The 53,618-nt window shown below is 71.9% G+C and carries 49 protein-coding genes, 1 tRNA gene and 1 pseudogene; 19 read left to right on the forward strand and 32 right to left on the reverse strand.

Translation table 11 applies throughout. From position 1 onward, the window contains the following. Window positions 1-151: 151 nt before the first annotated feature. Window positions 152-880 (forward strand): response regulator transcription factor, encoded by a 729-nt coding sequence (locus VT50_RS31650; protein WP_046084864.1) that lies wholly within the window; start codon window positions 152-154, stop codon window positions 878-880. Window positions 881-908: 28 nt separating this feature from the next. On the opposite strand, the gene VT50_RS31655 is transcribed toward VT50_RS31650, so the two are convergent. After that, on the reverse strand, window positions 909-1,316 hold the full coding sequence (locus tag VT50_RS31655; RefSeq protein WP_046084863.1) for a hypothetical protein: 408 nt from the start codon (window positions 1,314-1,316) through the stop codon (window positions 909-911). A gap of 27 nt (window positions 1,317-1,343) precedes the next feature. Further along, window positions 1,344-3,014, reverse strand: a complete 1,671-nt coding sequence (locus VT50_RS31660) for a sodium:solute symporter family protein (RefSeq protein ID WP_046084862.1) — start codon at window positions 3,012-3,014, stop codon at window positions 1,344-1,346. Window positions 3,015-3,176: 162 nt separating this feature from the next. Between VT50_RS31660 and galT the strand changes: the two genes are divergently transcribed. The 4 genes from galT to VT50_RS31680 all read left to right on the forward strand — a co-directional run bounded on the left by galT (window position 3,177) and on the right by VT50_RS31680 (window position 7,752). Next, window positions 3,177-4,220, forward strand: coding sequence for a galactose-1-phosphate uridylyltransferase (gene galT / locus VT50_RS31665; protein WP_046084861.1), 1,044 nt, complete (start codon window positions 3,177-3,179; stop codon window positions 4,218-4,220). After that, window positions 4,217-5,245, forward strand: coding sequence for a UDP-glucose 4-epimerase GalE (gene galE / locus VT50_RS31670; RefSeq protein WP_046084860.1), 1,029 nt, complete (start codon window positions 4,217-4,219; stop codon window positions 5,243-5,245). The genes galT and galE overlap by 4 nt, the downstream gene beginning before the upstream one ends. Beyond that, window positions 5,242-6,444, forward strand: a complete 1,203-nt coding sequence (gene galK / locus VT50_RS31675; RefSeq protein ID WP_046084859.1) for a galactokinase — start codon at window positions 5,242-5,244, stop codon at window positions 6,442-6,444. Before galE ends, galK begins: the two co-directional genes overlap by 4 nt. Before the next feature lie 405 nt (window positions 6,445-6,849). Further along, the gene (locus tag VT50_RS31680) at window positions 6,850-7,752 is read left to right on the forward strand and encodes a response regulator transcription factor (RefSeq protein WP_046084858.1); all 903 of its coding nucleotides are present in this window, start codon (window positions 6,850-6,852) and stop codon (window positions 7,750-7,752) included. On the opposite strand, the gene VT50_RS31685 is transcribed toward VT50_RS31680, so the two are convergent. Continuing rightward, window positions 7,711-8,208 carry a MarR family winged helix-turn-helix transcriptional regulator gene (locus tag VT50_RS31685; protein WP_046084857.1) on the reverse strand — a complete coding sequence of 166 codons (498 nt, stop codon included), beginning with the start codon at window positions 8,206-8,208 and terminating at the stop codon, window positions 7,711-7,713. The genes VT50_RS31680 and VT50_RS31685 overlap by 42 nt on opposite strands. A gap of 168 nt (window positions 8,209-8,376) precedes the next feature. Between VT50_RS31685 and VT50_RS31690 the strand changes: the two genes are divergently transcribed. Further along, on the forward strand, window positions 8,377-9,210 hold the full coding sequence (locus VT50_RS31690; RefSeq protein WP_046084856.1) for a trans-aconitate 2-methyltransferase: 834 nt from the start codon (window positions 8,377-8,379) through the stop codon (window positions 9,208-9,210). Window positions 9,211-9,266: 56 nt separating this feature from the next. Next, a complete protein-coding gene (locus VT50_RS31695) occupies window positions 9,267-10,070 on the forward strand; it encodes a hypothetical protein (protein ID WP_053048451.1) in 804 nt (267 codons plus the stop codon). Window positions 10,071-10,074: 4 nt separating this feature from the next. Here the strand turns inward: VT50_RS31695 and VT50_RS31700 are convergent, their stop codons facing one another. The 3 genes from VT50_RS31700 to VT50_RS31710 form a co-directional block, all read right to left on the reverse strand. Then, on the reverse strand, window positions 10,075-10,533 hold the full coding sequence (locus VT50_RS31700; protein WP_240529389.1) for a hypothetical protein: 459 nt from the start codon (window positions 10,531-10,533) through the stop codon (window positions 10,075-10,077). 71 nt (window positions 10,534-10,604) lie between these two features. After that, on the reverse strand, window positions 10,605-11,315 hold the full coding sequence (locus VT50_RS31705) for a TetR/AcrR family transcriptional regulator (protein WP_046084855.1): 711 nt from the start codon (window positions 11,313-11,315) through the stop codon (window positions 10,605-10,607). Continuing rightward, window positions 11,312-12,292, reverse strand: coding sequence for an acyl-CoA desaturase (locus tag VT50_RS31710; protein ID WP_206269516.1), 981 nt, complete (start codon window positions 12,290-12,292; stop codon window positions 11,312-11,314). The genes VT50_RS31705 and VT50_RS31710 overlap by 4 nt, the downstream gene beginning before the upstream one ends. Before the next feature lie 247 nt (window positions 12,293-12,539). Between VT50_RS31710 and ppc the strand changes: the two genes are divergently transcribed. After that, on the forward strand, window positions 12,540-15,266 hold the full coding sequence (gene ppc / locus VT50_RS31715) for a phosphoenolpyruvate carboxylase (protein ID WP_046084853.1): 2,727 nt from the start codon (window positions 12,540-12,542) through the stop codon (window positions 15,264-15,266). A gap of 444 nt (window positions 15,267-15,710) precedes the next feature. Here ppc and VT50_RS31720 read toward each other — a convergent pair whose 3' ends face one another. The 7 genes from VT50_RS31720 to VT50_RS31750 all read right to left on the reverse strand — a co-directional run bounded on the left by VT50_RS31720 (window position 15,711) and on the right by VT50_RS31750 (window position 21,428). Beyond that, window positions 15,711-16,229 (reverse strand): hypothetical protein, encoded by a 519-nt coding sequence (locus tag VT50_RS31720; RefSeq protein WP_079343931.1) that lies wholly within the window; start codon window positions 16,227-16,229, stop codon window positions 15,711-15,713. A 70-nt stretch (window positions 16,230-16,299) separates the two neighbouring features. Further along, entirely contained in the window at window positions 16,300-16,890 is a 591-nt protein-coding gene (gene pth / locus VT50_RS31725) for an aminoacyl-tRNA hydrolase (RefSeq protein WP_046090517.1), read from the reverse strand. A 122-nt stretch (window positions 16,891-17,012) separates the two neighbouring features. Continuing rightward, entirely contained in the window at window positions 17,013-17,612 is a 600-nt protein-coding gene (locus VT50_RS31730; RefSeq protein ID WP_046090516.1) for a 50S ribosomal protein L25/general stress protein Ctc, read from the reverse strand. Between the two features lie 230 nt (window positions 17,613-17,842). Continuing rightward, window positions 17,843-18,820, reverse strand: a complete 978-nt coding sequence (locus tag VT50_RS31735) for a ribose-phosphate diphosphokinase (RefSeq protein ID WP_046090515.1) — start codon at window positions 18,818-18,820, stop codon at window positions 17,843-17,845. 70 nt (window positions 18,821-18,890) lie between these two features. Then, on the reverse strand, window positions 18,891-20,348 hold the full coding sequence (gene glmU / locus VT50_RS31740; protein WP_075200574.1) for a bifunctional UDP-N-acetylglucosamine diphosphorylase/glucosamine-1-phosphate N-acetyltransferase GlmU: 1,458 nt from the start codon (window positions 20,346-20,348) through the stop codon (window positions 18,891-18,893). Between the two features lie 117 nt (window positions 20,349-20,465). Continuing rightward, window positions 20,466-20,537: transfer RNA gene (locus tag VT50_RS31745), tRNA-Gln, on the reverse strand. Between the two features lie 30 nt (window positions 20,538-20,567). After that, window positions 20,568-21,428: a hypothetical protein gene (locus VT50_RS31750; protein WP_046090521.1), complete on the reverse strand. Its 861-nt coding sequence runs from the start codon at window positions 21,426-21,428 to the stop codon at window positions 20,568-20,570. Window positions 21,429-21,617: 189 nt separating this feature from the next. Between VT50_RS31750 and VT50_RS31755 the strand changes: the two genes are divergently transcribed. After that, window positions 21,618-23,180, forward strand: coding sequence for a histidine kinase (locus tag VT50_RS31755; protein ID WP_046090513.1), 1,563 nt, complete (start codon window positions 21,618-21,620; stop codon window positions 23,178-23,180). 115 nt (window positions 23,181-23,295) lie between these two features. On the opposite strand, the gene VT50_RS31760 is transcribed toward VT50_RS31755, so the two are convergent. Together VT50_RS31760 and VT50_RS31765 are read right to left on the reverse strand one after the other, a co-directional pair. Beyond that, complete coding sequence (locus tag VT50_RS31760; protein WP_046090520.1) at window positions 23,296-23,784, reverse strand: SUKH-3 domain-containing protein; 489 nt, start codon at window positions 23,782-23,784, stop codon at window positions 23,296-23,298. 149 nt (window positions 23,785-23,933) lie between these two features. Continuing rightward, window positions 23,934-24,455 carry a YwqJ-related putative deaminase gene (locus VT50_RS31765; protein ID WP_046090512.1) on the reverse strand — a complete coding sequence of 174 codons (522 nt, stop codon included), beginning with the start codon at window positions 24,453-24,455 and terminating at the stop codon, window positions 23,934-23,936. Window positions 24,456-24,651: 196 nt separating this feature from the next. On the opposite strand from VT50_RS31765, the gene VT50_RS31770 reads away from it, so the two are divergent. The 3 genes from VT50_RS31770 (at window position 24,652) to VT50_RS31780 (ending at window position 29,602) form a co-directional block, all read left to right on the forward strand. Then, a complete protein-coding gene (locus VT50_RS31770; protein WP_046090511.1) occupies window positions 24,652-25,629 on the forward strand; it encodes an HNH endonuclease in 978 nt (325 codons plus the stop codon). 5 nt (window positions 25,630-25,634) lie between these two features. Further along, a complete protein-coding gene (locus tag VT50_RS31775; RefSeq protein WP_046090510.1) occupies window positions 25,635-28,382 on the forward strand; it encodes an SUKH-4 family immunity protein in 2,748 nt (915 codons plus the stop codon). A 299-nt stretch (window positions 28,383-28,681) separates the two neighbouring features. Beyond that, entirely contained in the window at window positions 28,682-29,602 is a 921-nt protein-coding gene (locus VT50_RS31780) for a coiled-coil domain-containing protein (protein ID WP_046090509.1), read from the forward strand. A gap of 111 nt (window positions 29,603-29,713) precedes the next feature. On the opposite strand, the gene VT50_RS31785 is transcribed toward VT50_RS31780, so the two are convergent. Then, window positions 29,714-31,288, reverse strand: coding sequence for an MDR family MFS transporter (locus tag VT50_RS31785; protein WP_078841014.1), 1,575 nt, complete (start codon window positions 31,286-31,288; stop codon window positions 29,714-29,716). A gap of 471 nt (window positions 31,289-31,759) precedes the next feature. Here VT50_RS31785 and VT50_RS31790 point away from each other — a divergent pair, with 471 nt between their 5' ends. Both VT50_RS31790 and VT50_RS31795 read left to right on the forward strand, forming a co-directional pair. Further along, window positions 31,760-32,548 carry an ABC transporter ATP-binding protein gene (locus VT50_RS31790; protein WP_046090507.1) on the forward strand — a complete coding sequence of 263 codons (789 nt, stop codon included), beginning with the start codon at window positions 31,760-31,762 and terminating at the stop codon, window positions 32,546-32,548. Then, window positions 32,545-35,115, forward strand: a complete 2,571-nt coding sequence (locus VT50_RS31795; RefSeq protein WP_046090506.1) for an ABC transporter permease — start codon at window positions 32,545-32,547, stop codon at window positions 35,113-35,115. Before VT50_RS31790 ends, VT50_RS31795 begins: the two co-directional genes overlap by 4 nt. 118 nt (window positions 35,116-35,233) lie before the next feature. Here VT50_RS31795 and VT50_RS31800 read toward each other — a convergent pair whose 3' ends face one another. Both VT50_RS31800 and VT50_RS31805 read right to left on the reverse strand, forming a co-directional pair. Further along, entirely contained in the window at window positions 35,234-35,869 is a 636-nt protein-coding gene (locus VT50_RS31800; RefSeq protein WP_046090505.1) for a DJ-1/PfpI family protein, read from the reverse strand. 83 nt (window positions 35,870-35,952) lie between these two features. After that, a pseudogene (locus tag VT50_RS31805) lies at window positions 35,953-36,903 on the reverse strand (GlxA family transcriptional regulator); the annotation flags it as partial. A 158-nt stretch (window positions 36,904-37,061) separates the two neighbouring features. Between VT50_RS31805 and VT50_RS31810 the strand changes: the two are divergent. Further along, complete coding sequence (locus VT50_RS31810) at window positions 37,062-37,460, forward strand: VOC family protein (protein WP_046090503.1); 399 nt, start codon at window positions 37,062-37,064, stop codon at window positions 37,458-37,460. Between the two features lie 72 nt (window positions 37,461-37,532). On the opposite strand, the gene VT50_RS31815 is transcribed toward VT50_RS31810, so the two are convergent. Beyond that, window positions 37,533-37,904 carry a VOC family protein gene (locus VT50_RS31815; RefSeq protein WP_046090502.1) on the reverse strand — a complete coding sequence of 124 codons (372 nt, stop codon included), beginning with the start codon at window positions 37,902-37,904 and terminating at the stop codon, window positions 37,533-37,535. Between the two features lie 124 nt (window positions 37,905-38,028). Here VT50_RS31815 and VT50_RS31820 point away from each other — a divergent pair, with 124 nt between their 5' ends. Then, entirely contained in the window at window positions 38,029-38,490 is a 462-nt protein-coding gene (locus VT50_RS31820; protein ID WP_046090501.1) for a MarR family winged helix-turn-helix transcriptional regulator, read from the forward strand. Between the two features lie 28 nt (window positions 38,491-38,518). On the opposite strand, the gene VT50_RS31825 is transcribed toward VT50_RS31820, so the two are convergent. From VT50_RS31825 to VT50_RS31860, 8 genes are read right to left on the reverse strand one after another with little or no spacing between them, the layout of a single operon-like run. After that, window positions 38,519-38,830 (reverse strand): gas vesicle protein K, encoded by a 312-nt coding sequence (locus VT50_RS31825; RefSeq protein WP_046090500.1) that lies wholly within the window; start codon window positions 38,828-38,830, stop codon window positions 38,519-38,521. Continuing rightward, entirely contained in the window at window positions 38,827-39,120 is a 294-nt protein-coding gene (locus VT50_RS41470) for a gas vesicle protein (RefSeq protein WP_420822245.1), read from the reverse strand. Before VT50_RS41470 ends, VT50_RS31825 begins: the two co-directional genes overlap by 4 nt. Beyond that, on the reverse strand, window positions 39,117-39,947 hold the full coding sequence (locus VT50_RS31835; RefSeq protein ID WP_046090499.1) for a GvpL/GvpF family gas vesicle protein: 831 nt from the start codon (window positions 39,945-39,947) through the stop codon (window positions 39,117-39,119). Before VT50_RS31835 ends, VT50_RS41470 begins: the two co-directional genes overlap by 4 nt. Continuing rightward, window positions 39,944-40,333 carry a gas vesicle protein gene (locus VT50_RS31840; RefSeq protein ID WP_046090498.1) on the reverse strand — a complete coding sequence of 130 codons (390 nt, stop codon included), beginning with the start codon at window positions 40,331-40,333 and terminating at the stop codon, window positions 39,944-39,946. The genes VT50_RS31835 and VT50_RS31840 overlap by 4 nt, the downstream gene beginning before the upstream one ends. Next, complete coding sequence (locus VT50_RS31845; protein WP_046090497.1) at window positions 40,330-40,593, reverse strand: gas vesicle protein GvpG; 264 nt, start codon at window positions 40,591-40,593, stop codon at window positions 40,330-40,332. The genes VT50_RS31840 and VT50_RS31845 overlap by 4 nt, the downstream gene beginning before the upstream one ends. Window position 40,594: 1 nt before the next feature. Beyond that, window positions 40,595-41,335, reverse strand: coding sequence for a GvpL/GvpF family gas vesicle protein (locus VT50_RS31850; RefSeq protein WP_046090496.1), 741 nt, complete (start codon window positions 41,333-41,335; stop codon window positions 40,595-40,597). Window positions 41,336-41,338: 3 nt separating this feature from the next. Beyond that, window positions 41,339-41,818 carry a gas vesicle protein GvpJ gene (gene gvpJ / locus VT50_RS31855; RefSeq protein WP_046090495.1) on the reverse strand — a complete coding sequence of 160 codons (480 nt, stop codon included), beginning with the start codon at window positions 41,816-41,818 and terminating at the stop codon, window positions 41,339-41,341. Window positions 41,819-41,856: 38 nt separating this feature from the next. Further along, window positions 41,857-42,168 (reverse strand): gas vesicle protein GvpO, encoded by a 312-nt coding sequence (locus tag VT50_RS31860; protein WP_046090494.1) that lies wholly within the window; start codon window positions 42,166-42,168, stop codon window positions 41,857-41,859. Between the two features lie 237 nt (window positions 42,169-42,405). Between VT50_RS31860 and VT50_RS31865 the strand changes: the two genes are divergently transcribed. After that, window positions 42,406-42,807, forward strand: coding sequence for a hypothetical protein (locus tag VT50_RS31865; protein WP_046090493.1), 402 nt, complete (start codon window positions 42,406-42,408; stop codon window positions 42,805-42,807). Between the two features lie 215 nt (window positions 42,808-43,022). Beyond that, window positions 43,023-46,568, forward strand: a complete 3,546-nt coding sequence (gene mfd, locus VT50_RS31870; RefSeq protein ID WP_046090492.1) for a transcription-repair coupling factor — start codon at window positions 43,023-43,025, stop codon at window positions 46,566-46,568. A 206-nt stretch (window positions 46,569-46,774) separates the two neighbouring features. Here the strand turns inward: mfd and VT50_RS31875 are convergent, their stop codons facing one another. The 3 genes from VT50_RS31875 to VT50_RS31885 form a co-directional block, all read right to left on the reverse strand. Further along, complete coding sequence (locus VT50_RS31875; protein ID WP_046090491.1) at window positions 46,775-47,119, reverse strand: helix-turn-helix domain-containing protein; 345 nt, start codon at window positions 47,117-47,119, stop codon at window positions 46,775-46,777. Continuing rightward, the gene (locus tag VT50_RS31880) at window positions 47,116-47,487 is read right to left on the reverse strand and encodes a type II toxin-antitoxin system RelE/ParE family toxin (RefSeq protein WP_046090490.1); all 372 of its coding nucleotides are present in this window, start codon (window positions 47,485-47,487) and stop codon (window positions 47,116-47,118) included. Before VT50_RS31880 ends, VT50_RS31875 begins: the two co-directional genes overlap by 4 nt. A 435-nt stretch (window positions 47,488-47,922) precedes the next feature. Continuing rightward, window positions 47,923-49,485: a PucR family transcriptional regulator gene (locus VT50_RS31885; protein WP_046090489.1), complete on the reverse strand. Its 1,563-nt coding sequence runs from the start codon at window positions 49,483-49,485 to the stop codon at window positions 47,923-47,925. A gap of 246 nt (window positions 49,486-49,731) precedes the next feature. Between VT50_RS31885 and VT50_RS31890 the strand changes: the two genes are divergently transcribed. Beyond that, window positions 49,732-50,094, forward strand: coding sequence for a DUF1330 domain-containing protein (locus tag VT50_RS31890; protein ID WP_046090488.1), 363 nt, complete (start codon window positions 49,732-49,734; stop codon window positions 50,092-50,094). Between the two features lie 473 nt (window positions 50,095-50,567). Here VT50_RS31890 and VT50_RS31895 read toward each other — a convergent pair whose 3' ends face one another. Beyond that, window positions 50,568-52,451 (reverse strand): gamma-glutamyltransferase family protein, encoded by a 1,884-nt coding sequence (locus VT50_RS31895; RefSeq protein ID WP_046090763.1) that lies wholly within the window; start codon window positions 52,449-52,451, stop codon window positions 50,568-50,570. 53 nt (window positions 52,452-52,504) lie between these two features. Further along, window positions 52,505-53,554 carry an ABC transporter ATP-binding protein gene (locus tag VT50_RS31900; protein ID WP_046090762.1) on the reverse strand — a complete coding sequence of 350 codons (1,050 nt, stop codon included), beginning with the start codon at window positions 53,552-53,554 and terminating at the stop codon, window positions 52,505-52,507. Between the last annotated feature and the right edge of the window lie 64 nt (window positions 53,555-53,618).

Here is a 53,618-nt window from a genome sequence, read left to right on the forward strand (position 1 = left end):
CGGCGGCACCGGTCGGAGTGGGACGTCAACCGGATGTCAAGTAGGCACGAATGGCCGGGATTTCGGCATTCCGAGGGGCTTCTCCCCGGTAAGGGGCGCGCAACGTCGAACAAGCGTGTAGCTTTCCCCCCTGAGCGAATGGGGGGAGCTCATGGGCGTGCGACTCATGGTGGTCGACGATCACCGGCTGCTCGCGGAGGCGCTCGCCTCCGCGCTGAAGCTGCGCGGGCACCGGGTGCTCGCCGCGGCGGCGCCGAGCGCGGGCGCGGCGGACCTGGTGGTGAGCCGGGCACCCGAGGTGTGCCTGCTGGGCACGGCGGCACCCGCCGAACCGGGGGTGTTCGACCCGGTGGCGCGGATCAAGAAGGAGCGGCCGCAGGTCGCGGTCGTGGTGCTCGGCCCGGTGCCGAGCCCGCGCGGCATAGCCGCCGCCTTCGCCGCCGGGGCGTCCGGCTATGTGCGCCACGACGAGCGGATCGAAGGCGTCGAACGCGCCATGATGAAGGCGCGCGCGGGCGAGGCGGCCGTGGCGCCCCAGCTGCTCCAGGGGGCGTTCGCGGAGCTGCTCAACCCCGCGGCCCAGCCCGATGACGAGGGCGCCCGGCTGCTGCGGATGCTGACCCCGCGCGAGGTGGAGGTGCTGGTGCGGGTCGCCGAGGGCGAGGACACCCGGCTGATCGCGGCGGGCATGGGGATCGCCCCCAGCACGGCCCGCACCCATGTGCAGCGGGTGCTGATGAAGCTCGGTGTGGGCTCGCGGCTGGAGGCGGCGGCCCTGGCGGCGCGTACGGGGCTGCTGGACCGCGCGGTGACGCGCCGGACCGCGCCGCCCCCGCACCAGCCGCCTCCCCCGCCGCAACCGCCCCCGTCGGCGCCGTAGCCCGTACGGTGGCCGCGGCCCGCGTAGCTCAGCCCTCCCCGGCCCCGGGCCCTCGCCCACCGGCCTCTCCGGGCCCGGTCCCGGGCTCCCGTCCACCGGTCTCTCCGGGCCCGGGCCCGGCGCCGGGACCGCCCCCGGGCCGAGCGGGCTCCGGCTTGGGCTCGGCCCCCGGCGCGGACAGCGGCCTGAGCTTCATCCAGAGCAGGAAGAGCAGGCCGACCGCGAGCATGCACGCCCCCGTCCAGAGGTTGATGTTGATGCCCGACGCCTTCCGCACATCCGCGTCCGAGGCGGTGAACCCGGCGATGAGGACGATGATCCCGTAGATCACGAACAGCCCGCCGATGATCCGCCGCACATCGAACAGCCGGGCCGCGGTCGCCGACTTCTGCTGCAGGTCCTCGACCTCGTGCCGGTACTCGTACTCCTCACTCATGGCGCACGCTCCTTAATCCCCGAAGGGTCACAGGGAGAACGGGATGTAGCAGAGGGCCGCGAGGATCAGCGCGCTCCAGCCCAGCACGGCCGGACGGCGGTACCACGCCTCGTCGCCCGGCGCCGGGGGTTCGGCCACCCCGGGCGCGGTGGTGCCGTAGACCAGACCGGCCAGCGACTCCACCGGCCTGGGCGTGGTGAACGGCGTCACCGCGACCATCACCACCCCGCCGACCACGAACGCCACGATGGCCGAGACGAAGTTGGCGCCCTGGTCGCTGGGGATGGAGATGACGTCCGCCCGGTAGAGCCAGAAGTAGTTGATCAGCGCGGCCACCGTGCCGCACAGCAGCCCCCAGAACCCGGCCGCGGCGGTGGCCCGCCTCCAGAACATCCCGATGATGAAGACGCAGAACAGCGGCACGTTGAAGAACGAGAACAGGGTCTGGAGGTAGTTCATGATGTTGCTGAACGAGGAGGCGATGAACGCCGTCCCCATCCCGGCCAGCACTCCGATCGCCGTCACCACCCGCCCGGTCAGCAGGTAGTACCCGTCCGAGCGGCCCTTGCGCACATACGCCCGCCAGATGTCGTTGGTGAAGACCGTGTTGAACGACGACACATTGGCCGCCATGCCCGCCATGAAGGCGGCCAGCAGCCCGGTCACCGCGAGCCCCAGCACCCCGTTCGGCAGCAACTCGCTCATCAGCAGCGGAATCGCGTCGTTGTACTGCAGCCCGCTCGTCTTCGAGCCGATGTCCGGCGACATGACCAGGGCGATCAGCCCGGGCACCACCACGATCAGCGGGATGAGCACCTTGGGGAACGCGGCGATCAGCGGGGTGCGCTGGGCGGCCGAGAGGTTCCTGGCCGACAGGGCGCGCTGCACCTCGGCGAAGTTGGTCGTCCAGTAGCCGAAGCTCAGACAGAAGCCGAGGCCCAGCACGATGGTCAGCCAGTTGGCCCCCAGCGGATTGGACGAGCCGATGCCGGTGCCGCCCCACGCGGAGACGAAGTTGGGGCCGTGGGAGTCGGTGAGCGCGTCCTTGAGCCCGCCGAAGCCGCCGATCCGCCGGAGACCCACGACGGTGAGCGGGATCAGGGCGGCCAGGATCACGAAGAACTGCAGCACCTCGTTGTAGATCGCCGAGGAGAGCCCGCCGAGGGTGATGTACGCGAGCACGAAGAGCCCCGCGACCACGATGGCCACCCACTGCGGCCAGCCCAGCAGCGCCTCCACCACGATCGCCATCGCGTAGAGGTTCACCCCCGCGATCAGCACGGACGCGACCGAGAAGATGATCGAGCTGAGCAGGTGCGAGGACGGCCCGTAGCGGTGCAGCAGGAACTCGGGGACGGACCGTACCTTGGAACCGTAGTAGAACGGCATCATCACCAGGCCGAGGAAGACCATGGCCGGGATCGCCCCGACCCAGTACCAGTGCACGGTGTACACCCCGTACTGCGCGCCGTTGGCGGCCATCCCCAGGATCTCCAGGGCGCCCAGATTCGCGGCGACGAAGGCCAGACCGGTGACCCACGCGGGCAGCGACCGGCCGGAGAGAAAGAAGTCGAGGCTGGTCTTGACGCTCGCTCTGGCGGCGAATCCCACGCCGAGGACGACGACGAAATAGAGGATCAGGATCGTGTAGTCGAGCACGTTGGTGGGGAGCCGTAGCCCTTCGGCCAGATAGTGCATGGTCTCGCCTCATCGCCTGAACGGAACGCACCAGAAACGTTCGGTGAACGTATCCGAATTCTTGTGGTTTGTCCGAGCACCTTCACCGCACATTGACGGCACTGTTGGCTTGTGGTTCATTATGTTGAGTTGTGTTGGGTGCACCTGACAGGAGCTGGCGGAGTGAAGAAGACGGCGACGCGGCTCGCGGACGGACGCGAGCTGATCTATTACGACGCGCGCGACGACGCGGTGCGCGACGCCGTCGACCAGCGGCCGCTCGACCCCATCGCGACCCGCTCGGAGATCCGGCACGACCGGCTGCTCGGCGACCGGGTGGCGGTCGCCTCCCACCGCCAGGCCCGCACCTACCACCCGCCGACCGACGAGTGCCCGCTGTGCCCCTCCCACGAGGGGCGGCACAGTGAGATCCCCGCCTCCGACTACGACGTCGCGGTCTTCGAGAACCGCTTCCCCTCGCTGGCCGGTGACTCGGGCCGGTGCGAGGTCGTGTGCTTCACCTCCGACCACGACGCGTCCTTCGCCGACCTCGACGCCGAACAGGCCGCACTGGTGCTCGACGCCTGGACCGACCGCACCGCCGAGCTGGCCCAACACCCCGCCATCGAGCAGGTCTTCTGCTTCGAGAACCGCGGCAAGGAGATCGGCGTCACCCTCGGCCATCCGCACGGCCAGATCTACGGGTATCCCTTTGTGACGCCCCGTACCCGGCTGATGCTCCGTTCGCTCGCCGAGCACCGTGCGGACACCGGTCGGAATCTGTTCGATGATGTGGTCGCCGATGAGCTGGCCGACGGGAGCCGGGTGGTGCTCGACGGCGAGCACTGGGTCGCCTTCGTCCCCTACGCCGCCCACTGGCCGTACGAGGTGCACCTCTACCCGAAGCGGCGGGTCCCGGACCTGCCCGCGCTGGACGAGGCCGCGCGCACAGAGTTCCCACAGATGTATCTGGAACTCTTGAAGCGCTTCGACCGGATCTTCGGGGAGGGCGAGCCGCCCACGCCCTACATCTCCGCCTGGCACCAGGCGCCGTACCGCATGACCGACCGCGGTGAATTCGCTCTTCACCTCGAGCTTTTCACCATTCGCCGCACTTCCGGCAAGCTGAAGTTTCTCGCGGGTTCCGAATCCGGCATGAATGTGTTCATCAATGATGTGCCGCCGGAGGCCGCGGCCGAGCGACTGCGAGAGGTAGCGAGCGAGTGAGCATTGCGCAGCAGAAGAAGTACCTGGTCACCGGCGGCGCCGGCTATGTCGGCAGCGTGGTCGCGGCGCATCTGCTCGAAGCCGGGCACCGGGTGACGGTGCTGGACGACCTCTCCACCGGGCACCGCGCCGGGGTCCCCGAGGGCGCGGAGTTCATCGAGGGCCGCATCCAGGACGCGGGCAAGTGGCTCGACCCCTCCTACGACGGCGTGCTGCACTTCGCGGCGTTCTCCCAGGTCGGCGAGTCCGTCGTGCACCCCGAGAAGTACTGGGCCAACAATGTGGGCGGCACCACCGAACTGCTCGCCGCGATGCGCGACGCCGGGGTGCGCACCCTCGTCTTCTCCTCCACCGCCGCCACCTACGGCGAGCCCGACCAGGTCCCGATCACCGAGGACCTTCCGACCGCGCCCACCAACCCCTACGGGGCCACCAAGCTCGCGGTCGACCACATGATCAGCGGTGAGTGCGCCGCCCACGGCCTGGCCGCGGTCTCCCTGCGGTACTTCAACGTCGCGGGCGCCTACGGGGCGTACGGCGAGCGCCACGACCCCGAGTCCCACCTCATCCCCCTGGTGCTCCAGGTCGCCCAGGGCCGCCGCGAGGCCATCTCCGTCTTCGGCGAGGACTACGCCACCCCCGACGGCACCTGCGTCCGCGACTACATCCACGTCGCCGACCTCGCCGACGCCCATCTGCTCGCCCTCGGCGCCGCCCTCCCGTCTCCCACCACCACCCTTGACGGAGGCGCCGCGCGCCGCGGAGTCAACCCCGGCGAGCATCTGATCTGCAACCTCGGCAACGGGAACGGCTTCTCCGTCCGCGAGGTCATCGAGACGGTGCGCCAGGTCACCGGCCACCCCATCCCGGAGATCGCCGCCCCGCGCCGCGTCGGCGACCCGGCGGTCCTGGTGGCCTCCGCCGAGCGTGCCAAGGAGCGCCTGGGCTGGCGCCCGACCCGCGCCGACCTGGCCGGAATCGTCGCGGACGCATGGGAGTTCGCGCAGCGGAGGGAGAGTCAGTGACGGACGAGCACGGCCCCGGGCGGGTCACGGCGGGGTTCCGCGAGGTCTACGGCACCGAGCCCGGCGGCGTCTGGGCGGCGCCGGGCCGGGTCAATCTGATCGGCGAGCACACCGACTACAACGACGGCTTCGTGATGCCGCTCGCCCTGCCCCACACCTGCCTGGCCGCCGCCTCGCCGCGCGCCGACGGGGTGCTGCGGCTGCACTCCGGCGACGCCCCGGGCGGGGTCGTCGAGCTGCGCGTCGAGGAGCTTTCACCGGTCGCGGGCGGCGCGGGCGGCGGCGACCGCGGCGGCTGGGCGGCCTATCCGGCCGGAGTGGTCTGGGCGCTGCGCGAGGCGGGGCTGCTGACGGGCCGGGAAGGCGGTGCGGAGCTGCACTTCGAGTCCACCGTGCCCACCGGCGCCGGGCTGTCCTCCTCCGCCGCGCTGGAGGTGGTCACGGCCACCGCGCTCAACGATCTGTACGGGCTGGGGCTCACCCCGCCGCGCATCGCCCAGCTGTGCCAGCGCGCGGAGAACGCGTTCGTGGGCGTGCCCTGCGGGATCATGGACCAGATGGCGTCGGCGTGCTGCACCGAGGGGCACGCCCTCTTTCTCGACGCCCGCGATCTCACCCAGCGCCAGGTGCCGTTCGACCTGGCGGCCGCGGGGCTGCGGCTGCTGGTCGTGGACACCCGCGTCAAGCACGAGCTGGGCGACGGCGCCTACGCGAGCCGGCGCGCCGCGTGCGAGGCGGCCGCGCGGGCCCTCGGGGTGCCGGCGCTGCGGGATGTGCCCTTCGAGGGGCTGGACGCGACGCTCGCCCAGCTGGAGCGGCTGGGCCACGACACGGCCACCCGGCGGCGGGTGCGCCATGTGGTGACCGAGGACCGCCGGGTGGAGGAGGTCATCGCGCGGCTCGACGCGGGGGACACCCGGTCCATCGGGCCGGTGCTGACCGCCGGGCACGCCTCCTGCCGCGACGACTTCGAGATCTCCTGCGACGAGCTCGACCTGGTCGTGGAGACGGCGACCGCGGCGGGGGCGCTCGGATCGCGGATGACCGGCGGCGGCTTCGGCGGCTCGGCCATCGTGCTGGTGGCCGAGGCGGACGCGGAGGCGGTGAGCAAGGCGGTCACCGAGGCGTTCGCCGCGGCCGGGCACCGGGCGCCGCGGATCTTCCCGGCGGTGCCGAGTGCGGGGGCGCGACGGCTGTAGGGGGCCGTACCGAACGACGGCTGTAGGGGGCCGTACGCCAAGACGGCTGTGGGGGCCGTACCCAACGGCCCTTGATCGCCACTCGACCGCTGCTCGGTAAATTTTCGCTGCCCATGGGTCTCGTAGTCCCCAAGAGCGAACAATAAACCCACAGTGAACAGTCGAGAGCAGTCAGTTTCGCTAATCCGCTTCCTATATGAGACCACGGCCTTACTCTGAGTACAGCGTCGGTGGGGGCCGACGCGCATCAGGGGGCGAGACAGTCAGGTACGACGCCCGGGGTGGGGTAGCAATCACTGCACGGCGGCGGCCGTGCGGGTTGCGGTGACCTTGCACCGGGCGCCGTACCCGCACTGTTTCTCGGTGTATCCGGGATCTTTCATCCGGCGACGTGGGGGGTTGTCCGTGGCACGTATACGGGTTCTCGTGGTCGACGACCATCGAATTTTCGCCGAGTCCTTAGCGGCCGCCCTCGCGGCGGAGCAGGACGTGGACGTGGCGGCGGCCGGCAGCGGTCCGGCGGCGCTGCGCTGTCTGGAGCGCGGCGCGGCGGAGGGGCGCCGCTTCGATGTCCTGCTGGTCGACGCCGACTTGGGCACGGCCGCCGACGGGATGGGGCCACCGCTTCCGGTGCCGTCCGAGCTGCCGTACGGCGGGGCGAACGGCACGGCGCACAGCGGCATCCACGGTGGCGCGCAGGGCGGCGCGCACGGCGGGCCGCAGAACGGACCGCACAGTGGGCCGCACGGCGGGGCCCTCGGCGGCCCCGCCCGGGCGGTGAACGGCCGGGCGGCCGACGGCATATCGCTCGTCGGCGCGGTCCGCTCCACCCAGCCGGGGGTGCGCACCGTGGTGCTGGCCGAGCGCGACGATCCGCGCCGCGCGGCGGCGGCGCTGCAGGCCGGGGCGTCCGGCTGGGTGGCCAAGGACTGCTCACTGGTCCGGCTGCTGGCGGTCATCCGGGGGGTGCTGAGGGAGGAGACCCATCTGCCGCCCGCTCTGCTCACCGGCGTTCTGCGGGAGTTGACGGCCGCCCGTAAGCACCGCACAGAAAGCGAGCGGCTGGTCGAGTCGCTGACGCCGCGTGAGCGGGAGGTGCTGCGCTGCATGGTGGCCGGGCTCGGCCGTAAGGCCGTCGCCGAGCGGCTTTTCCTCTCCCCGCACACCGTCCGCACCCATATGCAGAATGTGCTGGGCAAGCTGGGCGTGCACTCCACGCTGGCGGCCGTGGCGCTGGCCCGGCGGGCCGGTGTGGGCCCGGCCGACCTAGCCGGGGAGATTGTCGAACGGGGCGGTCAGCTGGCGTAGCAGCGCGGCCAGTTCGGCGCGCTGGGCCTGGGAGAGCTCGGCCAGGATGGCGCGCTCATGGTCCAGCAGCCCGGCCAGTGCCTGATCGGCGCGGTCACGCCCTTCGGCGGTCAGCCGGACCAGCACACCGCGCCGGTCACTGGGGTCGGGCCCCCGCTCGACCAGCCCCTTCGTGGCGAGCCTGTCGATGCGGTTGGTCATGGTGCCCGAGGTGACCAGTGTCTGGGTCAGCAGCTGCCCGGGGGAGAGCTGATACGGGGGCCCGGCCCGGCGCAGCGAGGTCAGGACATCGAACTCCCAGGGCTCCAGATTGTGCTCGGCGAAGGCGATCCGCCGTGCCCGGTCGAGATGGCGGGCGAGCCGGCTGACCCGGCTGAGCACTTCGAGCGGTTCCACATCGAGGTCGGGGCGCTCCCGCCGCCACGCCGCGACCAGCCGATCGACCTCGTCCTCCATGGCGATCAGTGTAGTGGGTCTGTCGACATGAAGTCTCTTGACATCAAGAGATAACGTGGAGCACGGCGAGCACCGGGACGCGCGGCAGCGACCACGGCGCCTCGTACCGACCGTACCCGCAGGGGAACCGCACCCCGCAGGGGACCCGTACCCGCAGGGGGACCGACCATGACCACCGCACCCAACTGGGACCCGCGCCAGTATCTCCGCCACGCGGGCCACCGCACCCGCCCCTTCCTGGACCTGCTGGCCCGCATCCCCGAGCTGCCCACCGACCCCGGCCACCCGCCCCGCATCGCCGACCTGGGCTGCGGCCCCGGCAACGTGACCGCCCTGCTCTTCGACCGCTGGCCCGACGCCCGGGTCACCGGCCTGGACAGCTCCGCCGACATGCTCGCCGAGGCCCAGCCCCTCGCGGGCCCCACCACCGGCGGCGGCCGCCTCGACCTCCGGCAGGCCGATGTGCGGAACTGGGCGCCGGACGAGCCCCACGACCTGATCGTCTCCAACGCCGCCCTCCAGTGGATCCCCGGCCACCCCGACGCCTTCCCCACCTGGCTGGCCGGACTGCGCCCCGGAGGCACCTTCGCCTTCCAGGTCCCCGGCAACTTCACCGCCCCCAGCCACACCCTGCTGCGCGACCTGTGCAGCGCGCCCGAATGGCGCGACCGCCTCGCCGCCTTCCTCCGCGACCCCGCCACGGTCCTGGAACCCACCGAGTACCTGGAGCGGCTGGCCGCCCTCGGCTGCGAGGTCGACGCCTGGGAGACCACCTATGTGCAGATCCTGACCGGCCCCGACCCCGTCCTCGACTGGGTCAAGGGCACCGCCCTGCGCCCGGTCCTGACCGCCCTGGCCGACGACCCGCCCGCCCGCGACCGCTTCCTGACCACGTACGCCGCCCTCCTCCGCGACGCCTACCCCGCCACCCCCCACGGCACGGCCTTCCCCTTCCGCCGCGTCTTCATCGTCGCCCACGTCGACTTCACCCGGCCGTCATGAGACCGTTGACGCGCTGAACAACAAAGCTGTGGCCACGTTTCTCGGGGGAGAGAGCCATGAGCAGCGAGGAGCAGAGGCAGCGCGGCATCTGGATACTGGGGGCCGCCGCCCTCGCGTTCGCCGTGCTCGTGCTGCCGCAGGTGGCCGAGGGGGACGACCGGACCTCCTTCGCGGGCAGCGCCCTCCCGTCCAGCGGAGCTTCCCGTCCGCCGACGGGTCCCGGCGGGCTCCCCAGCGGAGTTCCCACGGGAGTTCCCAGCGCCTCGCTGCCCGGGTACGGCAGCGGAGGCAGCGGGGGAGGCGGGGGATCGGGCGAGACCCAGGCACCCGCCACACCCACCGTGGCGCCGGATCCCACCCAGGAGGCGTACCGGGCGGTGAGCTCCGGGGACTGCCTCGCCGTGTACGACACCGGGTACGGCGGCTACAACACCCAACTGCCCCACCCGGTCGACTGCGACGCCGTAAACGCCTACATGTGGGTGAGCGCGGTGCGGAGCGGCGGCGGCGCCTGTCCGCAGGGGCCGGGGCGGAACTCCCTGTCGTACACCTCGCGGGGACGGACCACCGCTCTCTGCATGACCCGTCGGTTCACGGTGGGGTACTGCCTGCTGGCCGAGCAGACGGGCAGCGGGCGGCAGGCGCGGATGAACGCCGGGCTCATGACCGTGGTGGACTGCGACGCGAAGCGGGTTCCGGCCCGGTACAACCGGATCCTGCACATCACCGGCGTCTACAAGGCCCCGGCAAGCGCCTCCGCGGCGAACTGCGCCCGGGTCCAGGGCGACCGCACGTACTACTGGTCATGGCTGGTGAACGGTGGCCGGACCCTGCTGTGCACCATGGTGTACCAGGGCTGACCGCTCAGCGGGTGGCCACGTTCACCAGGCCCCCGCTCAGCGCCAGCAGCAGGATGACGCCGGCCCCCGGAGCAGCCAGATACGGCAGCAGGGCCAGCGTGGCCAGCAGGCAGTACGCGGCGGCCACCCAGGACAGCACCCGCTGGGCCTCCTCCGGCCCGTGGCGGTTGAGCCGCACGACGAGCGCCATGAACACAGCGGCCCACAGGGCGGCCCGCGGTTCACCGAAGGAGACCTTGTCGTAAAGGTCCACCACGGGCTTGTACCAGTCCGTGTCGGCCAGCGAGCCCGCGAGCTCGATCATGTCCTTCAGATAGGCGTGCGACGCCACTGACGTCGCGTCCTTCAGATCGGCGCGCACCCACTCCGTGATGGCCAGCATCATCAGACCGAGCGCATGACAGATGCCCGGCCCCACGGCCACCGCCTTACGGCGCGCCTCGGACCGCTCCCCCGTACTCATGTCCGCTCTCCCCCTCCCCCATGGGCCCCCATCATCCCGACCCGGGGGACACGCGGACCAGTCGCGGGAGGTCAGTTCTTGCGGTGGCCTATCAGGCGCGGCTTCGGCTCCAGGCCGTCCAGGCCGTGCCAGGCCAGGTTCACCAGGTGGGCCGCGACCTCGGCCTTCTTGGGCTTGCGGACGTCCAGCCACCACTGGCCGGTCAGGGCGACCATGCCCACCAGGGCCTGGGCGTAGAGGGGGGCCAGTTTGGGGTCGAAGCCGCGGGCCTTGAACTCCAGGCCCAGGATGTCCTCCACCTGGGTGGCGATATCGCTGATCAGGGAGGCGAAGGTGCCCGTCGACTGGGCGACGGGGGAGTCGCGGACCAGGATGCGGAAGCCGTCCGTGTACTCCTCGATGTAGTCCAGGAGGGCGAAGGTGGCCTGTTCGCACAGCTCCCGGGGGTGGCCCGCGGTCAGCGACGTGGTCACCATGTCGAGCATCCGCCGCATCTCGCGGTCCACCACGACCGCGTACAGCCCCTCCTTGCCGCCGAAGTGCTCGTACACCACCGGTTTGGAGACCCCGGCCTTCGCCGCGATCTCCTCCACCGAAGTGCCCTCGAAGCCGCGCTCGGCGAAGAGCGTGCGACCGATGTCCAGCAGCTGCTCCCGGCGCTCCTTGCCGGTCATCCGGACCCTGCGGGGCCGCCGGGCTCCGGATCCGGAGGACCGGCCGGCCCGGCGCGGCCGGTCCATTTCACCGCTGGTATTACTGTCGGTCGCCACGCCCTCCATCATGCCGCTCCGGCGGTCTCCTCCTGACGGCGGGCGTCGATACGGTCCTGGCTCGGCCACCGGACGTCATACGCCCAGCCCGCCTTCTCGAACCAGCGGATGATCCGGGCGCTGGAGTCCAGCTGGCCTCGCATCACCCCGTGCCGGGCGGAGGTCGGGTCCGCGTGGTGGAGGTTGTGCCAGGACTCGCCGCACGAGAGCACCGCGAGCCACCACACATTGCCGGAGCGGTCCCGCGACTTGAACGGGCGCTTGCCCACCGCGTGGCAGATCGAGTTGATCGACCAGGTCACATGGTGCAGCAAAGCCACCCGGACGAGTGACCCCCAGAAGAAGGCGGTCACCGCGCCCTGCCAGGACCAGGTCACCAGCCCGCCGATCAGCGGCGGCAGCATCAGGGAGACCACGGTCCACACCACGAACTGCCGGGAGATCGTCCGGATGGCGCCGTCCTTGATCAGATCCGGTGCGTATTTGGACTGCGGCGTCTGCTCCTCGTCGAACATCCAGCCGATATGGGCCCACCACAACCCCTTCAGCAGGGCTGGAACGGTCTCGCCGTACCGCCACGGGGAGTGCGGATCGCCCTCCGCGTCGGAGAACTTGTGGTGCTTGCGGTGATCGGCCACCCAGCGGACCAGCGGGCCCTCCACGGCCAGCGACCCCGCGATCGCCAGCGCGATCCGCAGCGGCCGCTTCGCCTTGAACGAGCCATGGGTGAAGTAGCGGTGGAAGCCGATCGTGATGCCGTGGCAGCCGATGTAGTACATCGACACCAGCAGCGCCAGATCCAGCCAGCTGACCCCCCAGCCCCAGGCCAGGGGAATCGCCGCGAGCAGCGCGACGAAGGGGACGGTGATGAACAGGAGAAGGGTGATCTGTTCGATGGAGCGCTTGCTGTCCCCGCCGAGCGTGGCGGAGGGAAGCGGGGCCTCCTGGGCCTTCGGCGTGTCATTGACCACGTCGGGGCTTGCAGTCATGGGATCCCTCGTGGGGCTCGGGGGCATGGCTACGGATGCGTAACCTACGGCGTCGTAAGTATGGCAGGGCCTGGAAGCGGGGCAATAGGGCTCTGGTCCCACCCGCGATGGTGCCGCCTATCCTGGTGAGCGTCGGACAGCGCGGTCCGCACATGGCCGAAAGCACCGGGTCAACAGCCCGCGGCGCCCGCCGCGCACGCATCGATGCCGCGCTTCGAACCCCGTTCACTGCAAGGAGCCCGCACCTGTGAGCAGTGCCGACCACACCAACGCCGCCCTGCGCGCCGATATCCGCCGTCTGGGTGACCTGCTCGGCGAGACCCTTGTCCGACAGGAGGGCCCCGACCTCCTCGAACTCGTCGAGCGCGTCCGCGCCCTCACCCGCAGCGACGGCGAGGCCGCGGCCGACCTGCTCGGCACCACCGACCTCGAGACCGCCGCCAAGCTGGTCCGCGCCTTCTCCACCTACTTCCACCTGGCCAACGTCACCGAACAGGTGCACCGCGGCCGCGAGCTGCGCGCCCGCCGCGCCGCCGAGGGCGGCATCCTCGCCCGCACCGCCGACCAGCTCAAGGACGCCGACCCCGAACACCTCCGGGCGACCGTCGCCAACCTCGGCGTACGTCCCGTCTTCACCGCCCACCCCACCGAGGCCGCCCGCCGCACCGTCCTCACCAAGCTCCGACGCATCGCCGAACTGCTCGACACCCTCGCCATCGGCGGCAGCGGCGACGCCCGCCGCGCCGACCTGCGGCTCGCCGAGAGCATCGACCTGCTCTGGCAGACCGACGAGCTCCGCGTCGCCCGCCCCGAGCCCGCCGACGAGGCCCGCAACGCCATCTACTACCTCGACGAGCTGCACGCCGGAGCCGTCGGCGACGTCCTCGAAGACCTCACCGCCGAACTCGAGCGCGTGGGCGTCGAGCTGCCCGCCACCACCCGCCCGCTCACCTTCGGCACCTGGATCGGCGGCGACCGCGACGGCAACCCCAACGTCACCCCCGAGGTCACCCGCGACGTCCTGATCCTCCAGCACGAACACGGCATCACCGACGCCCTGGAGATCATCGACGAGCTGCGCGCCGCGCTCTCCAGCTCCATCCGCAACACCGGCGCCTCCGAAGAACTCCTCGCCTCCCTCCAGCACGACCTCGAACGGCTGCCCGAGATCAGCCCCCGCTACAAGCGGCTCAACGCCGAAGAGCCCTACCGGCTCAAGGCCACCTGCATGCGGCAGAAGCTCATCAACACCCGCCAGCGGCTCGCCGGGGACACCCCCCACCAGCCCGGCCGCGACTACCTCGGCTCCGGCGAACTCCTCGCCGACCTCCACCTCATCCAGGACTCCCTGCGCGCCCACCGCGGCCAGCTCATCGCCGACGGCCGGCTCGAACGATCCATCCGCACCCTCGCCGCCTTCGGCCTCCAGCTCGCCACCATGGACGTCCGCGAACACGCCGACGCCCACCACCACGCCCTCGGCCAGCTCTTCGACCGGCTCGGCGAGGAATCCTGGCGCTACGCCGACATGCCGCGCGACTACCGCCGCAAGCTGCTCGCCAAGGAACTGCGCTCCCGGCGCCCCCTCGCCCCCACCCCGGCACCGCTCGACGCCGCCGGTGCCAAGACCCTCGGCGTCTTCCACACCATCCGCGAGTCCTTCGAACGCTTCGGCCCCGAGATCGTCGAGTCCTACATCATCTCCATGTGCCAGGGCTCCGACGACGTCTTCGCCGCCGCCGTCCTCGCCCGCGAGGCCGGGCTGATCGACCTCCACGCGGGCTGGGCCAAGATCGGCATCGTTCCGCTGCTGGAGACCACCGAAGAGCTGAAGATCGCCGACAAGCTCCTCGACGACATGCTCGCCGACCCCTCCTACCGGCGGCTCGTCGCCCTCCGCGGCGACGTCCAGGAGGTCATGCTCGGCTACTCCGACTCCTCCAAGTTCGGCGGCATCACCACCTCCCAGTGGGAGATCCACCGCGCCCAGCGGCTGCTGCGCGACGTCGCCCACCGGCACGGCGTACGGCTGCGGCTGTTCCACGGCCGCGGCGGCACCGTCGGCCGCGGCGGCGGCCCCACCCACGACGCGATCCTCGCGCAGCCATGGGGCACCCTCGAGGGCGAGATCAAGGTCACCGAGCAGGGCGAGGTCATCTCCGACAAGTACCTCGTGCCCTCCCTCGCCCGCGAGAACCTGGAGCTGACGGTCGCCGCCACGCTGCAGGCATCCGCCCTGCACACCGCCCCCCGCCAGTCCGACGAGGCGCTCGCCCGCTGGGACGCGGCCATGGAAACCGTCTCCGAAGCCGCGCACGGCGCCTACCGCACGCTCGTCGACGACCCCGACCTGCCCGCGTACTTCTTCGCCTCCACACCCGTGGACCAACTCGCCGAACTCCACCTCGGCTCCCGGCCCTCCCGCCGCCCCGACTCCGGCGCCGGCCTCGACGGACTGCGGGCCATCCCGTGGGTCTTCGGCTGGACCCAGTCCCGGCAGATCGTCCCCGGCTGGTTCGGCGTCGGCTCCGGCCTCAAGGCCGCCCGCGAGGCCGGACTCGACAGCGTCCTCGACGAAATGCACCAGCACTGGCACTTCTTCCGCAACTTCCTCTCCAACGTCGAGATGACGCTGGCCAAGACGGATCTGCGGATCGCCCGGCACTACGTGGACACGCTGGTGCCGGACGAGCTGAAGCATGTCTTCGACGTGATCCAGCGGGAGCACGAGCTGACGGTGCGGGAGGTGCTGCGGATCACCGGCGGACGGGAACTCCTCGACTCCAACCCGGTGCTGAAGCAGACCTTCCACGTACGGGACGCCTACCTCGACCCGATCTCGTATCTGCAGGTGACCCTGCTCCACCGTCAGCGCACCGCGGCCGAGCGGGGCGAGGACCCCGACCCCCTCCTCGCCCGCGCCCTCCTCCTCACGGTCAACGGCGTGGCCGCGGGCCTCCGCAACACGGGCTGACCACACGCCGCGCCACCGGGCGGGGGCCCGCTCCCCGGAGGAGCGGGCCCCCGCCCGGTGGGTTGTGGGTGATGAGCTTCCGGGGGCTTCGCCCCCGGCCCCCGCCGAGCAGCAGGCTCCGCCGCTGCCAAGCCCCCCGCGGCGGGATTCCCGCCTCGGGCTGGGGTTTCCCTGCCAGGCACGGCACCTCATCCCCGCCACGACGGCGAGCACCCCGCGCCGGGTGTTCGGCGGTGCCGAACTGCCCGCGGGCTTTCGGCCCCTGTCGGGCACTGTTTCTTCGCCGGGTGCGGCAATTCCTCCCCGCCGCGATGGCGAGTAACCCCAACGCCGGTGTCCGGCGGTGCCGGACGGCCCAAGCCACCGGGGGTGGCCGCACAACGACGGCGGGGTGATCCCGGGACGCAGAGCGAGCCAAGACCCAGGAGGGGCACCCGGTGAACGCTACAGCGTAAGCGTGGCGAAGGACGCGCCCAGCAGCCCCGCCCCCAGCAGACCCATGGCCCAGCCCGTGCGCCGTAGGCCAAGACCGCCCGCGACGATCAGCGAGGTGAGGAGGAGGGAACCGCCGAAGGGGACCCAGGCGTGGAGGATCCCCGCGGCGCCGGTGCGGACGGCGTGGTCCGTACCGGGCTTGAGGGCCACCGGCACCCGGTCGCCCGTCCCATTGGTGACCGCCTCGTCGATCCGCACCCGGCCACGGGACTTGCCGCCCTCGGCGGCCGGAGCGAAGGAGCCGGTGCACCACTCGTCGCCGCAGTCGGAGACCGTGACGGTGCCACGCTCAAGCCCCTTGGTCAGCATCGACGGCTTGGCGTCGCCCCAGGACGACCACACCCCGGCGACCAGGATCAGCAGCGCGACAAGCGTCATCGCCACGTTCTTCGCCAGCAGCAGAAACCCGTACGCGCTCTCGCCCGCCCGCCGTGTACGGCTGCGCTTGGTCACACCGGTGGAAGCCATGGCGGCGATCCTCGCCATCCCCGGCCCGCCGGTCAACCTTCCGCCGAACAAACGGGCGAACAGCGTGTTTTCAGGAGTTGTACGTCCCCTGCGCCCGCTCCAGCCCGTCCGCGATCAGCGTCTCCACCGCGTCCGCCGCACGGTCCACCAAGTAGTCCAACTCCCTGCGCTCCGCAGCGGAGAAGTCCCTCAGGACATACGCCGCCACATCCATCCGACCCGGCGGACGGCCGATCCCAAAGCGCACCCGGCAGTAGTCCGCGCCCAGCGATTTGGTGATCGACTTCAGCCCATTGTGGCCATTGTCACCCCCGCCGACCTTCAACCGCAGCGCACCGTAATCGATGTCCAACTCATCATGGACGGCCACCACATGACCCACCGGCACCTTGTAGAAGTCGCGCAGCGCGGTCACCGGACCACCCGAGAGGTTCATGAAGGACATCGGCTTGGCGATCACGACCCGGCGGCTCGCCGGACCCGGCGGACCCACCCGCCCCTCGACGACCTGGGCCCGCGACTTATGCGCCTTAAAACGGGCACCCATCCGCTCGGCCAGCAGATCGGCCACCATGAAGCCGACATTGTGCCGGTTGCCCGCGTACTCACCACCGGGGTTGCCGAGGCCCACCACAAGCCAGGGGCTCGTGTCGTCCGTCATCTGGATGTCTCTCCCTGAGGACGGCCGCCGCCCCGCACCCCAGGAAGGGGCGCGGGACGGCGGCCGGAGAAGCGATAAGGGGGCAGCCGCAGACTACGCCTCGGCACCCTCGGCCTCGCAGATTACGCCTCGGCGCCCTCGCCCTCGCCCTCGGCGCCCTCCTCTGCCGGGGCCTCCGCCTGCGCGGCGACCACCTGCAGCACGGCCACGTCATCCTCCACGGCCAGCGAGGTACCGGTCGGCAGGGTGATGTCCTTGGCGTGGATGGTGGCACCCGCGTCCAGACCCTCGATGGAGACGGTGACCGACTCCGGGATGTGGGTCGCCTCGGTCTCCACCGGCAGCGCGCTCAGCAGGTGCTCAAGCAGATTGCCACCCGGGGCCAGGTCACCCTCGGTGTGGACCGGCACCTCGACGGTGACCTTCTCACCCTTCCTCACCAGCAGCAGATCGACATGCTCCAGCACACCGATCTTGATGGGGTGACGCTGCACCGCCTTCGGGATCACCAACTCGTTCTTGCCGCCCTCGACATCCAGACGGATCAGCACGTTCGGGGTCTTCAGCGCCATCAGCAGATCGTGCGCCGGCAGCGTGACATGCAGCGGCTCAACGCCGTGGCCGTAGACCACGCCGGGAACACGATCGGCGACACGGGCACGCCGGGCCGCCCCCTTGCCGAACTCGGTACGGGGCTTAGCGGAAATCTTGACCTCGGCCACGGGGCACTCCTCGTAGATCACTTACGGTGTGTGGACGTCACCCGGCCCACGACAGACCTGCTACGAAGAGCGCGTCGATAACGGACAGCCGCTGTGAGAAGCGGCCTCCCTCGCCGAGCAACCCCACAACTCTACCAAGCGCCGGGAGCGCCGCCGCCAACGGCTGAGGCCACCCCCTCACGGGAGTGGCCCCTACATCCGGCAAAACCGGTCCGGGAAGGCTAAGCCGCTCACGCGTGCTCCTCGAACAGGCTGGTCACCGAGCCGTCCTCAAAGACCTCCTGCACCGCGCGGGCGACCGTCGGCGCCATCGACAGCACGGTCACCTTGTCCAGCTCCACGTCATTCGGCGTCGGCAGGGTGTTGGTGAAGACGAACTCACTCACCTTCGAATTCTTCAGCCGGTCCGCGGCCGGACCGGACAGCACACCATGCGTCGCGGTCACGATCACATCCTCCGCGCCGTTCGCGAACAGCGCGTCCGCCGCCGCACAGATGGTGCCACCAGTGTCGATCATGTCGTCCACCAGCACACACACCCGGCCCCGCACATCGCCGACCACCTCGTGCACCGTGACCCGATTGGCCACATCCGGATCCCGCCGCTTGTGCACGATCGCCAGCGGCGCGCCCAGCCGGTCGCACCAGCGGTCCGCGACCCGCACCCGGCCCGCGTCCGGCGACACCACGGTGAGCTTGGACCTGTCGACCTTGGCGCCCACGTAGTCCGCGAGCACCGGCAGCGCGAACAGATGGTCCACCGGACCGTCGAAGAAACCCTGGATCTGATCGGTGTGCAGATCCACCGTGAGGATCCGGTCGGCACCCGCCGTCTTCAGCATGTCGGCGATCAGCCGGGCCGAGATCGGCTCCCGGCCACGGTGCTTCTTGTCCTGACGGGCATAGCCGTAGAACGGGACGATCACCGTGATCGAGCGCGCGGAGGCCCGCTTCAGCGCATCGACCATGATGAGCTGCTCCATGATCCACTTATTGATCGGAGTCGTGTGGCTCTGGATCAAAAAGCAGTCGGCACCGCGTGCCGACTCCTGGAAGCGGACGTAGATCTCGCCGTTGGCGAAGTCGAATGCCTTGGTCGGGACCAAGCTGACGCCCAGCTCATGGGCGACCTCCTCGGCCAGCTCGGGGTGGGCGCGGCCGGAGAAGAGCATCAGCTTCTTCTCGCCGGTCGTCTTGATCCCGGTCACAACAAGTCTCCTTGGATGTCACTTTGGTGCACTACTCACCGTACGCCCCGCACGCGTACCTGTGCAGATGTCACTGCCGACCCTCGTCCTCCCGACGAGCGGCCTCCGCGGCCCGCGCCGCGGCGCTTCCGGGGCGCTTGCGGTCGACCCAGCCCTCGATATTCCGCTGCTGTCCGCGTGCGACGGCGAGCGAGCCCGGGGGCACATCCTTGGTGATGACCGATCCGGCGGCGGTGTAGGCGCCGTCCCCGATCGTGACGGGAGCCACAAGCATGTTGTCGGCCCCGGTCCGGCAGTGGCTGCCGATGGTGGTGTGGTGCTTGTTCACACCGTCGTAGTTCACGAAGACACTGGCGGCGCCGATATTGGTCTGCTCGCCGATCGTCGCGTCGCCCACGTAGGACAGATGCGGCACCTTGGTGCCCTCGCCGATCGAGGCGTTCTTCATCTCCACATACGTGCCCGCCTTGGCCCTGGCCCCCAGCCGCGTCCCGGGCCGCAGATACGCGTACGGCCCCACGCTCGCCCCCGCGCCGATCTCCGCGCCCTCCGCGACGGTGAACGACACCACCGCACCCCGGCCGACGGTGGTGTCGGTGAGCCGGGAGCTCGGCCCGACCTCGGCGTCCGTCGCCAGATGAGTGGCCCCCAGCAACTGGGTGCCCGGATGGACCAGCGCGTCCGGCTCGAACGTGACGGTCACGTCGAGCCAGGTGGTCGCCGGGTCGACGACGGTCACCCCGCTCAGCATCGCCCGCTCCAGCAGCCGCTCGTTCAGCAGCCCGCGGGCCTCGGCCAACTGGACGCGGTTGTTGATCCCGACGATCTCGCGGTGGTCGCCCGCCACGCACGCGCCCACCCGGTGCCCCGCCTCACGCAGGATGCCGAGCACATCGGTGAGGTACTCCTCGCCCTGGCTGTTGTCGGTGCGCACCTTGCCGAGGGCGTCGGTGAGCAGCTGGGCGTCGAAGGCGAAGACCCCGGAGTTGATCTCGCGGATCGCGCGCTGCGCGTCGGTCGCGTCCTTGTGCTCCACGATCGCGGTGACGGCGCCGGTCGCGTCCTCCCGCACGATCCGGCCGTAGCCGGTGGCGTCGGGGACCTCGGCGGACAGCACGGTCACGGCGTTGCCGTCGGCGCCGTGAACCGCGGCGAGCCGCTGGAGCGTCCCGCCGGTCAGCAGCGGGGTGTCACCGCAGACGACGATCACGGTGCCGTCGAGGGCGACCCCGCTCTCGGACAGCTCCTCCAGGCCCATCCGAACGGCGTGCCCGGTGCCGTTCTGCTCGTGCTGGACGGCGGTGCGCACCTCGGCGTCGATCTCGGCCAGGTGTGCGGAGACCTGCTCCCGGGCGTGGCCGACCACGACCACGAGGTGTTCGGGGGAGAGCTCACGGGAGGCGGCGACGACATGCCCGACGAGGGACCGGCCGCAGAGGGCGTGCAGAACCTTCGGGGTCGCCGATTTCATGCGGGTGCCCTCACCCGCTGCGAGGACGACGACGGCTGCCGGGCGGTTGGCGCTCACGGGTGTGCCCTTCGGCTTCGGGGGTGGACACCCGCAGGATACCGAGAGGTTTCCGGGCGGAAAGGAAGGAGGGTCCTGAGGTGAACGGTGCTCGTCAGCCAGGATCCGAACTTAGAGCTCCCCTGCCAGGACTCGAACCTGGAACAAGTTATCCAAAGTAACCCGTGTTGCCTATTACACCACAGGGGATGGCAAAAGATGCCAAATCGGACAAGTCCGCTAGATCGTCGACCTGGCCCCCACCACTATGCCGTACCACCAGCCTTCGATGCGACGGTATAGGTCGGCCCCTTTGAGGGCGCGGACCACGAGACACCCCCGGTAGTGCTCGCCGACGTTCTTCCGGACGGTCTTCGGGTTGTGCTTCTTGAGGGTGGTCCTCTCGAAGGTGTCGACGTCCGCGCCGACAAGATCGGCCCAGTAGTGCTCCGCGTCGGCCACCTGGGCGGACTCGTGGATCATCACGCGATAGCGCAGCCGGTCGGGTTCGACGCCGAGCAGCGACAGCCATGCGAGATAGAGCTGGATCACGCCGGGGTCGCTGTTGATGAAGACGACGGTTTCGCTGCGGCGATGGGGTTTGCTCTTGCTGCCCTCGGCCCAGTAGAGGCCGACGCCGACCAGGAAGAGCTCCCGGTCCGTCAGCTCGCCGACCTCCCTCGCGGCGGCCAGCTTCGTCCGCTGTCGCTCGATCTCCCGCTGTCGCATCGTCGCCTCCCAGCCCCGCTTGGCGATCGCCGACGCCTCCTCTCGGGTGCGGGGCGGCCGGTCCGGTGTGGGCAGGTCGCGGGTCCAGAGCGAGATGGAGCTCTTGGAGCAGCCCAGCTCCAGCTGGATCTTGTCGTAGGTCATCCCCCGGAGCCGCATCTCGCGCGCCCTGGCGCGCAGGTCGTCCTTGGCGTTGGGGCGCCTGGTCCAGTCGGGCGGTGGCTCGCCCTCCAGGAGGCGGTTCAGGATGTCGTTGTTGCTCACCTTCAGCCGGTCGCGGATCTGTCTGCGGCTCAGCCCCTCCTTCCGTAACGCGATCGCTCGTTCTCTCAGCTCTTCGAACGTGGTCGACTGGTCGAGCAGGCCGCCCATGCTGTCGCCGTCGCGGCGCCGTGGTTCGTTCATGGGCTCAGGGTCGTCCGCCAGCCGGACCTGGCGGGTCGAAAATGTGGGTGATTCATTCGTTCGAGTCACATGAGCGGCTTTACCTCGCGTTCGAGTCTCTTGTGCGCCGCCGTGTCCCCGCGAAATGCGCTGGCGCCCGGCCGTAGGCTGGTCGCTATGAGTTCGACGGGGGAAGAGGCGGCGGGCGCGCGGGGCGCGCCCGGGGGGCCGTGGTGGTGGGCGCGGCGGCGGAGCATGGGGCTCGATGTCCTGCTCGCCGTGGCGTCGTCGATCGAGTGTGCGGTGGAGGGTGTCGGTTTCGCCCACGATGCCCGGGTTCCGGCGGCCGCCGGGGTGCTGATGGGGGCGCTCGTCGGGGCCACGCTGTTGCTGCGGCGGCGCTGGGCGATCGCCGTGGTGCTGATATCGATCGCGGTCACCCCCGCCGAAATGGGTCTGCTGCTCGGCGTCGTGGGGCTCTACACCCTCGCCTCGTCCGAGGTGCCGCGCCGGATCACGGCGGTGCTGGCCGGGATGGCGGCGGTGGGCAGCTTCCTGGTCACGGTGATCGGGCTCCGCCGGGACAATCCGCAGAGCGGTCTGGGGACCTCCGTATGGGAGGCCCCGATGTTCGCCATGGTGCTCACCCTGGGGCTGACCGGCCCGCCCGTGCTGCTGGGGCTGTACGTCCGTGCGCGGCGGCGGCTGGTGGAGAGCCTGCGGGAGCGGGCGGACGGTCTGGAGCGGGAGCTCTCGCTGCTCGCGGAGCGGGCGGAGGAACGGGCCGAGTGGGCCCGTAACGAGGAGCGGACCCGGATCGCGCGGGAGATGCACGACGTGGTGGCGCACCGGGTGAGCCTGATGGTGGTGCACGCGGCGGCGCTGCAGGCGGTGGCGCTCAAGGATCCGGAGAAGGCGTCGAAGAACGCGGCGCTGGTGGGCGACATGGGGCGGCAGGCGCTGACCGAGCTGCGGCAGATGCTGGGGGTGCTGCGGTCGGAGGACGGGCTGCGGGCGGGGGCGGCGTTCGCCGCCGGGTCTTCGTCTTCGTCCGCTTCGTCCGCCGCTGCCGGTGAGTCTTCCTCCGCCGGTGGGTTCTCCTCCTCCGATGCCTCCGATACCCCCGACGCCGCCGACGCCGCCGGGTCTTCTGGCGGGGAGCGGCCGCTGGCGGTGGTGGTGGCGGCTGCCTCGGCCGCCGCGGATGCCGCGGGGGCGGGGGTGGCCGCAGAGGTGGCCGGGGGGCCGCGGCTGGCGGAGCTGGAGGCGCTGGTCGGGCAGTCCCGGGCGGCGGGGATGGCCGTGGAGCTCTCGGTCGAGGGCGAGGAGCGGCGGTACGCGGCTCCGGTGGAGCAGACGGCCTACCGGGTGGTCCAGGAGGCGTTGACCAACGTCCACAAGCATGCCCCGGGTGCGCGCGCCCGGGTCCGGGTGGCGCACCGTACCGCCGAGATCGCGGTCCAGGTGGAGAACGGGCCGTCGGAGCGCGGCGCGGCGGACGCGGGGCTGCCGAGCGGGGGGAACGGCCTGGTCGGGATGCGGGAGCGGGTCTCGACGCTCGGTGGGGGCTTTGTGTCGGGGGCCACGGAGGCGGGTGGTTTCCGGGTGTCGGCGGTCATCCCGGACGATACGGATCGCCCGGACGGGCGCGACCGTACGGACGGTACGGGTCGTACGGATCAGTCCGTGGACCGTCCGGCGGATCGTGCCGGGGGCGTGGAGCGGGCGAAGAGCGCCTGAGCGTTTTGGGGACTCGCCCTGAGCGCTGTCGTTCGACTGTGGCGCCGTCGTGGCTGGTCGCGCCCACGCGGCGGAGCCGCACATCGACCCAGCCCGGCGGCCTCTACGGGGCGAGTCACGTGCGCGTCAGTCTGGGTGGGAGCGCGCCGGTGACGAGGGTGTTGAGGGCGGCGTCCAGGGTGGGGCCGAGGTACCAGTCGCCGGTGTGGTCGAGGCTGTAGACCCGTCCTTCGGTGTCGATGGTCAACAGCGCCTGTCCGGCTGCCTCTTCGCCCAGCGGGCTGACCTCGGTCTCCAGGGCCCGGCCCAGATCGCCGAGGGTGCGGGCGAGGTGGAGGCCGAGCAGGGGGTCGATGCGGAACGGGGTCGGGGCGATCTCGCGGCCCGCGCCGGGTGGCTGGATGTGCAGCCCGCCGAACTCGGCCCATGCCTCGACCGCCGCCGGGGAGATGGCGTGCCGGTGGCCCGCGGGTGAGGTGTGGGCGCGCAGGGTGTCGGCCCAGACCTCGGCGCGCCGCATGTCCCAGCGGCCGGGCTGCCAGCCCGCGTCGCGCAGGGCGGCGTCGACGGCGACGGGGAAGCGGGTGACGTCCAGGCGGTCGATCGGCTGCCGCGGGGCCGGGCGGGTCGGCTGCCGTGTCGGCGCTCCCGGCGCGTCCTGGGCCGTCTGCGGTGCCTGTGGTGCCTGGGTCGTCTGCGGTGCCTGTGGGGCTTGGGCTGTCTGTGGTGTCTCTGGTGCTTGGTGTGCCTGGCTCACGTGCTCTCCCCCACCACCCGTACGCCGAAGTGGGCCAGCAGTGCGGCGCAGGACAGACAGGGCGGGGCGTAGCTGCCGTGCTGGGGGTCGCCCGCCTCCCGGATTCGGCGGGTGGTGAGCTTGGCCTGTTTGAGGGAGCGGCGGGCCTCACCCTGGGTGAGCGGTTTGCGGGAGGCGCGCTTGGAGCGACCGGCCTCGACATTGGTCAGGTGGCGGGAGAGAAGGATCACTTCGGGGCAGCGGCCGGTGAAGCGTTCGCGCTGGCCGCTGGCGAGCGCGTCGAGGAATTCCCGTACCAGCGGATGGAGTGTCGGCGGCTGGTCGGCCTTGCCTCCGGTGCAGGTCAGCGTGGATCCGCGGACGGACAGCGCGGCGGCGACGGCGGGCAGGATGCCGTCGCGGCGGTGGTGCAGCGGCGGTGGGCCGGTGTCGGGGTCGACGCTGCTCCATCTCAGCCGGGGGTCACCGGCCGCGGGGGTGGCGCCGTCGCCGCCCCCGTTGCTCTGCGTGATGTGCATGTGGTGGATCCCTCCCTGTGCAATCCCCCGGTTGCAATGATCAGATTGCCAAATCCCGTGGGCGCTGCGGTAGTCCGGGCCGGAACGGCCTGGTGGGGAGCGAGGGGGCACCGGGGGCGGGTGGCCGCCCGGTTCGGCCGGTTGCGTCACCGCATAGGCTGTGTTCAGTAGCCAGCATCAGCAGGGGGCAACCGCCATGACGACAGGTCGGCTCGGGCAGCATGCCGCGCCACCGAACACGGCCTACGCCGGGCAGGTCGTGCACTTCCCGGATCCCGTCCGGGCCGCGCGCCACCCCAAGGGCGTCCGCGTGGACGAATACGGCTTTCCGGACTTCTCGCCGTATGCGCGCGCTGCCGCCGAAATCGCCGAGCCCCCGGAGGGTTTCGGCGTCGACGAGCTCCGGCTGACGGACTACGTCTCGGCGAACGCGGCGCTGCACGCCACCGGTCATGAGCTGTGGAACGGGGCGCCGGTGGTGGCCACCCCGCATGGCTGGACCTGGCACCACGTCGTCGGCACCCGGCGCATGGAGCTGATTCCGGTCGAGGTCAAGGCGCTGCTGCGGCACCACGGCGGGCTCGCCACGGCGGAGGTCGACCAGGAGAAGCGGGGCACCCGCCCGCTGCAGGAGACCCGGCCGGTGCATGTGGGCCTGCCGCCGCGGGGCATTTCGGTCACCGAGGAGCAGGTGCTGGGTGTCGAGGAGGACCTCGGCTACCGGCTGCCCGACGCGTACCGCGCCTTCCTCAAGGCGGCGGGCGGCTGCGCACCGGTCGGCACGGCGCTCGACCCGGAGCTGGGGCTGCTGATCGACCAGCCCTTCTTCACGGTGCGCGACGAGGCGGCGGTCAATGACCTCGTCTATATCAACAAGTGTCTGCGGGACCACTTCACCAAGGACTATCTGGGCGTCGGCTTCGTCCAGGGCGGGGTGATCGCGGTCAAGGTGAAGGGTGACGCGATCGGCACGGTGTGGTTCTGTGCGTATGACGACGCGCGGGACCGTGACGGCTGGACGGTCCAGGAGCGGGTGGAGCGGCTGATGCTGCCGTGCGGCGAGGACTTCGACGCCTTCCTGCTCCGGCTGGCGGGCAATGCGCCGGAGCTCGAGACCGTGGCGAACCTGATGGTGGACGGCGGATTCGCGTACGCCGTCCCGTTGGAGGGGTGAGCGCGATGGTGACCTTCGCACAGGCGCAGGAGCGCGCGGAACTCTGGATCAACGGCGATGTGCCCGCCTATCAGCAGCGCGAGGCGCGGGTCCGGGAGTTCGACCTGGGCTTTGTGGTCTGGGCCGAGGACCGCGAGGACGGACCGGTCTCGGGCAGCGGGGCCCAGGGTACGCGGATGGTGATCGCCCGCGACAGCGGCGAGACCACGCTGTGGCCGGGGCTGCCGGTGGGTGAGGTGATCCGCCGCTACGAGGAGCGGTACGGCACGACCGACGGCTCCCTCGACGAGTCCACCGCCGGGCGGCAGCAGCGCATCGACCTGAACGCGACGTCCTTCCTGCTGACTCCGCCGGAGTGGTTGCAGGAGGCGGCGGACGCGCTGAGCAGCCGGTCCGGGGCTGAGGGGCCGCTGGACGTTCCCGAGCAGCGGGCGGGGACGGAGCCGGGCGGGGGCGCGTCGGACGCTGCCGCTTCTTCTGGTGGTGCCTCCGCTTCGGGTTTGGGCCTGTCCGGGTCTGCTGCGCCTTCTCACGCTGGGCCCGTTCCGGGCGCGCCCCAGGAACGGGGCGGGAGTGTGGACGACTGGCCGTCCGGCGGGGTCGCGCGCCCGCTCGCGGGTGACCGGCCGCAGGACGGCCCGCCCGCGCCGGGCGCCCCTCCAGCGCCCGGCGCTCCTTCCGCGCCCGGCGCCCCGTCCGGTGGTGAGGGCTGGCGGAACGCGCCGCCTCCGCCCCCGGCCGGTGGCGGCAGCCCATGGGCGCCGCCCGCACCGGACGCCGGTACGCCGCCCTCGGGGGGCCAGGCCGACAGCGCGGCCACGCCCGGCGGCGGTACGCCGTGGGCCGGTACGGACATCAAGGGCGACGATGACGACGACCGTTCGGTCGCCCCGCCCGCCACGGTCTTCGCCCCGCCGCTCGCGGGCTCCGACGACGAGGACACCCCGGCGCCGGGCGTACGGCCCGACGCCAAGACCGAGTTGATGTCCGCCGGCAGTGCGCTGCCGCCCACGGCCATCGCCCCGTCCCTCGACTTCCCCGGGCAGCAGGGTGTCCCCGGCGCCGGTCCGGACGCTGGTCCCGGTGCCGGTCCCAACGCGAGTGACATCGCGGACGCCGCCACCCATAAGGCAGGCGCCGGTCCGATGCCTCCGCCGCCCGGTGCTCCGCCGGGGACGTCGGGTGCGGACTCCCCGCCTCCGCCGCCCGCGCCGTCCGGGCCCGGTGCCCCCGGCGCTCCGGCTGGGGGGTACGTACCGACGCAGCTGGTTTCGCAGCTTGACTCCGACAGCCTCGGCGGCGCCCCGCGCCCGCCTGGCCCGCCTGGTCCTCCCGGTGCGCCTGGGGCCCCCGGTGCCCCCGCCAACCCCGGTGCTCCCGGTGCTCCTGGTGCTGCTGGTGGGCAGGGTGGTGGGCAGACGCCGCCTCCGCCTGGTGCTCCGGGTGGGCCCGGTGGTGGGGTGCATGCCGCCGCGACGATGCTCGCGGGTGGCCCGGGTGCGCCCGGCGGTCAGACCCCGCCCCCCGGCGCTCCGGGCCAGGGTGCCCCATCCGGCCCGCAGCCGCCCGGCCCACCCGGTGTCCCCGGTGCGGGTGGTCCTCATACGCCGCCGCCCCCGCCGGGCGCGGCCGGTCCGCCGTACCCGGGCGGACCCGGTATGCCTCCGCCCGCTGGTACTCCGGCCCAGGGTCTTGCGCCGCCGCCTCCGGGCGCGCCCGCGCCGGGGATGGCGCCGCAGCCCGGCTATGCGTATCCGCCGCCGCCCCCCGGCCAGCCGACCGTGGGCCCGGGCTATATGGCGGTGCTGCGCTACCGCGCCCAGGACGGCTCGGAGCAGCAGCTGATCCGCCGTTCGGCGCCCGGGACGCCGCATCCGGAGTGGCAGATCCTGCATGAGCTGCGGGCGATGAACGTCCCGCCGCAGCAGGTGCTTGAGCTCCACACCGAGCTGGAGTCCTGTGATCTGCCCGGCGGCTACTGTGCCCGGATGATCCGGGAGAGCTGGCCGCAGGTGCGGATCAGCCACACGGCTCCGTACGGGCGCGATCACGCCACCCGGCAGCAGGGCGTACGCCATCTGCTGGAGCACCAGGGCGAGCTGGCCCAGGTGGCGGACGGTCCGGCCCGGCCGGCGCCGAACCGGGTGCCGCTGCCGCACCCCAGCCAGGTGCAGCCGATTCCGCCGGTGCCGCCGGAGGGCCTTGCGCATGAGCTGGGCCAGGCGTTCGGGCCGCAGGGCATCGTCCGCTTCGACCAGCGCGCGGTGTCGCGGACGGGCGTTCCCGAGGTGGTGGCGCAGACGCTGGTGTGGGCGGGGCTGCCGGTGGACTTCGGTCCGTTCTTCTGGGCGCAGGCCCAGGCGGGCCGCCCGGTGCCGACGCTGGCGGAGCTGGCGGCGGAGCGCGGGGTGCAGTCGGCGCCGGACGCGGGTTCGTACCTGGTCATGGGCAATGACTTCGGCCGTCAGCTGTGTGTGCAGTACGGCACGGCGAACATCGTGGCGGTGCCGCTGGAGGCGGCGCCCCAGCCCGCCCCGCCGCAGTTCGTGAACACCGGGCTGCCGGAGTTCGTACGGTGCATGGCGCTGCTGGGCCGGATGTGGCGGCTGCGGTACGGGCTGACTCCGGACCAGGCGGGCCGTTGGACCGTGGACTTCCAGGCGCAGCTCGCGGGTCTGGACCCGGCGGCGCTGTCCGCGCCGGACAACTGGTGGGCCGTGCTGCTGGAGCAGATGTGGGACGGTCTGCTGTGAGCCCTGGGCGGGGCCCGTGGTGAGCCGGCTCGCGCGCTCCCGGCCGCGCGCCGCCGAACGAACCGCGTGACCGAAGCCCGGCCGAAGCTCAACTGAAGCTCGACCGACGAACGACCGACGAACGAATGGTGATCGAGGCGCCCGACCCCCGTGACGGGGGCGGGCGCCTCGTCGTTGTTGTCACCGGCGGTGCTTCCAGCCGTGGATATGGGCGGAGTGTCGCGTTATGGGGGATGGGACGCCATCTATAAAGATGTGCGCCGAAGCGCGTTGCATACCGGACAAAAGGGGTTCCAAGGATGGGCGCATCGGTGTCACGTCATGGCTTCACCATCGTCGGCGGACGGGGCCGTGGCTACCGTCCCGCGCAGGTCGACCGCTTTGTGGCCGAGCTGTCCGAAACGCGGGACGCGGCGTGGGAGCGCGCCGCGCGCCTCACCGTGCTGGCCAATGAGCTGACCGCCGAGGCGGAGCGGCTGCGCGAGGTGATCTCCCAACTGGCCCCCCAGACCTATGAGTCCCTTGGCGATCGGGCCCAGCTGATCCTGATGGCGGCCGAGGAGGAGGTCGGCTGTCTGCGGGCGGCGGCCGAGGCGGTGGCGCAGGAGGAGTGGGAGGCCGCGCAGGTCGTGGCCCGTACGGTGCGGGACACCGCCCGTGACGAGGCCGAGCTGGTCCGCGAGGCCGCCGAGGTGGCGGCGCGTGCCACCCTGGAGTCGGCCCAGGTGGACGTGGACGAACTGCGGGTCGCCTCGCGCCAGGACGCCAAGGAGTGGCGGACCCAGGCGCTGGCGGAGCTGAAGGAGATGCGCCAGCGCATCGCCGGGATCCTGGCCGAGCAGGAGCGGGAGCACGCCGAGCGGTGGGAGGCGGCGGGCCGTGAACTGGCCGAGCGGGACAACGCGATGACGGCCCGGCTGGCCCAGCTGGAGGAGTACGCCCAGGCGGGGATCGCCGACGCCAAGCGGGAGTACGGGATGGCCGAGCAGGCCGCGCGGCTGCGGCAGGAGGACGCCCAGGCGCAGGCGGCGGAGATCATCGCCCAGGCGCGGGCCCGGGAGGAGCGGCTGGCGCGGGAGACGGAGCGGACGCTGCGTGAGCATGTGGAGCGGCGCGAGGAGCTTAAGGCGCATCTGGAGCATGTGCGCGGCAGCTTGGCGGCTTTGACCGGCAAGCCGGTGGCGGAGGACGCGGCGGCGGCGCCGCACCACGAGTCCTGACCCCGCTGGCGGGCCGTTCCCCTCCCCGCCCCTTCCCGGAACTGGGGCTCCGCCCCAGCACCCGTCCGGGACGCTTCGGTAGTCGTAGTCGCAGTCGTCGTTGTCCGCCGTTCAGGCTTCGGTTTCCGCCGCTGCCTCCGGGTTCGCTTCCGGCCGTATCGGAAAGCGGCGCGGGGCGAGGAAGGTCAGGGCCAGCAGGGCCAGGAGTGCGGCCGTGGCCGAGCCCAGGTAGACGTGGTCGACGGCGGTGTCCACGGCCCGTCCTAGATAGTCGGCCGCCTGGTCGGTGAGGGCGCCGGGGTGTTCCAGGGCGCGCGAGACCGAGTCCAGGTCGTCGGGCAGGCCCGGCCGGATCGCGTCGGGGGCCTCGGCCAGCCGGGAGGCCAGCGTCGCGTTGGCGACGGCGCCGAACAGGGCCGCTCCGACGCTCTGGCCGACCTGGCGGCAGAAGAGGATCGAGGCGGTGGCGGTGCCGCGCTCGGCCCATTCGACGGACGATTGCACCCCGATGATCAGCGGCAGCTGGAACAGTCCGAGCGCGCCCCCGAGCAGCAGCATGATCAGCGCGGGCTGCCAGGCGGCGCCCGGGTAGGGGAGGAGCGGGAAGGCGGCCAGGACCAGCGTGGCGGCCGTCATCCCGGTGATGGCGCAGCGCCGGAAGCCGACGCGGCCGTAGACGCGGCTGCTGAGGGCGGCGGCGATCGGCCAGCTCAGCGTCATCGTGGACAGTACGAACCCGGCCGGTATCGGTCCGAGCCCCAGCACCGACTGGGCGTAGGTGGGCAGGAAGACGGTCGGGGCGATCATCAGCAGACCGAGCGCGGCGAAGGCGATGTTGACCGCCGAGATGGTGCGGCGGTGCCAGACCCAGCCGGGGATGATCGGTTCGGCGGCGCGCCGTTCGATCCATACGGTGGCCGCGGCGCACACCGTGGCGCCGCCGAGCATGGTGAGCGAGGGCGCGGACAGCCAGCTCCAGGCCACTCCGCCCTGGACGAGTGCGGTGAGCAGCAGCCCGCCGCTGAGGAACACGCCGAGTGCCCCGGCCCAGTCGACCCGGGGGCGGCTCTCCCGGTGCCGTCGCGGTTCGTGCAGGTGCCGGGTGATCAGGGTGAACGCCAGGGCGCCGACGGGCAGATTGATGAGGAAGATCCACCGCCAGTCGGCGTATCCGGCGAGCAGGCCGCCGATCGTGGGGCCCGCCACGGAGGAGAGCGCCCATACCGAGGAGAGCCTGGCCTGGACCTTCGGCCGCTCTTTGAGCGGATAGAGGTCGGCGACGACGACCTGGATGGTGCCCTGGAGCGCCCCGCCGCCCAGCCCCTGGACCACCCGGAAGGCGATGAGGGAGGCCATGTTCCAGGCCCCGGCGCACAGCAGCGAGCCGAGGACGAAGAGCACGACGCCCGCGAGCAGGACGGGCTTGCGGCCGAAGGTGTCGGAGAGCTTTCCGTACAGCGGCAGGGAGACGGTGACGGCGAGCAGATAGCCGGAGAAGAGCCAGGAGAAGACGGAGAAGCCGCCGAGGTCGCCGACGATCTGCGGGACGGCGGTGGAGATGACGGTCGAGTCCAGCGCGGCCAGTGCCATGCCGAGCATCAGGGCGGCGACGACGGGGCGGCGGCCGCTGGGGGCGGGGGTCTCGCCGGGCGGCCGGGGCGCCGGGGGTCCGGGGTCGGCGTCCATCGGCCGTCGTGCGGTGCCGCCCACGGTGCCGAGCTCCCTCCGCCGGTCCGCGCCGGCACCTGTCCCTGGTGTTCGTACGTCCGACTCGGGTGCGCACGATTCTTGTACGACCCACGATTCCATGCCGGGGCAGGGTGGCGGAAGGACGCGTCCGGGCTGTCCAGGCGGCCCGGGTTGAGCCTGACGTGGCGGGAGGGTGCACCATCGATCCCGGGCCCGGGGTCAGACCCGGGACTCACTCCCCTAGGGGATGCCCACCCTGTACTCCTACTCCCGGTTCGTCCGGGCGGATGAGGAGCTGGTCGTCCCGATTTCATAAGGTTGCTACGGGCTGTGCGGCCGAGGGGGTGGTGCTAGCCCCACCCCGAAGAGGGAGCCGTTCCCCATCGCGGAGGTTCCCGGATCGCGGCAGTCTTGATGCGGCGGTCGGGGGAACGGAGATCGCCGATCGGACATCGAAGGAGAAAGACCGTGACAACGGCTGTATCGATTCCCAGGACCGGGGGCAGCGGAGGACATACGGCCGTCGCCGCCCGGGCACGTCAGGTCACCAAGGCGTACGGCTCCGGGGAGACCCGGGTGGTCGCGCTTGACCAGGTGGACGTGGACATCGCGCGGGGCCAGTACACCGCGATCATGGGCCCGTCCGGCTCCGGCAAGTCGACCCTGATGCACTGCCTGGCGGGTCTGGACACCGTCACCTCGGGGCAGATCTACATCGACGAGACCGAGATCACCAAGCTCAAGGACAAGAAGCTCACCAAGCTGCGCCGGGACCGGATCGGCTTTATCTTCCAGGCGTTCAACCTGCTGCCCACGCTCAGCGCGATCGAGAACATCACGCTGCCGATGGACATCGCGGGCCGCAAGCCCGACCGGGCCTGGCTGGACCGGGTGGTGGAGACCGTGGGCCTGGCCGGCCGGCTCAAGCACCGTCCGAACCAGCTCTCCGGCGGTCAGCAGCAGCGCGTCGCGGTGGCCCGCGCCCTGGCCGCCCGCCCCGAGATCATCTTCGGTGACGAGCCGACCGGGAACCTGGACTCGCGGGCCGGTGCCGAGGTGCTGGGCTTCCTCAAGCGGTCGGTGGACGAGCTGGGCCAGACCATCGTGATGGTCACCCATGACCCGGTCGCCGCCTCCTACGCCAACCGGGTGCTGTACCTGGCCGACGGCCGGATCGTCGACGAGATGTACAACCCGACGGCCGAGCTGGTCCTTGAGCGCATGAAGCACTTCGACGCGCGAGGACGGGTGTCATGACCGTCCTCAAGACCTCACTGCGCAACTTCGTCGCCCACAAGGGGCGGATGGCGCTGTCGGCGATCGCCGTACTGCTGTCGGTGGCGTTCGTCTGCGGCACGCTCGTCTTCACCGACACCACCAACGCCACGTTCGACAAGCTCTTCGCGAGCACGGCCTCCGATGTCACGGTCAGCCCCAAGGGCGCCAGCGACAACGACACCCGGCAGGGCCGGATCCGTACCCTGCCCGGTTCGGAGCTGGCGCGGCTGAAGCGGGTGGACGGCGTCAAGTCGGTGCTCGGCGATGCCACCAGCCAGTCGGTCACCGCCGCCGACAGCAATGACAACAGCATCGGCGCGGACACCGGCGCGCCGACCATCGGCACCAACTGGGACCCGACCGAGAAGCGTTCGGTGAAGATCACCTCCGGCCACGCCCCGCGCGGCCCCACCGAGGTGATGGTCGACGCCGACACGGCCAAGAGCAAGAAGCTGAGGCTGGGCGACGAGGTGCGGATCATCGCCGTCCCGGGCGAGTTCCGCGCGAAGATCGTCGGTCTGGCCACGTTCCAGGTGACCAACCCCGGCGCCACGCTGATCTTCATGGACACCGACACCGCGCAGCGCAAGCTGCTCGGCGCCCCCGGGGTCTACTCCAGCTACTCCCTCACCGCCCAGGCGGGTGTCAGCCACGACCAGTTGAAGAAGAACGTCGTGGCTGACCTCGGCACCGGGATCAAGGTGCAGACGAAGGCCGAGTCCAGCAAGGAGGCCGAGGACGACATCGGCTCGTTCCTGGACGTGATGAAGTACGCGATGCTCGGCTTCGCCGGGATCGCCGTCCTGGTCGGCATCTTCCTGATCGTCAACACCTTCTCGATGCTGGTCGCCCAGCGCACCCGGGAGATCGGCCTGATGCGGGCCATCGGCTCCAGCCGGAAGCAGATCAACCGGTCGGTGCTGATCGAGGCGCTGTTGCTCGGTGTCGTCGGCTCGATCCTCGGCGTCCTCGGCGGGGTCGGCCTCGCCGTCGGCCTGATGAAGATCATGGGCAGTGCGGGGCTCCATCTGAGCACCGACCAGCTGACCGTGAAGGCCACCACGCCCATCGTCGGCGTCGGCATCGGCGTCATCGTCACCGTGATCGCGGCGTACATCCCCGCCCGTCGGGCCGGGAAGATCTCCCCGATGGCGGCCCTGCGCGACGCGGGCACTCCGGCGGACAGCAAGGCCGGATGGATCCGCGGTGCGATCGGCACCCTGCTCACCGCGGGCGGCGCGGCTGCCCTGGTGGTCGCGGGGAACGCGGACAAGGCGGTCGACGGCTCGCTGTTCCTGGGCCTCGGCGTGGTGCTGACGCTCATCGGCTTCATCGTCATCGGCCCGCTGCTGGCCGGTCTGGTGGTCCGGGTACTGGCCACCGTCGTGCTGCGGATCTTCGGCTCGGTGGGGCGGCTGGCCGAGCGCAACGCGCTGCGCAACCCGCGGCGCACCGGCGCCACCGGCGCGGCCCTGATGATCGGCCTGGCGCTGGTCGCCTGTCTGTCGGTGGTGGGCTCCTCGATGGTCGCCTCGGCCACCGACGAGCTGGACAAGTCGGTGGGTGCGGACTTCATCGTCCAGTCCGACACCGGCCAGCCGATCACCAAGGGGATCGCGGACTCGGTGCGGCAGGCCAAGGGCCTGAAGCACATCAGCGAGGCCAAGCAGATCGAGGGCACCAAGCTCACCCTGCCCGACGGCAAGACGGTCACCAAGGAGCTCTTGGCCGCCAGCCCGACGTACGCAGAGGACCTGCGGACCCCGGTCGTCGAGGGCGATCTGTCCGCCGCGTACGGCAAGAACGCCATGTCGGTGCCGGAGGGCTTCGCCAAGGACCACAAGGTGAAGCGGGGCGACACCCTCACCGTGGCCTTCAAGGAGGGCCGCACCGCCAAGCTGACCGTCGCCGCGATCACCTCGGACGACGTCAGCCTCGACAAGGGCGCGATGTACATCAACATCGCCACCGTCCAGGATTACGTCCCCGCCAAGCTGATCCCGGCAAACGTCATGATGCTGGCGCAGGCCAAGGACGGCCAGGAGAAGCAGGCGTACGCCTCCCTCAAGTCCCAGCTGCACCACTACCCGTCGGTGAAGGTGCGCGACCAGACCGACTACAAGAAGGAGGTCAAGGACCAGGTCGGTCAGCTGCTCAACCTGGTCTACGGCCTGCTGGCGCTCGCGATCATCGTCGCCGTCCTCGGTGTGGTGAACACCCTGGCCCTCTCGGTCGTCGAGCGGACCCGCGAGATCGGGCTGATGCGCGCCATCGGTGTCTCCCGCCGCCAGATGCGCCGCATGATCCGCCTGGAGTCCGTGGTCATCGCCCTCTTCGGCGCCCTGCTGGGGCTGGGGCTCGGCATGGGCTGGGGCACCACGGCCCAGAAGCTGCTGGCGCTCGAGGGGCTGAAGACCCTGGAGATCCCGTGGCCGACGATCATCACGGTCTTCATCGGCTCCGCCGTCGTGGGCCTGGTCGCGGCCCTGGTCCCGGCCTTCCGGGCGGCGCGGATGAACATCCTGAACGCGATCGCCACGGAATAGCCAACGGGGAAAGGGGCTTGCCGCTCTCCGTGGGGGGCAGGGCGGCAGGCCCATCGACCGGCCCGGTGCGCGACGGGGGAGCGCACCGGGCCGGTCGGGTGTTTCCGGGCGTGCGGGGTCAGGGGCTGAGGATGAGGTCGTTGGCGCGCAGGGCGGTCACGAGGTGGGCGGGTGCGGTGGCGGTCGAGCCCGCGTCGTAGGGCGGTTGGGGGTCGTACTCGATGACGAGCTGGATGGCCTGGGCGACCTCGTCCCCCGCCATCCGGCCGGTCAGGGTCAGCGCGAGGTCGATACCGGCCGAGACACCGGCGGCGGTGGCGTAGGTGCCGTCGATGACCACGCGTTCCGTGTCGGGGACGGCGCCGAGTGCCGCCAGATCGTCGAGACAGAACCAGTGCGAGGTGGCCCGGCGCCCGGTGAGCAGGCCCGCGGCGGCCAGCAGGAGGGAGCCGGAGCAGACGGAGGTCGTCCAGGTGGTGGCCGCATCGACGCTCCGGAGCCAGTCGAGGGTCGGCCCGTCCGAGAGCTGGGCCTGGGTTCCGGGGCCGCCCGGGACGAGCAGGACGTCGGGGGCGGTCACCTCGGACAGGGGGACATCCGCGGTGAGGGCGAGGCTGCCCATGTCGGTGCGGACCGGTCCGGGCCGGGCGGCGGTGAAGACCACCTCCGCGCCGGGGATGCGGGAGAGGACCTCGTAGGGGCCGACGGCGTCCAGCGCCGTGAAGTTGTCGTAGAGCAGGATGGCGATCTGCATCAGTTTCCTCTGGTCGGGGTGTGAGCCGGGGGTCCGGCCGTGATTCCGGTGGGGGCTGCGGATGGGGTTCCGTCCGGGGCGCGGGGGCGGAAGCGGCGGCGGTATTCGGCGGGCGGTACGGCCAGGGCGCGGACGAAGGCGCGCCGCATCGCCTCGGGTGTGCCGTAGCCGCAGGACCGGGCGATCTCCTCGACGCCGTCCTCGGTGTCCTCCAGCCGACGGCGGGCGGTCTCCAGCCGGACGGCGTCCACGTACCGCCCGGGCGTCATCCCCACCTCGGCGGCGAAGGCGCGGGCGAAGTGACGGGGGGAGAGCGCGGAGCGGCGGGCGAGGGTGTCGACCGAGAGGTCGTCGTCCGGGTGCTCGGCGATCCAGCGCTGGACCTCGCGCAGCGGATGCCGTTCGGCGAGCTGGGCGGCCAGTTGGGTACTGAACTGAGCCTGGTCACCCGGCCTGCGCAGGAACACCACCAGATGTCTGGCCACCAGCAGCGCGGCGTCCCGGCCGAGATCCTCCTCGACCAGCGCCAGGGTCAGGTCGATACCGGCCGTGACGCCGGCCGATGTGGCGATGTTCCCGTCCCTGACGTAGATCGGTTCGGAGGCGACGGCGGTGTCGGGGAAGCGGCGCGCGAGCGAGTCGCAGTACGCCCAGTGGGTGGTGGCGCGGCGCCCGGCCAGCAGTCCCGCCTGGGCGAGCAGGAAGGCCCCGGTGCACACCGACACCACACGCTCCGCCCCGGGTGCCAGCTCGCCGATCCGCCGTACCACGGCCGGATCGGGGTCGGCCGTGCCCGGGCCGCCGGGCACGACGAGGGTGTGGGGCGGTTCGGCGCGGGCGAGGTCGTCGTCGGGCAGCAGACACAGCCCGCCGCTCGTCCGCACCGGTCCGCCACCGGGCCCGGCGGTCCTGACCCGGTACGCGTCCGATGTCCCCGCGGCCTCTCCCGCCCCCGTGAACACCTCCATGGGCCCCGTCACATCGAGGCTCTGCACCCCGTCGTAGACAACGATGAGCACGCTGCGGGATCTCATGCGGCTCAGCCTCGCAGCGCGCGAACACGGCAGCAATGACGGGCTTCCCACCTTTTCTGCCATGGGCCCGGGGCGGGGTGTGCGGTCGGCTGACCGATGAGTTTCGGGGCGGCCGGGGGTCTTTGGAGGTGAACGCATCATCCCGAGGGAGGTCACCCATGACCGAGGCCGCGAAAGGCGCGCGTTTCACCGAGGTGGGCCGGGTCGCCGTCACCGTTGCCGATCAGGACCGGGCGCTGGAGTTCTATGTGGGCACGCTCGGCTTCGAGAAGCGCGCGGACATCCCGTTCGGTGACGGTCACCGCTGGATCGAGGTGGCCCCGGCGGGCGCCCCGACCGCGATCGCGCTGGTGCTGCCCCGCGAGGGCGGGCAGGGGCCCGGCTACGACACCGGCCTCATCCTCACCTCCGAGGACATCGATGCCGACCACGCGGCGCTGCGCGGGCGCGGCGTCGACACCGGCCCGGAGGTCCAGCGCTGGGGCGCCCCGGTGCCGCCGATGGTCAGCTTCCGGGACGTGGACGGCAATGCGGTGATGGTCGTCGAGAACGGCTGACCGCGTCGGTCCCGGTGCGGAGCCGGTCCGCGGACGGGGGGCGGACCGGCTCCGCGGCGACGGCGGTCGCGGTCAGCCGCCGTGTGCCGTGAGGGCGTAGCCCTCCGGGCCGATGAAGGTGAAGGTGCGGCCGAAGGGGCTGTCCTGGGGCGGGCTCAGGATGGGCACCCCGGCGGCGGCGAGTTGGTCGTGGAGGGCCTGGGCGTCCGCGGTGCGGAACCACAGGGCCACCCCGAGGCCGGGGCGCGCGGCGTCGTCGAGATCCACGCCCGGCAGCGGCTCGCGGACGGCGAACGGGATCGGTGCGGTGGTGAACACCACCGCACCGGGCGGCGAGGCCGGTGCGCGCCGCAACCCGAGGTGGGTTTCGCAGAAGGCGGCCGCCGCTTCGACATCGCGTACCTGAAGGGCGATGAAGTCGGGGCCTTCGATGGTGGCGGGCATGGGTCCTCCCGGGTCGTCAGGCGGTCGATGGGTGGCCGAGTCAGTCGTGCTGGCGCTGCTCGATGTCAGGACTCTGACATTGCTGGACTGTACGCACGGCCGCTCCCTATGTCAAAATCCTGACATGGAAGACCGGACGCCCGTGGCCCCGCCGCACCCCGCAGACGACGTCACCGAGCATGTGGGCTACCGCCTCAAACGCGCCGCCGCCGCGCTGCGCGGCGCCATGGACAAGGCGCTGCGCGAACACGGGCTGACGGTGCCGCAGTACGCCTGTCTGGAACTCCTCGACCAGCGGCCCGGACTGTCCAACGCCGAGCTCGCCCGCGGCGCGTTCGTCACCCGGCAGTCCATGAACGTCGTGCTCCGCGGCCTCCAGGACGCGGACCTGATCTCCCGGCCCGCCACCACCGACCACGGCCGCGCGCTCCCCGCCCACCTCACCCGGCACGGCCGTGAACGGCTCGACGCGGCCCGTTCCGCCGTCTACGCCATCGAACGGACGATGGTCGACGCCCTCCCGCAGCGGCGTCTGGCCGCCCTCCTCGCCGACCTCGACCGCATGGCGGAAGCCTTCGGCGGCTGATCTGCCCTGCTCCCTGCCCCCTCCTGTCTCAGTCGCGGGGGAGCAGGGTGCCCAGCGGGCCGAGGTCAAGGTTGAGGTCGTCCGGGGTGAGGCCGTGCTGGTCGCACAGCTCCGTCATGCGCTGGTCGAGCAGCATCAGCGTGGTGCCGATGCGCTCGACCTGGTCGTCGCTGAGGCCGCCCGCGTCGATGCGGCGGATGGCCTGGCGCTCCATCAGCTGGCGGAGGAGTTCGACGACCGTCAGCACCAGGGCCGCCAGGTCGCGGCCGACCGAGTCGCGGTCGATGTCCACGCGGGAGGGGGCGGCGCGGGCGGGGGTGGCGGGGACCGGCGTGCTCATAGCGGGCCGCTGTCGGTCCAGGGGGCCGGCACCCGCTCGTTGACCGAGGAGAGGAGGGCGTGCAGGGAGAGGCGGACGAGGGGGACCTCGGCGATCGCGATGACCAGGTCGCCGCTGATGACGACGCCGGTGGCGAGCACCCGGTCCAGGAGGTCCACGAGGGGGACGCCGAGCGGGCCCAGCGCCTCGGCGGGGGTGGTTCCCCACGCGGGGGCCTCCTTGCGGGCGGTGGCGGCGGGGACCGCTTCCCACAGCGCCTTCGCTGGGCCCCGGGTGGGCGGCGTGGTCATGGGGCCGCCGCCGTGTCCGTGATGCCTCCGTCGGCGAAGGAGTAGGGCGCCCACGGCCCGGAGAGTTCGATCTGGACGTCCGTCTCATCGCGGCGCAACGACACGAGCGCGGCGCGCAGTTCGCGCTCCCGGCCCAGGTCGAGGAGGTAGGCCGCGTTCAGCACATGGGTACGGTGCCTCCCGGTCACCTCGACGCCGTGCGGGCGCAGTCGGCGCGCGGCCACGGCGAGGCCCCGGACGACGGTGTCCACCCGCTCGGCGGCCCGCAGCGCCAGGGTGTGGCGCTGCTCGCGGCCGTACTGCCGGGTGCGGACGCGGTTCAGATAGGCGCGGCCGCTGACCGGGCCGTCCCCCGGGGACGCTTCCGGGGCGGGCCGCGGTCCCGTGGGGGCGTAGACCTTCACGCCCCATTCGACCCGGCCCGCGATCCGGTCGAGGGCGGCCAGGAGGGACGCCTCCCGTTCGCCCAGGGCCTCGCGGACCCGGCCGTCGTCCAGATAGACCGTGGCCAGGGGCAGCGGAACGGCCGGGGCCAGCGCGGACGCCGCCGTGATCACCGCGTGGTGGGCGCGGGCGCAGCGCTCCAGCTCGGCGCCGTCGGACAGCCTGCTCCGCAGCGCCTCCTCGTCGAATCCGGCCGCGGGCACGTCCTGGACCACGGCGGTGAGCGGGCCCGCCGCGACCGTACGGACGGGAGCGCCGGTGCCGAGCCCGGGGAGCCCGCCGAGCCCGGGGGGCTCGGCCAGCGGGTCCGCCGGGGCGGTGACGTCGCCGCCCCGGCAGACCGCGAAGGCGTAGGTGAGGGTGGGGGCCTCGGTGCGGGTCATGGGCGCCGCTCCTCCTCGGCCGCGCCGACACTGGTCAGCCCCTCCGTGCCGTCGGTGCTCGGTTCCTCCGCGCCGATCCGTGACTCCAGGGCGTGGAGCCGTTCGCGCAGCTCCGCGTTCTCCTGGGCGAGGGTGTCCCGCGCGGCGCGCGAGGAGAGCGCGGGATCGGTTTCCCACCAGTCGATTCCGGCCCTGCGCGCGGTGTCCACGGAGGAGATGAACAGCCGCAGCCGGATGGTGAGCAGTTCGATGTCCAGCAGGTCGATCTTGATGTCCCCGGCGATCACGATGCCCTTGTCCAGGACGCGTTCCAGGATCTCGGCGAGGTCGGAGGGGTGCCGCTCGGTGGCCACGGAAGGGGGGTGGACCAGATCGCGTTCCGTCATGGCGTCCGCACCCCCGCCCTTCTCCCCCCGGTGCCGCCCGAGCGCTCCAGCAGCTCCAGCAGCCGGTCCTCCTCACGGTCGAACTCCTCCGGGCCGATCGCCCCCGACTCCAGGGCCTCGTTCAGCGCGGCGAGCCGGGCGCGCAGCACCGACGGATGGCACATCTCCTCCTCCGCCATGTCCCGCACCCGCTCCGCGACCCACACCACCCCGCGCACCGGCGCCAGCGGGAAGAGGACGACCTGGCTCAGCACGCCCATCTCAGGCCCGGCCTTCCGTGAAGCTGTAGCAGGGCAGCGGGCCGGTGAGCCGCAGCTCGACCCGGTCGCGGTGGGTGGCCGCGAGGCGTTCCACGGCGCCCTCGAACCGCCGCTGCCCGCGCCGGTCCAGCAGGAACGAGGCGTTGAGCACGCATCCCTCGACCTCCGGGCAGTGCACCGTGGCGTCCGCCACGGCCGAGAGCTCGGCGAGCACCGTGGCCGCGGCGGTCGCCGCCCTGCGCTTCAGCCCGCGCGCCACGGCCTCGCCGAGCCGCACACTGGCCTCGTACCCCGGGGCCCGGTGCGCGGCGGTGCGCAACCGGCTCACCTCCGGGTCCTCCCGTACCAGCGGGCCCAGGCCGGCCTCGGTGGGCAGCGCCTTGAGGTTCATCTCGACCCGCCCGTCGACGCGTTCGAGCGCGGCCAGGCAGTCGTTCTGGGTGCCCAGCAGCTGCCGCCGCACCGACTCCTCGTCGGGGGCGACCATCCCGAAGCGCATCGGCAGCACCGGCCCGTCCCGCCCCAGCGTCAGGGCGAGGTCCTGGTGGGCGAGGAGGTCGCGGCGCTTGGCGCGCAGCCGGGCCGGAGCGTCGCTGATCACCGCGGCCAGCGCGCCGGCCCGGAGGGTACGGACCGGGGCGGGCCGCTCGCCCACCCCGGTGCGGCCCGGCGGCACGGCGTGGGAGGCGCGGACGACGCCGTAGACGTAGACGCTCCGGGACGTGCTCGCGGGCGCGGTCATGGATCAGTCCTCCTCGGAAGGCTCGGCACGGCGGCGGGTGGACGCGGTGCGCCGCCGGGGGCGGCTCTCCCGCTCCTCCCGCTCCTCTTCCTCCTCGTCGTCATCGGCCCCGACGGCCCGCTTGACCTTCTCGCCCACGCCCGCCACCGCCTTCTTGGTCTTCTTCTTGCCGAGGCCCGTGGCCATCCGCCCGGCCGGGCTCCCGCCGCCGCTCGCGACCCCGCCCAGCAGCTCGGGAACCGTCGTACTGCTGCGGTCGAATTCGAGGTCCACGCGATTGCAGGCTTCGGCGAAGCGGAGGTAGGTGTCCACGCTGGCGACCACGATCCGGGCGTCGATCTTCAGGATCTCGATGCCGACGAGGGAGACCCGGATGAAGACGTCGATCACCATGCCCCGGTCGAGGATGAGTTCCAGACAGTCGTAGAGGGTGCCGGTCCGCTGGACGCAGACGACCTCTTCCGTATAGGTGCCAGTGGGCATCTCGGGGCGTCCTTTCGGCGGTCGTCTCGGCGGTTGTCTCAGCAGTCGTCGGCCGCACCGCGCCGGTAGCGGCGGACCCTCCGGTATTCCTGGAGCTCGCCCCGCCCATCGATGCGCACCTCGTACGTGGCCAGCAGGCTGGTGGTGTCGGGGATCCGGGCGACCTCGAGGACGTCCACGCTGACCAGCCAGCCGTCCTCGTGGCGGGCCACACCGCTGACGCCCTCTGGCTCATGGACGATCAGTGAGGCGAGCTGTTCGCACGCGTGCCGGGCGGCCTCGGCCGGTCTGGGCGACCGGGGGCGCGGGCTCGTCTTGGTGGTCGATGGGCGCGGGTCTCGCTCTGCCATGTGCATCAGTGTGGTCACAGGGCGTGCCCGGGCGCCTGCCGTGATGGGCCATACGGCATACGGCCGCCGTGCGGGCCCAGTTATCTCCGGTGCAGTCGAACTGATCCGGGAATGGGTCAGGAATCGCTGGTTCCGCAGCGGAACGCATGTGAAGATGACTCCCGGCCGATTGCCCATCATTGCTCATCGGCCGTGGCTGGAAAATACCGTTGGGGAATAATGCGTACACATAAGGCCGTGGCCTGTCTGGCCATCGCGGTAGCACTGTTGGCGGGCTGCTCCGACAATGGCGACACGAAAAAAGCCGACGACGACGGCATGGTGACCGTCGAATTCAAGGTGACGGGGGATTCACCGGCGAGCGTCTACGTTCCCGGTATCAATTCGAGTCTGTATACCGGCGCCAAGAAGAGCGGCGGGGATGCCGACCTGGACCTCGAAAACGTCAAGACGCCGTGGTCGAAGAAGTTCAAGGTGAAGCCCGGGAGGTCGCTGTCGTTGCAGGCGGGTTCCGCGGAGCCGAAGAAGGAAATCGGCTGCCAGATATTCGTCAACGGGAAGCTCAAGGACGAGGAGACGAAGAAGAACAAGCCCGGCAGTACCCTCACCGCCGGGTGCTCGAGCACGACCTCGGGCTGATCGGGGCTGACCAGGGCGGCGCCCCGGGCTGACCGGGGCGCCCCCAGGCGGGGCAGGGCGCGGCCCAGGCGGGGCGGGGCGTGGTCCACAGACGCGTGGGCGGAGCGGCGGACCGGCGGACGTTGTCCGCGGGTGGCCGTACTCTGGAAGACCCCCGGCCCGTGACACGTGTCGGGTCGTTCGCGTTGTCCGCCTCCGGGATGGAATACCCCTTTATGAGCCTCACCGGTCTGCTCGACGCCGTCGTAAGGGACCCCGCGCTCGCCGAGGCGGTGCGCGGCGCCGCCGACGGCCATCGCCCCCACGTCGATCTGGTCGGCCCGCCCGCCGCCCGCCCGTTCGCCATCGCCGCGCTGGCGCGCTCCGCGAGCCGACCCGTGCTCGCGATGACGGCCACCGGCCGGGAGGCGGAGGACCTGGCGGCGGCGCTGCGCTCGCTGATGCCGTCAGGCCATGAAAACGCAGTGGTGGAGTACCCGTCCTGGGAGACGCTGCCGCACGAGCGGCTCTCCCCGCGCTCGGACACCGTGGGGCGGCGCCTCGCGGTGCTGCGCAGGCTGGCCCATCCGAGCCCGGACGACCCGGCGGCCGGTCCCGTCTCCGTCGTCGTCGCGCCCGTGCGGTCCGTGCTCCAGCCGCAGGTCAAGGGGCTCGGCGACCTGGAGCCCGTAAGCCTGCGGGCCGGGCAGACCGCCGATCTGGAGGAGATCGTGGACGGGCTCGTGGCCGCCGCGTACTCCCGGGTCGAACTGGTCGAGAAGCGCGGTGAGTTCGCCGTGCGCGGCGGCATCCTGGACGTCTTCCCGCCGACCGAGGAGCATCCGCTCCGGATCGAGTTCTGGGGCGACGACATCGAGGAGATCCGCTACTTCAAGGTGGCCGACCAGCGCTCCCTGGAGGTCGCCGAGCACGGGCTCTGGGCCCCGCCCTGCCGGGAGCTGCTGCTGACCGAGGACGTACGGGAGCGGGCCGCGGCCCTCGCCGAGGCCCATCCCGAGCTGGGCGAGCTGCTGGGCAAGATCGCCGAGGGGATCGCGGTCGAGGGCATGGAGTCCCTGGCCCCCGTCCTGGTGGACGAGATGGAGCTGGTGCTGGACGTCCTCCCGGCGGGCAGCATGACGGTCGTCTGCGAGCCGGAGCGGGTGCGCACCCGGGCGGCGGACCTGGTGGCCACCAGCCAGGAGTTCCTGCAGGCGTCCTGGGCGGCCACCGCCGGGGGAGGGGAGGCCCCGATCGACGTCGGCGCGGCCTCCCTGTGGAGCATCGCGGACGTCCGCGACCACGCCCGTGAGCTGGGCATGATGTGGTGGTCGGTGAGCCCCTTCGCGGCCGACGAGGACCTGGACGCGGACACGGTCAAGCTGGGCATGCGCGCCACCGAGAGCTACCGCGGGGACACCGCCCGGGCGCTGGCCGACACCAAGGGCTGGCTCGCCGACGGCTGGCGCACGGTCTATGTGACCGAGGGCCACGGCCCCGCCTCCCGCACCGTCGAGGTGCTGAGCGGCGAGGGGATCGCGGCCCGGCTGGACGGCGACCTCACCGAGATCAAGCCGTCCGTGGTGCACGTGGCCTGCGGCTCGATCGACTACGGCTTCGTCGACCCGGGCCTGAAGCTGGCCGTGCTGACCGAGACCGACCTGTCCGGGCAGAAGGCCGCGGGCAAGGACGGGGCGCGGATGCCCGCGCGCCGCCGTAAGACCATCGATCCGCTCACCCTCGAGGCGGGCGACTTCATCGTCCACGAGCAGCACGGCGTGGGCCGCTACATCGAGATGGTGCAGCGCACCGTCCAGGGCGCCACCCGCGAGTATCTGGTGGTGGAGTACGCCCCGGCCAAGCGCGGCCAGCCCGGCGACCGGCTCTTCGTGCCCACCGACCAGCTGGAGCAGGTCACCAAGTACGTGGGCGGTGAGGCGCCGACCCTGCACCGGCTCGGCGGCGCCGACTGGACCAAGACCAAGGCGCGCGCCAAGAAGGCCGTCAAGGAGATCGCCGCCGACCTGATCAAGCTCTACTCGGCCCGGATGGCCGCGCCCGGCCACGCCTTCGGCGCGGACACCCCCTGGCAGCGTGAGCTGGAGGACGCGTTCCCTTACGCGGAGACCCCCGACCAGCTCACCACCATCGCCGAGGTCAAGGAGGACATGGAGAAGTCGGTTCCGATGGACCGGCTGATCTGCGGCGACGTCGGCTATGGCAAGACCGAGATCGCGGTCCGCGCCGCCTTCAAGGCGGTCCAGGACGGCAAGCAGGTGGCGGTGCTGGTGCCCACGACCCTGCTGGTGCAGCAGCACTTCGGCACCTTCGGCGAGCGGTACGGCCAGTTCCCCGTCAACGTCAGGGCGCTCTCCCGCTTCCAGACCGACACCGAGGCCAAGGCGGTGCTCGAGGGGCTGCGGGACGGCTCGGTCGACATCGTCATCGGCACCCACCGGCTCTTCTCCTCCGAAACCAAGTTCAAGGACCTGGGCCTGGTCATCGTGGACGAGGAGCAGCGCTTCGGCGTCGAGCACAAGGAGCAGCTGAAGAAGCTCCGCGCCAATGTGGACGTGCTGACCATGTCCGCCACGCCCATCCCGCGCACCCTGGAGATGGCGGTCACCGGCATCCGCGAGATGTCCACGATCACCACCCCGCCGGAGGAGCGCCATCCGGTGCTGACCTTCGTCGGTCCGTACGAGCAGAAGCAGATCGGCGCGGCGATCCGGCGTGAGCTGCTGCGCGAGGGCCAGGTCTTCTACATCCACAACCGGGTGGAGTCCATCGACCGGGCCGCCGCCCGGCTGCGCGAGATCGTCCCCGAGGCGCGGATCGCCACCGCTCACGGGCAGATGTCGGAGAACGCGCTGGAGCAGGTGGTGGTCGACTTCTGGGAGAAGGAGTTCGACGTGCTGGTCTCCACGACCATCGTCGAGTCCGGGATCGACATCTCCAACGCCAACACCCTGATCGTGGAGCGCGGCGACAACTTCGGCCTGTCCCAGCTGCACCAGCTGCGCGGCCGGGTAGGCCGTGGCCGCGAGCGCGGTTACGCGTACTTCCTCTACCCGCCCGAGAAGCCGCTCACCGAGACCGCCCATGAGCGGCTGGCCACGATCGCCCAGCACACCGAGATGGGCGCGGGCATGTATGTGGCGATGAAGGACCTGGAGATCCGCGGCGCGGGCAATCTGCTCGGCGGCGAGCAGTCCGGCCATATCGCGGGGGTCGGCTTCGACCTCTACGTCCGGATGGTCGGCGAGGCCGTCGCCGACTTCCGGGCCTCGATCGAGGCGGGCGAGGGCGAGCCCGCGGAGGCGCCCCTGGAGGTCAAGATCGAGCTTCCGGTCGACGCGCACGTTCCGCACGACTACGCCCCCGGTGAGCGGCTGCGCCTCCAGGCGTACCGGGCGATCGCCTCCGCCACCAGCGAGGACGACATCCGCGCCGTCCGCGAGGAGCTGACCGACCGCTACGGCAAGCTCCCCGAGCCGGTGGAGAACCTCCTCCTGGTCGCCGGTCTGCGCCTGCTGGCCCGCGCCTGCGGCGTCTCGGACATCACCCTCCAGGGCTCCAACATCCGCTTCTCCCCGGTGGAGCTCCGCGAATCCCAGGAGCTGCGCCTCAAGCGCCTCCACCAGCGCTCGGTCATCAAACCGGCCACCAAGCAGGTCCTGGTGCCCCGCCCGGCCACCGCCCGCATCGGCGGAAAGCCGCTGGTGGGGCGGGAGCTACTGGCGTGGACGGGGGAGTTCCTGACGTCGATCCTGGGGTCGTGAGGGCGGTGGCCGGGTCGTGAGGTCGGCGCTTGGGGCAGCGTGAGGTCGGTGCCGGAGGCGTGAGGTCGGTGCCGGGGGCGTGAGGGTGATCGCGGCACGCCCGGTGCCGGTGCTCGTGGACCGGTCGCCGGGCGGAGCCGCGGCGCATGCCCCGACCGCCGCGCGATGACCGTGCCATGGTGTGCGAACCGGCGACGCCGTCGGGCTCAGACGATGCGGATCTGTTGATCGTCGACTTCGAGCACCAGGGTCAGCCGTGCCCCCAGGGCCTGCGCATAGGCGCGCATCGCCGTGAGATCCACCGACTTGCCCTGCTCCAGCTGGGAGACGCGGGCTTGGGTGATGCCGAGCTGGGCGGCGGCCTGCTGCTGGGTGAGCCCCCGCTCCCTCCGCAGCCGCTGCAGGTGATGGCCCAGTAGGTGGGCCTCCTGCTGGAGACGTGCGGCCTCCTTCCGTGCCGCCCACTCCGCCCCGCCCACCTCGGGGTGGGCCTCGCGACGGATCCGCTCGCCACTCCTCTTGACCTCGTCCCACGAGGTGAAACCGTTCATTCCGCCGCCTTCTCCTTGTGGTCGAGGCACTGCCGGCAGCGCTCCTCGGTGAGTGGGACGGCGATGTCGTACCAGCGTCGCCAGTTGCCCGCCTTGCCGCCCGCCACGACGAGGACGCACTCCCGGTCGGGGTCGAAGACGAAGGGGATGCGGATTCCGGTCCGGCCGGCCGCACCCGGGCGTAAATCCTTGAGGTTCCCCATCGAGCTGCCGTGGATCACATCGGCCATGGGACGGCCGAGGCTCGGGCCTATGGCCGCCAGCAGCTCGATGGCCTGCTCCACCGAGTCGGCCGAATGCGGATCGTGAGCACATAGGGCGAGGAACCAGTCGGCCACCTCGTCATGGATGTTGATTGACCACGCCACAAGCGAGTATAAGCAGCTGCTTGTAGAAGCGCGCTTTTATAAGGCCTTCTCATTCCCCCGAACGGGGTGGGCCTGTCCGTGCCGGTTTCAAGGGAGGGAGGGGCTGGCCACGCGCGACACCCCCGTCGTCGCGCGGGGCCGGCCCCGGCTTATGGGCCCGGCGGGGCGGCCGGGCCGGATGCGGTGCCGTGCGGGTGGGGAGAACGCGCGGTCAGCCCTCGGCGGGCGGCGGGGCTCGGCGCGACCCGTCCTGGCTTGTCCAGGACGATAGGCGCCCGCGGCGCCCGCGGCGAGGAACGATATGCACAGTGAGGACGCCGGGCGGTTCCCCTTCGAACGGTGAGTGCTCTAGTGAACGGCGTATACGGCGGTAAACGGGCGACGCGCGCGCGTCGCCCCCGCGGGCGTCGGCGCGTCCGAGCGTGGGTGCCCGGGTCAGAGCGCGCCCAAGGCTCTCATCGCGAGCCACAGTTCGTACTTCGCGCTCGGCGCGTTCAGCAGGGAGCGCCCCAGGATGTCTTCCGCCCTGGTCAGGCGCTTGCGAGCGCCCGGCAGCGAGATGCCGAGGGCGGCGGCAGCGGCGGGGAGGCGGGCGTCGGCGCGCAGCCAGATGCGTACGGTCTCCAGACCGGACGTCGGACCGCCCCGCTCCAGGGGGTGCAGCTGGGCCCGGGCCCAGGTCCCGGCGGCGGGGGTGCCCAGCACCGCGTCCAGCGTGGCGGTGTGCCCCGGCGGGGTCTGGGCGCGGGCCGCCGCGGCCTGGGGCGCGGTGTGCAGCCGCAGCGCCAGCCAGGCGGCCGACTGCGCGGCCAGGCTGCGGCTGACCTCCACGCCCAGCAGCTCGTCCAGATGGCGCATCCGCGCCGCGAGCGTATTGCGGTGGATCTTCAGATGGCGGCTGGCCGCCCCGCCGAAGCTGAGCCACGACCCGAGCGTGCCCAGCAGCTCCTGCGGACCCGGGTCGGCGCGGCGGGCCGGTGCGTACCGCAGACACGGCGCCAGGAGCTCGCCCGCCCACACATAGCCCTCCGGACCCGCCAGGGCGGTCACATCCACGGCGCCGCCGAAGCCCGCACGGTGCTCGCGCGCGTTACGGGCCACCGCCAGCGCGTGGATCGCCTGCTCGTACGCGGTCGGCGTGTCCCGCAGCGCGACCGGCGTGCTCACCCCGACCCGGCACTCGGGCGCCAGCCGGACGATCAGCTGGTCCAGCGAGTCACGGAACCGCGCGCCGCGCGGAACACCGCTCCCGGAACCCGAGCCCGGACCCGTAGCCGGACCCGGCTCGGGCGGTACGAGTGCGAGGAGGTGGTTCGGGCGCACCGGGCACGGCACGATCCACGCCCCGCCCTCCGCCTCGCGGTCGATCCGCCGGGCGATCTCGCGCCGCCGGGCGTGCGGGCACTCGATCACATACATCTGGACCACCGTGGGCAGCGCCGGCCGCAGCGCCCCGGCGATCCGCTGCGCGGCGGGCACGCTGCCCACCATCAGCAGGTGCAGCACCGCCTCCCGGCTGTGCTCCTCGGCCGACTCGATCCGCCGCCGCGCCCGCTCGGACTGCTCCAGCCGCCAGCACAGGGCGAGGGTGCGGGCGGCGTCGGCGAGCAGCACTCCGCAGTGCGGATCGTCCGGCCCGACGACGGCGAGATACGTCCTGGGGCCGGTGTCGAGCGCGATCAGATGCACCGGGGGCCCCTCGCCCCCGCCCAGCACGGCGGACGCCGCCCCGCGCCGGTGCAGCTCGACCGCGGCGTCGGCGGCGGCCTCGGCGGCGCGCCGCGCCACCACAGGGTCGTGCTCCCCGCCCGGCCCGGCCAGCACCCGCCCCGCCTCCCCGACCAGCACGGCCGGGCCCCCGGCCCGCCGCGCCAGCCAGCCGAGCATCTCCCGTACCGCCCCGCGCCGGGTGGCCAGCCGGGCGAGGGCGAGAACGTCGTCGGCGCGGTCGGCGCGGTCGGCGCGGTCGGCGCGGACATCGGGGGGCGGGGTGTCCATGAAACAGCACATTAGTTCTGATCGCCTGGGTTTCGGAAAGGGTCCGGTACGGCCTGTGGAAAACCTGTGGAGAGGGCGGAGATCACCGGGAGGGGGCACGGCTGGGCCCGCCCGGTGCCCACCGTCATGGCCGCCATGATCACTCCGCCCGGGTCCGCGTCATGACCTCACGGGTAATCGACGCTCCAGGCGGGGCGCGGCAGGCTGATCCGTGTCGCCGACCTGCTGGAACTTTATGGAGGAGCCATGCCCGCCGCCTACGCGTTCGCGCATCTGCACGACCGCAGCCCGCACCCCGACGTCATCGAGTACCTGGAACGGATCCAGGCCACCCTCGACCCCTTCCACGGCCGGTTCGTCATCCACGGCGGCACGCTGGAGGTGGTCGAGGGGGAGTGGCCGGGCAGTGTGGTGCTGATCGAGTTCCCGGGCGGGATGGCGGCCGCCCGCAAGTGGTACGCGTCGCCCGCCTACCAGGACATCCTGGCGCTGCGCACCGATCACATCGAGGGCGATGTGATCCTGGTCGAGGGCGTCGGCCCCGGCTACGACCCGCTGAACCGGGCCGAGAAGCTGCGATCCGCAGACCCCACCGGATACGAACGCTAGCGTCCACGCCGCCGGCGGGGCTTTCACCTCCCCGCCCCTTCCCACGGCCTCGATATGCGGCTCCGCCGCGTGGTGGGGCTCCGACCCAGACTCCTCGGGGGTGATGGGTCGGCCATCGTCGCCGAACACCCGCATGGCTGGGCGGGCGGGGTGCTCTCCCCGGGGCGACGGGTCGACGGGTCGACGGGTCGACGGGTCGACGGGTCGACTGTCGTCGTCGTACGCCCGCGGTGGTGGTGGGCTGTTCGTGGTTGGGGCACCGCTTCGGCCCCGGACCCCGGGGGTGACGGGTTGGCCGTCGTGGGGATCGGCGCATCGGGTGGGGAGGCCGACCGCGCCGTCTGCGACGCGGCCGGGGGCTGGGGCGGAGCCCCGGTTGTGGGAAGGGGCGGGGAGGGGAAGCAGCCCGCCGCAGGCGACGCGGTCCGTCGGACGCCCCTCGGCCAGCTGGCGGGCACGCCGGTCCGCGGGGGTCAGCGGCCTACCGCGTAGCCCTGGGTGCCGCGTGGGTTGGCGGCGGCCAGGAGGATGCCCGTCTCCGGGTCGCGGGCGACTGCGCACAGGCGGCCCTCCGACCAGGGGGCGCCGACCACGACGTCATGGCCGCGGCGGCGGAGTTCCGCGATGGCGGGTTCGCCGATGCGGGACTCGACGACCACCCGGCCCGCCGTCATCGCCCGGGGGTGGAAGGAGCCGGGGAAGGACTCCTGGTGCCAGTTGGGGGCGTCGATGGCGCCCTGCAGATCCAGGCCGGAGCGCACCGGCGCCCGTAGCGCGACCCCGAGGAAGAAGTGGGTGCTCCACTGGTCCTGCTGGTCGCCGCCGGGAGTGCCGAAGGCCATGACGGGGGTGTCGTCGCGCAGCGCGAGCGACGGGGTGAGCGTGGTGCGGGGGCGACGGCCGGGGGTGAGGGAGTTGGGCAGGCCGGGGTCCAGCCAGGTCATCTGGAGCCGGGTGCCGAGAGGGAAACCCAGCGCCGGGATGACGGGGTTGGACTGCAGCCAGCCGCCGCTGGGCGTGGCCGCGACCATGTTGCCCCAGCGGTCCACCACATCGAGGTGGCAGGTGTCGCCCCGGGTCACCCCGTCCCGATCGATGGCGGGTTCGCCGTGAGCCGGGCCTCCCAGCCCCAGGCCCAAGTCCCCTCCGTCGCCCGCCGGTTCGGTGCCGAGCGTCGGCTCACCGATGCCCGGCCCGGCGGCCGGTCCGTCCGCCCCGGACGCGGCGCGGGCCACGGCGGCCAGCGCCTGTGTGCTCAGGCGCGGCGTACGGCCCCCGGGGCTCCCGGGGCGCAGCTCGTACGAGGCGCGTTCGCCGATCAGCGCCCGCCGCTCGTCGTTGTACGGACGCGAGAGCAGCTCCGCCAGGGGAACGTCGGCGGCGTCCCCGTACCACGCCTCGCGGTCGGCCATGGCCAGCTTGCCGCCCTCGATCAGCAGGTGCAGGAAGTCGGGCGTGCCCAGGTCGGCCTCGCCCAGCCCGTACGGCAGCAGGGCGAGTTGCTGGAGCAGCACCGGTCCCTGGCTCCACGGCCCGGCCTTGCACACGGTCCAGCCGTTCCAGAAGTGCCGGACCGGCGGCTCGTACGTGGCCTCGAACGCGGCCAGATCGTCCCCGGTCATGGTCCCGGCGTGGCGGTGCCCGGACGAGTCCATCACGGGCCGGGCCGCCGCGTCCGCCAGCTCCTCCGCGATGAAGCCCTCGCGCCAGACCCGGCGGGCGGCCTCGATCTGGGTCTCGCGCCCCGGCCCTGCCGCCTCCGCCTCGGTGACCAGCCGCCGCCAGGTGGCGGCCAGCGCCGGGTTGGTGAGCAGCCGTCCGGCGCCGGGGGACTTCCCGTCCGGCAGATACAGCTCGGCCGAGGTCGTCCACTCGGTCTCGAACAGCTCCCGCACCGCCTCGATGGCACCCCCGATCCGCTCGACCGCCGGATGGCCGTGCTCGGCGTAGCCGATCGCGTACCGCATCACCTCGGCGAGCCGCTTCGTGCCGTGGTCGCGCAGCAGCACCATCCAGGCGTCGAACGCACCGGGCACCGCCGCAGCGAGCGGGCCGGTGCCGGGGACGAGGTCGAGGCCGAGCGCGGTGTAGTGGTCGATGGTGGCCCCGGCGGGGGCCGGGCCCTGTCCGCACAAGACGGTGGGTTCGCCGCCCGCTGGGGCGAGGATGATCGGCACCTCCCCGGCGGGCCCGTTCAGATGCGGCTCGACCACATGCAGGACGAACCCGGCGGCCACGGCCGCGTCGAAGGCGTTGCCGCCGTCCTCCAGGACGGCCATGGCGGACTGCGAGGCCAGCCAGTGGGTGGAGGACACCATGCCATGGGTGCCCTGCAGGGTGGGCCGGGTGGTGAACATCTCGGCGGGCTCCTGATCTCGTGCGGGTGCGGGTGCGGCTATGTGAGGGCCGGTCAGAAGGCCGAGGCCTTCTCGGGGGCCGAGGCGTCGGGCGCGGTGCCGTCGTCCGCCACCAGATGGCAGGAGACCTGGCGGCGCCCGCCGCCCTCCGCGAGCCGCCGCAGTACCGGCGGCTCGGTGCGGCAACGGTCGACGGCGAGCGGACAGCGGGTGTGGAAGCGGCAGCCGCTCGGCGGGTCCAGCGGGCTGGGCAGCTCCCCGCTGAGCACGATCCGGGCGCGCGACCGCTGCGCGGCCGGATTCGGCACCGGGGCCGCGGACAGCAGGGCCTGGGTGTACGGATGCTTGGGGTCGGCGAACAGCTCGGCGGCCGGGGCCTGTTCCACCAGCTGCCCCAGGTACATCACGGCGATCCGGTCGGCGAGGTACTCGACGGCGGCCAGGTCATGGGTGATGAACAGACAGCCGAACCGTCGCTCCCGCTGGAGGTCCGCCAACAGGTTGAGCACGGACGCCTGGACGGAGACGTCAAGCGCCGAGGTCGGCTCGTCGGCCACCAGCAGCTGGGGATCGACCGACAGCGCGCGGGCGATGGAGACCCGCTGCCGCTGTCCGCCGGAGAGTTCATGGGGCCGCCGCCGCGCCAGTTCGGGCCGCAGCCCCACCTGGGCCAGCAGCGCGGCGACCCGGTCGCGCAGGGCGTCGCCGGAGGCCAGGCGGTGCAGCCGCAGCGGCTGGCCGACGATGGCACCCACGGTCATCCGGGGGTCGAGCGAGGAGGACGGGTCCTGGAAGACCAGGTGGAAGTCCTTGCGCAGCGGGCGCAGCGCCCGTTGCGAAAGACGGGTCACATCGCGGCCGTTGATCGTCACCTGCCCCGCGGTCGGTCGGTCCAGCCGTACGGCACACCGCCCCACCGTGGACTTGCCGCTGCCGGACTCCCCGACCAGGCCGACGATCTCGCCCCGGCCGATGCTGAGGCTGACCCCGTCGACCGCCCTGACGGTGCCCGCGGGGCCGGTGAAGTGGCGGACCAGGCCGCTGATGTCGAGTACGGCGTCGTCCTCCCGCGACGCTTCCGGGGGCGCGACGGCGGCGGTCATGAGGCGGCCTCCTGTCCGGGGCGTTGGGGATGTTCGGGGTGTTCGGGGTGTTCGGGGTGTTCGG

It is taken from the genome of Streptomyces antioxidans (assembly GCF_000968685.2).
In the GTDB taxonomy this organism is placed as follows: Bacteria; Actinomycetota; Actinomycetes; order Streptomycetales; family Streptomycetaceae; genus Streptomyces; species Streptomyces antioxidans.

Coding starts and splice junctions, on each gene's coding strand:
- VT50_RS31835 (WP_046090499.1), bottom strand. CDS start 39,947: ATGACCCGCACCGAGGCCCCCACCCTCACCTACGCCTTCGCGGTCTGC.
- VT50_RS31650 (WP_046084864.1), top strand. CDS start 152: ATGGGCGTGCGACTCATGGTGGTCGACGATCACCGGCTGCTCGCGGAG.
- VT50_RS31700 (WP_240529389.1), bottom strand. CDS start 10,533: ATGAGTACGGGGGAGCGGTCCGAGGCGCGCCGTAAGGCGGTGGCCGTG.
- VT50_RS31685 (WP_046084857.1), bottom strand. CDS start 8,208: ATGGAGGACGAGGTCGATCGGCTGGTCGCGGCGTGGCGGCGGGAGCGC.
- VT50_RS31815 (WP_046090502.1), bottom strand. CDS start 37,904: ATGCCCGCCACCATCGAAGGCCCCGACTTCATCGCCCTTCAGGTACGC.
- VT50_RS31840 (WP_046090498.1), bottom strand. CDS start 40,333: ATGACGGAACGCGATCTGGTCCACCCCCCTTCCGTGGCCACCGAGCGG.
- VT50_RS31800 (WP_046090505.1), bottom strand. CDS start 35,869: ATGCAGATCGCCATCCTGCTCTACGACAACTTCACGGCGCTGGACGCC.
- pth (WP_046090517.1), bottom strand. CDS start 16,890: ATGACGGACGACACGAGCCCCTGGCTTGTGGTGGGCCTCGGCAACCCC.
- VT50_RS31775 (WP_046090510.1), top strand. CDS start 25,635: ATGGTGACCTTCGCACAGGCGCAGGAGCGCGCGGAACTCTGGATCAAC.
- VT50_RS31885 (WP_046090489.1), bottom strand. CDS start 49,485: ATGGACACCCCGCCCCCCGATGTCCGCGCCGACCGCGCCGACCGCGCC.
- VT50_RS31710 (WP_206269516.1), bottom strand. CDS start 12,292: ATGACTGCAAGCCCCGACGTGGTCAATGACACGCCGAAGGCCCAGGAG.
- VT50_RS31900 (WP_046090762.1), bottom strand. CDS start 53,554: ATGACCGCCGCCGTCGCGCCCCCGGAAGCGTCGCGGGAGGACGACGCC.
- VT50_RS31655 (WP_046084863.1), bottom strand. CDS start 1,316: ATGAGTGAGGAGTACGAGTACCGGCACGAGGTCGAGGACCTGCAGCAG.
- VT50_RS31890 (WP_046090488.1), top strand. CDS start 49,732: ATGCCCGCCGCCTACGCGTTCGCGCATCTGCACGACCGCAGCCCGCAC.
- VT50_RS31860 (WP_046090494.1), bottom strand. CDS start 42,168: ATGGCAGAGCGAGACCCGCGCCCATCGACCACCAAGACGAGCCCGCGC.
- VT50_RS31690 (WP_046084856.1), top strand. CDS start 8,377: ATGACCACCGCACCCAACTGGGACCCGCGCCAGTATCTCCGCCACGCG.
- VT50_RS31720 (WP_079343931.1), bottom strand. CDS start 16,229: ATGGCTTCCACCGGTGTGACCAAGCGCAGCCGTACACGGCGGGCGGGC.
- VT50_RS31780 (WP_046090509.1), top strand. CDS start 28,682: ATGGGCGCATCGGTGTCACGTCATGGCTTCACCATCGTCGGCGGACGG.
- VT50_RS31770 (WP_046090511.1), top strand. CDS start 24,652: ATGACGACAGGTCGGCTCGGGCAGCATGCCGCGCCACCGAACACGGCC.
- VT50_RS31895 (WP_046090763.1), bottom strand. CDS start 52,451: ATGTTCACCACCCGGCCCACCCTGCAGGGCACCCATGGCATGGTGTCC.
- VT50_RS31810 (WP_046090503.1), top strand. CDS start 37,062: ATGACCGAGGCCGCGAAAGGCGCGCGTTTCACCGAGGTGGGCCGGGTC.
- VT50_RS31845 (WP_046090497.1), bottom strand. CDS start 40,593: ATGGGCGTGCTGAGCCAGGTCGTCCTCTTCCCGCTGGCGCCGGTGCGC.
- VT50_RS31695 (WP_053048451.1), top strand. CDS start 9,267: ATGAGCAGCGAGGAGCAGAGGCAGCGCGGCATCTGGATACTGGGGGCC.
- VT50_RS31795 (WP_046090506.1), top strand. CDS start 32,545: ATGACCGTCCTCAAGACCTCACTGCGCAACTTCGTCGCCCACAAGGGG.
- VT50_RS31820 (WP_046090501.1), top strand. CDS start 38,029: ATGGAAGACCGGACGCCCGTGGCCCCGCCGCACCCCGCAGACGACGTC.
- VT50_RS31750 (WP_046090521.1), bottom strand. CDS start 21,428: ATGGGCGGCCTGCTCGACCAGTCGACCACGTTCGAAGAGCTGAGAGAA.
- mfd (WP_046090492.1), top strand. CDS start 43,023: ATGAGCCTCACCGGTCTGCTCGACGCCGTCGTAAGGGACCCCGCGCTC.
- VT50_RS31850 (WP_046090496.1), bottom strand. CDS start 41,335: ATGACCGCGCCCGCGAGCACGTCCCGGAGCGTCTACGTCTACGGCGTC.
- VT50_RS31825 (WP_046090500.1), bottom strand. CDS start 38,830: ATGAGCACGCCGGTCCCCGCCACCCCCGCCCGCGCCGCCCCCTCCCGC.
- VT50_RS31765 (WP_046090512.1), bottom strand. CDS start 24,455: ATGCACATCACGCAGAGCAACGGGGGCGGCGACGGCGCCACCCCCGCG.
- VT50_RS41470 (WP_420822245.1), bottom strand. CDS start 39,120: ATGACCACGCCGCCCACCCGGGGCCCAGCGAAGGCGCTGTGGGAAGCG.
- VT50_RS31785 (WP_078841014.1), bottom strand. CDS start 31,288: ATGGACGCCGACCCCGGACCCCCGGCGCCCCGGCCGCCCGGCGAGACC.
- VT50_RS31875 (WP_046090491.1), bottom strand. CDS start 47,119: ATGAACGGTTTCACCTCGTGGGACGAGGTCAAGAGGAGTGGCGAGCGG.
- gvpJ (WP_046090495.1), bottom strand. CDS start 41,818: ATGCCCACTGGCACCTATACGGAAGAGGTCGTCTGCGTCCAGCGGACC.
- VT50_RS31755 (WP_046090513.1), top strand. CDS start 21,618: ATGAGTTCGACGGGGGAAGAGGCGGCGGGCGCGCGGGGCGCGCCCGGG.
- VT50_RS31660 (WP_046084862.1), bottom strand. CDS start 3,014: ATGCACTATCTGGCCGAAGGGCTACGGCTCCCCACCAACGTGCTCGAC.
- VT50_RS31705 (WP_046084855.1), bottom strand. CDS start 11,315: ATGATGGAGGGCGTGGCGACCGACAGTAATACCAGCGGTGAAATGGAC.